This is a genomic window from Kribbella sp. NPDC050281, assembly GCF_040655855.1.
Lineage (GTDB): Bacteria > Actinomycetota > Actinomycetes > Propionibacteriales > Kribbellaceae > Kribbella.
The window spans coordinates 56,612-111,126 of sequence record NZ_JBFAKS010000032.1; the positions used below are offsets into that span (position 1 = coordinate 56,612).

At 68.2% G+C, this 54,515-nt stretch carries 58 protein-coding genes (2 of these 58 running past the window's edge); 36 read left to right on the forward strand and 22 right to left on the reverse strand.

What is annotated here, in order from left to right:
- A protein-coding gene (locus AB0I34_RS29990) for a GH92 family glycosyl hydrolase (RefSeq protein ID WP_360451571.1) crosses the window boundary here: on the reverse strand, window positions 1-1,148 show its 5' end (the start). Its footprint begins 2,812 nt before the window's first position; the window shows 1,148 of its 3,960 coding nt (coding positions 1-1,148); it begins with the start codon at window positions 1,146-1,148; its stop codon lies off the left edge, out of view.
- Window positions 1,149-1,486: 338 nt separating this feature from the next.
- Here AB0I34_RS29990 and AB0I34_RS29995 point away from each other — a divergent pair, with 338 nt between their 5' ends.
- The 7 genes from AB0I34_RS29995 to AB0I34_RS30025 all read left to right on the forward strand — a co-directional run bounded on the left by AB0I34_RS29995 (window position 1,487) and on the right by AB0I34_RS30025 (window position 12,292).
- The gene (locus AB0I34_RS29995) at window positions 1,487-2,128 is read left to right on the forward strand and encodes a hypothetical protein (protein ID WP_360451573.1); all 642 of its coding nucleotides are present in this window, start codon (window positions 1,487-1,489) and stop codon (window positions 2,126-2,128) included.
- The gene (locus AB0I34_RS30000; RefSeq protein WP_360451575.1) at window positions 2,121-3,944 is read left to right on the forward strand and encodes a hypothetical protein; all 1,824 of its coding nucleotides are present in this window, start codon (window positions 2,121-2,123) and stop codon (window positions 3,942-3,944) included. The genes AB0I34_RS29995 and AB0I34_RS30000 overlap by 8 nt, the downstream gene beginning before the upstream one ends.
- Before the next feature lie 23 nt (window positions 3,945-3,967).
- On the forward strand, window positions 3,968-6,637 hold the full coding sequence (locus AB0I34_RS30005) for an ATP-binding protein (RefSeq protein ID WP_360451577.1): 2,670 nt from the start codon (window positions 3,968-3,970) through the stop codon (window positions 6,635-6,637).
- Window positions 6,638-6,641: 4 nt separating this feature from the next.
- Window positions 6,642-8,390 (forward strand): hypothetical protein, encoded by a 1,749-nt coding sequence (locus tag AB0I34_RS30010; RefSeq protein ID WP_360451579.1) that lies wholly within the window; start codon window positions 6,642-6,644, stop codon window positions 8,388-8,390.
- 31 nt (window positions 8,391-8,421) lie between these two features.
- Entirely contained in the window at window positions 8,422-8,730 is a 309-nt protein-coding gene (locus AB0I34_RS30015) for a hypothetical protein (RefSeq protein WP_360451581.1), read from the forward strand.
- Window positions 8,731-9,101: 371 nt separating this feature from the next.
- Complete coding sequence (locus AB0I34_RS30020) at window positions 9,102-10,001, forward strand: NAD-dependent epimerase/dehydratase family protein (RefSeq protein ID WP_360451583.1); 900 nt, start codon at window positions 9,102-9,104, stop codon at window positions 9,999-10,001.
- Between the two features lie 86 nt (window positions 10,002-10,087).
- Window positions 10,088-12,292 (forward strand): glycosyltransferase family 2 protein, encoded by a 2,205-nt coding sequence (locus tag AB0I34_RS30025; protein WP_360451585.1) that lies wholly within the window; start codon window positions 10,088-10,090, stop codon window positions 12,290-12,292.
- On the opposite strand, the gene AB0I34_RS30030 is transcribed toward AB0I34_RS30025, so the two are convergent.
- Window positions 12,201-12,668 carry a GtrA family protein gene (locus AB0I34_RS30030; protein ID WP_360451587.1) on the reverse strand — a complete coding sequence of 156 codons (468 nt, stop codon included), beginning with the start codon at window positions 12,666-12,668 and terminating at the stop codon, window positions 12,201-12,203. The genes AB0I34_RS30025 and AB0I34_RS30030 overlap by 92 nt on opposite strands.
- On the reverse strand, window positions 12,665-13,384 hold the full coding sequence (locus AB0I34_RS30035; protein WP_360451589.1) for a class I SAM-dependent methyltransferase: 720 nt from the start codon (window positions 13,382-13,384) through the stop codon (window positions 12,665-12,667). The genes AB0I34_RS30030 and AB0I34_RS30035 overlap by 4 nt, the downstream gene beginning before the upstream one ends.
- A gap of 164 nt (window positions 13,385-13,548) precedes the next feature.
- Between AB0I34_RS30035 and AB0I34_RS30040 the strand changes: the two genes are divergently transcribed.
- On the forward strand, window positions 13,549-14,706 hold the full coding sequence (locus AB0I34_RS30040; RefSeq protein WP_360451591.1) for an NAD-dependent epimerase/dehydratase family protein: 1,158 nt from the start codon (window positions 13,549-13,551) through the stop codon (window positions 14,704-14,706).
- On the opposite strand, the gene AB0I34_RS30045 is transcribed toward AB0I34_RS30040, so the two are convergent.
- Both AB0I34_RS30045 and AB0I34_RS30050 read right to left on the reverse strand, forming a co-directional pair.
- Window positions 14,703-15,071: a VOC family protein gene (locus AB0I34_RS30045; protein WP_360451593.1), complete on the reverse strand. Its 369-nt coding sequence runs from the start codon at window positions 15,069-15,071 to the stop codon at window positions 14,703-14,705. The genes AB0I34_RS30040 and AB0I34_RS30045 overlap by 4 nt on opposite strands.
- Window positions 15,072-15,081: 10 nt before the next feature.
- Window positions 15,082-15,804 (reverse strand): methyltransferase domain-containing protein, encoded by a 723-nt coding sequence (locus tag AB0I34_RS30050; protein WP_360451595.1) that lies wholly within the window; start codon window positions 15,802-15,804, stop codon window positions 15,082-15,084.
- Between the two features lie 129 nt (window positions 15,805-15,933).
- Here AB0I34_RS30050 and AB0I34_RS30055 point away from each other — a divergent pair, with 129 nt between their 5' ends.
- Entirely contained in the window at window positions 15,934-16,299 is a 366-nt protein-coding gene (locus tag AB0I34_RS30055; protein ID WP_360451597.1) for a VOC family protein, read from the forward strand.
- On the opposite strand, the gene AB0I34_RS30060 is transcribed toward AB0I34_RS30055, so the two are convergent.
- From AB0I34_RS30060 to AB0I34_RS30070, 3 genes are all read right to left on the reverse strand, one after another.
- On the reverse strand, window positions 16,296-17,297 hold the full coding sequence (locus AB0I34_RS30060) for an alanine racemase (RefSeq protein WP_360451599.1): 1,002 nt from the start codon (window positions 17,295-17,297) through the stop codon (window positions 16,296-16,298). The two genes, AB0I34_RS30055 and AB0I34_RS30060, sit on opposite strands and share 4 nt — an antisense overlap.
- A 4-nt stretch (window positions 17,298-17,301) precedes the next feature.
- Complete coding sequence (locus AB0I34_RS30065) at window positions 17,302-18,432, reverse strand: peptidoglycan bridge formation glycyltransferase FemA/FemB family protein (protein WP_360451601.1); 1,131 nt, start codon at window positions 18,430-18,432, stop codon at window positions 17,302-17,304.
- Window positions 18,433-18,494: 62 nt separating this feature from the next.
- Complete coding sequence (locus AB0I34_RS30070; protein ID WP_360451603.1) at window positions 18,495-19,415, reverse strand: SDR family NAD(P)-dependent oxidoreductase; 921 nt, start codon at window positions 19,413-19,415, stop codon at window positions 18,495-18,497.
- Window positions 19,416-19,545: 130 nt separating this feature from the next.
- Here AB0I34_RS30070 and AB0I34_RS30075 point away from each other — a divergent pair, with 130 nt between their 5' ends.
- The 3 genes from AB0I34_RS30075 (at window position 19,546) to AB0I34_RS30085 (ending at window position 22,214) form a co-directional block, all read left to right on the forward strand.
- A complete protein-coding gene (locus tag AB0I34_RS30075) occupies window positions 19,546-20,112 on the forward strand; it encodes a TetR/AcrR family transcriptional regulator (protein ID WP_360451605.1) in 567 nt (188 codons plus the stop codon).
- A 20-nt stretch (window positions 20,113-20,132) separates the two neighbouring features.
- Entirely contained in the window at window positions 20,133-20,846 is a 714-nt protein-coding gene (locus AB0I34_RS30080; RefSeq protein WP_360451607.1) for an SDR family oxidoreductase, read from the forward strand.
- 144 nt (window positions 20,847-20,990) lie between these two features.
- A complete protein-coding gene (locus AB0I34_RS30085; protein ID WP_360451609.1) occupies window positions 20,991-22,214 on the forward strand; it encodes an MFS transporter in 1,224 nt (407 codons plus the stop codon).
- On the opposite strand, the gene AB0I34_RS30090 is transcribed toward AB0I34_RS30085, so the two are convergent.
- Window positions 22,168-22,701: an NUDIX domain-containing protein gene (locus AB0I34_RS30090; RefSeq protein WP_360451611.1), complete on the reverse strand. Its 534-nt coding sequence runs from the start codon at window positions 22,699-22,701 to the stop codon at window positions 22,168-22,170. The genes AB0I34_RS30085 and AB0I34_RS30090 overlap by 47 nt on opposite strands.
- 36 nt (window positions 22,702-22,737) lie before the next feature.
- Between AB0I34_RS30090 and AB0I34_RS30095 the strand changes: the two genes are divergently transcribed.
- Entirely contained in the window at window positions 22,738-23,157 is a 420-nt protein-coding gene (locus AB0I34_RS30095) for a hypothetical protein (protein ID WP_360451613.1), read from the forward strand.
- Here AB0I34_RS30095 and AB0I34_RS30100 read toward each other — a convergent pair whose 3' ends face one another.
- Both AB0I34_RS30100 and AB0I34_RS30105 read right to left on the reverse strand, forming a co-directional pair.
- A complete protein-coding gene (locus tag AB0I34_RS30100; protein ID WP_360451615.1) occupies window positions 23,158-23,961 on the reverse strand; it encodes a deoxyribonuclease IV in 804 nt (267 codons plus the stop codon).
- Between the two features lie 31 nt (window positions 23,962-23,992).
- The gene (locus AB0I34_RS30105) at window positions 23,993-24,493 is read right to left on the reverse strand and encodes an Lrp/AsnC family transcriptional regulator (RefSeq protein ID WP_360451617.1); all 501 of its coding nucleotides are present in this window, start codon (window positions 24,491-24,493) and stop codon (window positions 23,993-23,995) included.
- 94 nt (window positions 24,494-24,587) lie between these two features.
- On the opposite strand from AB0I34_RS30105, the gene AB0I34_RS30110 reads away from it, so the two are divergent.
- The 5 genes from AB0I34_RS30110 (at window position 24,588) to rplI (ending at window position 27,658) form a co-directional block, all read left to right on the forward strand.
- Window positions 24,588-25,715 carry an MFS transporter gene (locus AB0I34_RS30110; RefSeq protein ID WP_360451619.1) on the forward strand — a complete coding sequence of 376 codons (1,128 nt, stop codon included), beginning with the start codon at window positions 24,588-24,590 and terminating at the stop codon, window positions 25,713-25,715.
- A 197-nt stretch (window positions 25,716-25,912) separates the two neighbouring features.
- Window positions 25,913-26,203 (forward strand): 30S ribosomal protein S6, encoded by a 291-nt coding sequence (gene rpsF, locus AB0I34_RS30115; RefSeq protein WP_130386399.1) that lies wholly within the window; start codon window positions 25,913-25,915, stop codon window positions 26,201-26,203.
- A gap of 92 nt (window positions 26,204-26,295) precedes the next feature.
- Window positions 26,296-26,883, forward strand: coding sequence for a single-stranded DNA-binding protein (locus tag AB0I34_RS30120; RefSeq protein WP_360451621.1), 588 nt, complete (start codon window positions 26,296-26,298; stop codon window positions 26,881-26,883).
- 80 nt (window positions 26,884-26,963) lie between these two features.
- Window positions 26,964-27,197: a 30S ribosomal protein S18 gene (gene rpsR / locus AB0I34_RS30125; protein WP_012924539.1), complete on the forward strand. Its 234-nt coding sequence runs from the start codon at window positions 26,964-26,966 to the stop codon at window positions 27,195-27,197.
- Window positions 27,198-27,211: 14 nt separating this feature from the next.
- Entirely contained in the window at window positions 27,212-27,658 is a 447-nt protein-coding gene (gene rplI, locus AB0I34_RS30130) for a 50S ribosomal protein L9 (RefSeq protein ID WP_131511788.1), read from the forward strand.
- A gap of 60 nt (window positions 27,659-27,718) precedes the next feature.
- Here rplI and AB0I34_RS30135 read toward each other — a convergent pair whose 3' ends face one another.
- A complete protein-coding gene (locus AB0I34_RS30135; protein ID WP_360451623.1) occupies window positions 27,719-27,928 on the reverse strand; it encodes a hypothetical protein in 210 nt (69 codons plus the stop codon).
- Between the two features lie 32 nt (window positions 27,929-27,960).
- A complete protein-coding gene (locus AB0I34_RS30140) occupies window positions 27,961-29,382 on the reverse strand; it encodes a hypothetical protein (RefSeq protein ID WP_360451625.1) in 1,422 nt (473 codons plus the stop codon).
- Window positions 29,383-29,631: 249 nt separating this feature from the next.
- Here AB0I34_RS30140 and AB0I34_RS30145 point away from each other — a divergent pair, with 249 nt between their 5' ends.
- From AB0I34_RS30145 to AB0I34_RS30175, 7 genes are read left to right on the forward strand one after another with little or no spacing between them, the layout of a single operon-like run.
- A complete protein-coding gene (locus AB0I34_RS30145) occupies window positions 29,632-30,246 on the forward strand; it encodes a DUF6668 family protein (protein ID WP_360451627.1) in 615 nt (204 codons plus the stop codon).
- 14 nt (window positions 30,247-30,260) lie between these two features.
- Complete coding sequence (locus tag AB0I34_RS30150; protein ID WP_360451629.1) at window positions 30,261-30,539, forward strand: conjugal transfer protein TrbC; 279 nt, start codon at window positions 30,261-30,263, stop codon at window positions 30,537-30,539.
- Window positions 30,540-30,542: 3 nt separating this feature from the next.
- A complete protein-coding gene (locus AB0I34_RS30155; protein WP_360451631.1) occupies window positions 30,543-32,048 on the forward strand; it encodes an SCO6880 family protein in 1,506 nt (501 codons plus the stop codon).
- The gene (locus AB0I34_RS30160; RefSeq protein WP_360451633.1) at window positions 32,045-33,568 is read left to right on the forward strand and encodes an ATP/GTP-binding protein; all 1,524 of its coding nucleotides are present in this window, start codon (window positions 32,045-32,047) and stop codon (window positions 33,566-33,568) included. Before AB0I34_RS30155 ends, AB0I34_RS30160 begins: the two co-directional genes overlap by 4 nt.
- Window positions 33,569-35,365: a TraM recognition domain-containing protein gene (locus AB0I34_RS30165; protein ID WP_360451635.1), complete on the forward strand. Its 1,797-nt coding sequence runs from the start codon at window positions 33,569-33,571 to the stop codon at window positions 35,363-35,365.
- Window positions 35,355-35,729 (forward strand): DUF4913 domain-containing protein, encoded by a 375-nt coding sequence (locus tag AB0I34_RS30170; RefSeq protein ID WP_360451637.1) that lies wholly within the window; start codon window positions 35,355-35,357, stop codon window positions 35,727-35,729. The genes AB0I34_RS30165 and AB0I34_RS30170 overlap by 11 nt, the downstream gene beginning before the upstream one ends.
- A 1-nt stretch (window position 35,730) precedes the next feature.
- Entirely contained in the window at window positions 35,731-36,093 is a 363-nt protein-coding gene (locus tag AB0I34_RS30175) for a YrdB family protein (RefSeq protein ID WP_360451639.1), read from the forward strand.
- Here the strand turns inward: AB0I34_RS30175 and AB0I34_RS30180 are convergent.
- Window positions 36,083-37,423, reverse strand: a complete 1,341-nt coding sequence (locus tag AB0I34_RS30180; RefSeq protein WP_360451641.1) for an MATE family efflux transporter — start codon at window positions 37,421-37,423, stop codon at window positions 36,083-36,085. The two genes, AB0I34_RS30175 and AB0I34_RS30180, sit on opposite strands and share 11 nt — an antisense overlap.
- Window positions 37,424-37,898: 475 nt before the next feature.
- Here AB0I34_RS30180 and dnaB point away from each other — a divergent pair, with 475 nt between their 5' ends.
- Window positions 37,899-39,692, forward strand: a complete 1,794-nt coding sequence (dnaB, locus tag AB0I34_RS30185; protein WP_360451683.1) for a replicative DNA helicase — start codon at window positions 37,899-37,901, stop codon at window positions 39,690-39,692.
- Between the two features lie 323 nt (window positions 39,693-40,015).
- The gene (locus AB0I34_RS30190) at window positions 40,016-40,759 is read left to right on the forward strand and encodes an SDR family NAD(P)-dependent oxidoreductase (protein WP_360451643.1); all 744 of its coding nucleotides are present in this window, start codon (window positions 40,016-40,018) and stop codon (window positions 40,757-40,759) included.
- Window positions 40,760-41,011: 252 nt separating this feature from the next.
- Here the strand turns inward: AB0I34_RS30190 and AB0I34_RS30195 are convergent, their stop codons facing one another.
- Window positions 41,012-41,644 (reverse strand): MerR family transcriptional regulator, encoded by a 633-nt coding sequence (locus AB0I34_RS30195; RefSeq protein ID WP_360451645.1) that lies wholly within the window; start codon window positions 41,642-41,644, stop codon window positions 41,012-41,014.
- Between the two features lie 87 nt (window positions 41,645-41,731).
- Between AB0I34_RS30195 and AB0I34_RS30200 the strand changes: the two genes are divergently transcribed.
- Window positions 41,732-42,238 carry a hypothetical protein gene (locus AB0I34_RS30200; protein ID WP_360451647.1) on the forward strand — a complete coding sequence of 169 codons (507 nt, stop codon included), beginning with the start codon at window positions 41,732-41,734 and terminating at the stop codon, window positions 42,236-42,238.
- On the forward strand, window positions 42,235-42,636 hold the full coding sequence (locus tag AB0I34_RS30205) for a hypothetical protein (protein ID WP_360451649.1): 402 nt from the start codon (window positions 42,235-42,237) through the stop codon (window positions 42,634-42,636). The genes AB0I34_RS30200 and AB0I34_RS30205 overlap by 4 nt, the downstream gene beginning before the upstream one ends.
- A 2-nt stretch (window positions 42,637-42,638) precedes the next feature.
- On the opposite strand, the gene AB0I34_RS30210 is transcribed toward AB0I34_RS30205, so the two are convergent.
- Window positions 42,639-43,649, reverse strand: coding sequence for a helix-turn-helix domain-containing protein (locus AB0I34_RS30210; RefSeq protein WP_360451651.1), 1,011 nt, complete (start codon window positions 43,647-43,649; stop codon window positions 42,639-42,641).
- Between the two features lie 69 nt (window positions 43,650-43,718).
- On the opposite strand from AB0I34_RS30210, the gene clpX reads away from it, so the two are divergent.
- Window positions 43,719-44,939, forward strand: coding sequence for an ATP-dependent Clp protease ATP-binding subunit ClpX (gene clpX / locus AB0I34_RS30215; protein WP_360451653.1), 1,221 nt, complete (start codon window positions 43,719-43,721; stop codon window positions 44,937-44,939).
- Here the strand turns inward: clpX and AB0I34_RS30220 are convergent.
- Window positions 44,887-45,900, reverse strand: coding sequence for a WYL domain-containing protein (locus tag AB0I34_RS30220; protein ID WP_360451655.1), 1,014 nt, complete (start codon window positions 45,898-45,900; stop codon window positions 44,887-44,889). The two genes, clpX and AB0I34_RS30220, sit on opposite strands and share 53 nt — an antisense overlap.
- Window positions 45,901-45,957: 57 nt before the next feature.
- Here AB0I34_RS30220 and AB0I34_RS30225 point away from each other — a divergent pair, with 57 nt between their 5' ends.
- A complete protein-coding gene (locus AB0I34_RS30225; RefSeq protein ID WP_360451657.1) occupies window positions 45,958-47,244 on the forward strand; it encodes an FAD-binding oxidoreductase in 1,287 nt (428 codons plus the stop codon).
- Here the strand turns inward: AB0I34_RS30225 and AB0I34_RS30230 are convergent.
- From AB0I34_RS30230 to ugpC, 3 genes are all read right to left on the reverse strand, one after another.
- A complete protein-coding gene (locus AB0I34_RS30230) occupies window positions 47,232-47,744 on the reverse strand; it encodes a GrpB family protein (protein ID WP_360451659.1) in 513 nt (170 codons plus the stop codon). The two genes, AB0I34_RS30225 and AB0I34_RS30230, sit on opposite strands and share 13 nt — an antisense overlap.
- Window positions 47,741-48,136 (reverse strand): RidA family protein, encoded by a 396-nt coding sequence (locus tag AB0I34_RS30235; protein WP_360451661.1) that lies wholly within the window; start codon window positions 48,134-48,136, stop codon window positions 47,741-47,743. The genes AB0I34_RS30230 and AB0I34_RS30235 overlap by 4 nt, the downstream gene beginning before the upstream one ends.
- A 106-nt stretch (window positions 48,137-48,242) precedes the next feature.
- Window positions 48,243-49,319 (reverse strand): sn-glycerol-3-phosphate ABC transporter ATP-binding protein UgpC, encoded by a 1,077-nt coding sequence (gene ugpC, locus AB0I34_RS30240; RefSeq protein ID WP_360451663.1) that lies wholly within the window; start codon window positions 49,317-49,319, stop codon window positions 48,243-48,245.
- A gap of 192 nt (window positions 49,320-49,511) precedes the next feature.
- Here ugpC and AB0I34_RS30245 point away from each other — a divergent pair, with 192 nt between their 5' ends.
- From AB0I34_RS30245 to AB0I34_RS30255, 3 genes are all read left to right on the forward strand, one after another.
- Window positions 49,512-50,078 (forward strand): transcriptional regulator, encoded by a 567-nt coding sequence (locus AB0I34_RS30245; RefSeq protein WP_238164455.1) that lies wholly within the window; start codon window positions 49,512-49,514, stop codon window positions 50,076-50,078.
- Entirely contained in the window at window positions 50,071-50,904 is an 834-nt protein-coding gene (locus AB0I34_RS30250) for an SRPBCC family protein (protein WP_360451666.1), read from the forward strand. Before AB0I34_RS30245 ends, AB0I34_RS30250 begins: the two co-directional genes overlap by 8 nt.
- A 138-nt stretch (window positions 50,905-51,042) precedes the next feature.
- Window positions 51,043-52,260 (forward strand): MFS transporter, encoded by a 1,218-nt coding sequence (locus AB0I34_RS30255; RefSeq protein ID WP_360451668.1) that lies wholly within the window; start codon window positions 51,043-51,045, stop codon window positions 52,258-52,260.
- A 33-nt stretch (window positions 52,261-52,293) separates the two neighbouring features.
- On the opposite strand, the gene AB0I34_RS30260 is transcribed toward AB0I34_RS30255, so the two are convergent.
- Window positions 52,294-52,665 carry a hypothetical protein gene (locus AB0I34_RS30260; RefSeq protein ID WP_360451670.1) on the reverse strand — a complete coding sequence of 124 codons (372 nt, stop codon included), beginning with the start codon at window positions 52,663-52,665 and terminating at the stop codon, window positions 52,294-52,296.
- A gap of 99 nt (window positions 52,666-52,764) precedes the next feature.
- On the opposite strand from AB0I34_RS30260, the gene AB0I34_RS30265 reads away from it, so the two are divergent.
- Complete coding sequence (locus tag AB0I34_RS30265) at window positions 52,765-53,610, forward strand: aminoglycoside phosphotransferase family protein (protein ID WP_360451672.1); 846 nt, start codon at window positions 52,765-52,767, stop codon at window positions 53,608-53,610.
- Window positions 53,611-53,647: 37 nt separating this feature from the next.
- Window positions 53,648-54,337 carry a dienelactone hydrolase family protein gene (locus tag AB0I34_RS30270; protein WP_360451674.1) on the forward strand — a complete coding sequence of 230 codons (690 nt, stop codon included), beginning with the start codon at window positions 53,648-53,650 and terminating at the stop codon, window positions 54,335-54,337.
- Between the two features lies 1 nt (window position 54,338).
- Here the strand turns inward: AB0I34_RS30270 and AB0I34_RS30275 are convergent, their stop codons facing one another.
- Window positions 54,339-54,515, reverse strand: partial view of an AraC family transcriptional regulator gene (locus AB0I34_RS30275; protein WP_360451676.1) — the end only. Its footprint extends 756 nt past the window's final position; the window shows 177 of its 933 coding nt (coding positions 757-933); its start codon lies beyond the right edge, outside the window; its stop codon occupies window positions 54,339-54,341.

Consider the following 54,515-nt stretch of genomic DNA (forward strand, 5'->3'; position numbering starts at 1 on the left):
TTCTGCGCCGTGGTGTCGGGGTTGATCGCCTGCGCGATTCGCAGGTCGTCGACCCAGCCGCGGAACTCGGCCGGTCCGGACGGCTTGTCGTAGCCGATCAGGATTCGCTGGATCGTCTTGCCCTTGGCCACCGTGCCGAGGTCCGCCTCGACGTTGTTCCACTGGTTCGTGGACAGGCCCTTGGCGTCGCCCTGGCCGCGCGGGCTGAGCTCGAAGCCGTGGTGGTCCTTCGCCTTCAGATCACTCAGGTACGTCCCGTCCGAGAAAGCGAGGTCGATCGCGGCGTACGTGCTCGGGTAGCTGAGGTCGCCCTCGGTGTGCTCGGGGAAGATCTTGTACGACAGCCGGGTGTCCTTGCCGACCTTCAGATCCACGTCGGCGATCTTGTTCCAGGTGAAGCCACGGCCCTCGGCGGTCTGGTGCCCGGCGTACCGGAACGACTTGACGCCGGTGAAGCCGACCCGGGCGCGGGCGTTGTACGCGCTGGTCGGGCCGGAGTCCAGCCGCGACTCGGCCACTGGGCCGGGCGGCGGCAGCGGCGCGCCGTTCGACAGGTACCAGTCGGCCAGCTGGACGATGTCCTCGCCGTGGTTCAGCGTGACGTCCAGCTTGAAGAACTTGTACGCCGTCTCGTTGGTGAAGCTGTACTCCTTGGTCTGGAACCGGGTCTCGAAGCTCTCGCCCGTCCGGGTGTCCAGCGTCGTCCACGTGGTCCCGTCGTTCGAGCCCTGCATGGTCCAGTTCTGCGGGTCGCGACCGTCGGCGTCGTTGGCCGAGGTCAGCGCGTACTTGCGGATCACCACCGGGACCGAAGTCTCGTAGACCAGCCAGCCGGTCGGCTCGAAGACCAGCCACTTGGTGAACTTGTCACCGTCGGCCACGTTGGTGGCGATCTCACCGCCGCCGGTGTTCTCGCCGTTCGCGGTCACCTTGGTGACCTTGTCCATCTCGCTGCCGCCGATCCCGGTCGGCGTCGGCCCGCGGACCCCATCGGTGCGCGGCTGCCCGTCCGCCCCGGTCTCGACCGCGTCGGTATACCCCGGCTGCGGCTGCCCCGGCTCGAACGAGGTGAAGAACGAGGATCCGGTCACTACCGGTTGGTCCTGCGCGGTGTCTGATGCCGACGGAACGGCATGCGCTGACGTCATGGCAGACGACATTGTCACAACTAGCCCGAGAGACGCGACGAGCCCCAGAGGGCGGCGGAGATCCATCTACGCTCCTTGCACGGCCGGACCGGCACGACGAGCCACCCGCCCACCGATCAACGTACGCGGCCCCGATGACAAGGTTGTCAGCCCGCGTTTCGCCGGAATCGTCCCCCGCCCGTCACGCGCGGTCAAGGCTTCGTCGCCGCCGGTTCATATCGGGCGGCAGTAGGAGTTTTCCACAAGTGACAACCCGACCGTGGTGCGACAGGCACGGTCGGTAACTACAGTTGCCTTGCGCAAGCCGCAGAACGCATCGACCGACTGGGGAGGTTGGAGTGGGATCGAAGCCGGCGATGCACGTCCGGAGGCATCACACGCATCTCCTGCTCCCTCAGGCTGCACTCGGGGAACCGCAACGCGTGCTGCTGGACGAGGCCCTGAAGCCGGCCGGTTGGACGTCGGAACCGAGCGACAGTCCGAGCATGTCGCTGCAGTGGCGTCGTGGGCGGGACGGCCTGCGGGTGCAGACGCTCGGGTGGTTCCCGCTGCTGCTCACCGTGGGTCCACTCGGACGTGTGGCCAAAACTCACCGCGACGCGGTCGCTCGGCTCACCGCTGCCGTCACCGCCAATGGCGGGAGGACGTTCACGGATCGGCAGTTGGCCGACTACCTCCCGCAGGCCCAGCTCCGCTGGCAGCGGGCCCTCACAGAGCGTCGGCGGCTGGCTGAAGCAGAGAGGGTGCTCGAGGGGCGCCAATGCCGCCGGTGCGGGGTCTGGTCCGAGCCGTCGTCTACGCATTGCACCGGCTGCCGTCTGCGCTTCACCGATGCCGACGATGCCGACTGGAAGGCCGTGGTGGCTCAGGCATCGACGATCATGGACGCAGCAGAGGCTGTTCTCTCCGACCTCGCCCGCGGCGTACGTCTTGAGCGGATCGCTCACGACGCAACATCTGGCAGCGTGCGTCATGGCTGAACAGTTGCAGGCGACGCGCCAGGGTGAGCAGTGGGGTTGGGAGTACCGCGGTCGTGAGTTGGTCGTCGTCGATCCGCAGGAGCTTCCTGTCCCGGTGATCCCGGCCCCATTGGAGCTGGCCAAGCTGGAAGACAAGCGCGCGGTGGCGCTACGCACGCGGGCTGTCCTCAGCGGGGCAGCCTTCGGCGGCGTGCTGCTCACCGTCGGCGTCGCCTTCGCGACTCGCCCCCTGTTGGCCCTGATTCCGGGAGCGCTGACGCTGGGCCTCGGATGGCTGCGCTGGGTTCGCCCCGAGGTATTGCGACGGGCGACGGCTCGTGAGCATCAACGATGGCTGGCCACGTGTACCGACTCGATGGCCCGCTTCGAAGCGGACGTCCAGGTGTGGCAGGACGATCTGAACGTTCGCGAGCGAAGCAAGGCGGTCCAGAACCTCGCCGTCCGGCCGTGGGTGTCCGTCGGGCCCACGACCAAGGAGCGAGTGGATCTCTATGGAGGGACCGCGGCCGGCTGGCGGTCGGCCTTGCTGGCCATGGGCAGTTCGCTGATGAGCGCGGGTGGCCGCCTGACAGTCCTTGACCTCACTCAGGACTCGGTCGCCGAGCCGCTGCGTCAGATGGCCGAGGCACACGGAGCGCCGATCCGATCGACCGTGGTTCCGGACGAGAAGCGGTCGCTGAACTTGCTCGCCGGGCTGGACGCCGAGGAGATCGGCGTCGTGATCGGCGACGCGCTGCGGGCGGCGGAATCCGAGCAGGTGGAGTCGCGAGGTGTCGACGCGACCCTCGTCCAGCAGGTCGCCGAGTGCCTGACGGAGAAGTCGGTCTCGATGAATCGCCTTCATCTCGCGTTCCAGGTCCTGCTCAGGCAGTTGCCGCCCGACCAGATGGGCGATCTGACCCGGGCCGAGTACACCATGCTGATCGACCTCCTGAGCGAGGCCGCCAGGCGCTCTGCGGAGCCGCGCTTGTTCCGTCTGGCCGCGGGTCTGAAGCGTCTGGCAGGTGTCAGCGGCGATGTGGCGATGGACGGCTGGGACGGTGAGGATATCTCTCTGCGGACCGTGCAGGTGTCGCATCGCGAGTCCGACCTGACTGCCTCGCTGGTCCGGCACCTCATCTTCCAGGTGGCCATGTTCCGGATCCAACGGGGCCAGATGTCCGGCCGCGGCGAGCGGATCGTGGTGATCGCGGGCGCTGATGTCATCTCTCGCCCTGATCTCGAGCGATTCGACAGCATCTGCCGTCGCAACGGCCTACGCCTGGTACTCCTCTTCTCGCACCTGCGTGACAGCGCGGTGGAACTGCTCGGTGGTGGCGACGCCGTGCTCTTCATGCGCCTGGGCAATGCCAAGGAAGCTGAGCAGGCTGCCACCTTCATCGGCCGCCAGCATCGCTTGGTCGCGAGCCAGTTCACTTACTCGCACGGCACGAACACCTCGCAGTCGACGTCGGACAGCACCACTCGAGGCAACAACTCGTCGACGAGTGACTCTGTCGGCGTACAGACCTCCGATAGCCGGCAGGCGACGTTCGGCCTGCTCTTCAGCCGCCGCCACCGGTCCGGCAGCAAGAGCAGCGGCGAGCAGTACTCGTCGAGCACGACCGGCGGATCTTCCTGGTCGGAGTCGACGTCGACATCGGCGTCCACGGGAACGACGGAGAGTACATCGGTCGGCTACCAACGCACGTACGAGTACTCGGTCGAGCCGACGGTTCTCCAGGGACTCTCCCCGACGGCCTTCATCATGGTTGATCCCCGCGACCCGGCGAGCCCGCGCCTTGGCGATTGCGATCCACGGCTGGGCGACCAATGATCCCGCGTTGGCGTCTGACAGAGGTGCCGCTGACCGGAGGCCCGGACGCGGATGCCGCTCAACGACTGACGACTCTCCAACGAGGGCTCCTTCCGGCGCTGACCGTGCGGGCGTCGACAGGACGTCCCTTCAGCTGTTGCTGGACTCGTACGGTCGCCAACGGACCGATCGAGGTACGCCTCGGAATCGAGCCGGCCGAGTCGGGTGCCATCCCATATCCGGTTGGTGCACGCGTCGTTGCTGCGGATTCGGCCGAGTTCCCGCACTGGGTGAACGTCGACGGTGTCCATGACGTGCTCAGCGCGCTTCCCGAGGTCGATGTCGAGCTGACCGGCACACTGGAGGATCTGGTCGAGGCGCTGCCCGCAGAACCGTTCGCCTGGCTCGTCCTCGCATCACCCGTCGATGTTGACGAGCGTGCCGAGCTGCTCGACGATCTGCACCTGCGCATGACGATCGGCCTCGACCGCGAGAAGGTCTCCGCACGGGAAGCGCTCGAGCTCGAGCGCAGCCGGGCCCGGTATCGCGACTTCTCTGCGGCCCCGGGCGGCCTGTGGTCCGTGCAGGTTCTCACCGGCGCAGCAGAGGAGTCCATCGCTCATGTGGTGGCCCGGACCTTGGCCGGCGCGGCCGATCTGCACGCCACGTCGTACACCCTGGCGGCCGGCGCGACACCTTCACGATTCCAGGCGACCGGAGAACTGCTGGCCGCGATCGCGAGGCCGCCGGTGCGTGAGATCGCCGGCGTCCGCGCGATCGAACAGGTGCGCTTCGACCTGACTCCGGAAACGCCACCGGACGGGATCCCGCTCGGGGAGGTCCTCGACGCCGCCGGACGGGTCGCAACAACGATGACCGTCTCGCTCGACACCCTGAACCGGCACGCGCTGGTGACCGGTGCCACCGGTTCGGGCAAGTCGCAAACGATCAGGCACCTCCTGGAAGGTCTGACCAAACGCTCCGTCCCTTGGCTCGTGATCGAGCCGGCCAAGGCCGAGTACGCCGCCATGGCGGGACGACTCGGTCCCGACGCACCGGTCGCAGTCATCCGGCTCGGCGATCCGGACGCCATTCCGCTCAGCCTCAACCCACTCGAGCCCGAGGCCGGCTTCCCGCTGCAGACGCACCTGGATCTGGTCCGCGCGCTGTTCCTCGCCGCCTTCGAGGCCCACGAGCCGTTCCCGCAGGTCCTCAGCCAGGCCTTGACCCGCTCCTACACGTCGCTCGGCTGGGATATCGCCTTGAGCCGGCCGGCCCGCGACGGCCGCACACCGCAGTACCCGACGCTCGCCGATGTGCAATCCGCGGCCCGCAGCGTGATCGACGACATCGGGTACGGCGCTGAGCTGGCCGCCGACGTCCGCGGCTTCGTCGACGTACGTCTGGCCTCTCTGCTGCTCGGGACGCCAGGCCGCTTCCTGGGGGCGGGCCATCCTCTCGACATCGCCGATCTCCTGAGTCGGAACGTCGTTCTCGAACTCGAAGACGTCGGCGACGACCAGGACAAGGCGTTCTGCATGGGCATCGTCCTGATTCGCCTCATCGAGCATCTGCGCGTCCGAAGCGCGAGGGACTCTGTGCCTCCCGGGCTACGCCACATCACCGTCGTCGAGGAAGCCCATCGCTTACTGAAGGCAAGCACCGACGGCACCACCAACCATGCGGTCGAGATGTTCGCCGGCCTCCTCGCCGAAATCCGCGCGTACGGCGAAGGCATCATCGTCGCCGAACAGATCCCCAGCAAAGTCATCCCCGACGTGGTGAAGAACTCGGCCCTCAAGATCCTCCACCGCCTCCCCGCCGCCGACGACCGCGAAACAGTCGGCGCCACCATGAACCTCACCGCCCCCCAATCCCGAGCCGTAGTCTCCCTCCCACCCGGCCAAGCCGCCCTCTTCACCGACGGCATGGATCGCCCGGTCCTCATACGAGTCCCCCACGGCGAACCTCGCGAGCGCCGCCTCCCCTCACCACCAACCGTCACCGCAGCCACCCGCCGCACCAGGGCCTGCGGCGCTAGCTGCCAGGACCGTCCGTGCACGCTACGAGACATCGCGGGCGCCAGCCGGTACCTCGACCGGAACCCCAGGTTCGTTGTCTGGGTCGAGCTCCTGACAGTCGCCCACCTGGCCGGTGTCCCGAAGCCGCTCCCGCCGGCCAACTTGATTCCGCCGGACGTCCCAGCACGGCTGGCGGAATGCGCGATCGCCGAAGCCACAACCAGGGCAGTGAAGGCTCGTGTCACGACATTCGACGGCGCGTTCGAACCGGTCGCGCTCATCGAGCATCTGACCGAGGTAGTCACGGGGGTCGTCACCCGGCACGAGCCCGTGTGCCCTGATCCCGAGACCAAGTGGCAGGCCGGCGCATTCCGCTTCGCAGACGTCGCCGACGCCTTGCGAACGTACGTCGGCCCGGTCGACGTACTCCATCCCTCGACCGAAGAGTGGAGCGCCAGGGGACTGAATCTCGAAGGCTCAACGATCGCCGACCAGGTCGCCGGCTATTTGGCCCTTCGTGCTGCTGCCCCCAGTCCGTCGCTCCTCTTCGGAGAGGGAGGCCTCCTGCGCGCCGCCGCTCAACTGTCGACCGCCGCCGAACCACACACCCAAATCATCGACGCGTCCCGCACTCTGACCGTCCCGGGCAACTGGCACCGTCAGATGTTCCTCTCCGAATCGACGCGAGCGTAACGCGATGGATCACCCTTCCCACCGCGAAGAAGAACCGCTGGAACCGCCCCGCCCCTCCGAGCCGCGCCCAGAAGCTCCCACCCCGGCCGAGTCGCCGACACCGAGGCTCACCAATCTGCCCCCAGACCTCGAAGCCCGCATGCGCCAAGACCCAGTCTTCACCCGCACAGGCTGGGGAACCGAAGACCGGACCCCAACCCCCGCCGACTCGCATCACCAGCGGCCCGCCCCTGACCGCAAGGCGGACGAGCCGCAGGATGCACCGAACGCCAGGCCCGAGCACCTCGAGGAAGCCGGCCCACCCGACCAGAGCCACCGACTCCCGCCAGAACTCGTCGCCCAAATGCTCAAAGACCCCCGCTTCACCCGAGCAGGCTGGGGCTCAGACAACGACGCACCACAACCTCCCGCAGCCCCAGACAACCGCAACGACACGGACCCAGGCGCCTCGACGCCAGACCAGCTGCCTGACAAACCCACTCCAGACCCACCCGTCGACGACACCGAACCCGAAGCTCCCTCGTCCGTTGATCCCGAGGACTCGACGCGCGAAGGCGAGTCAACCGACGAGTCCCCAGCCGAATCGACCCGCCCGGCACCAACCGACAACGCCGAGCCGGACCAACTGACCGACGCTGACTCAAAAGCTCCAGGATCGCAGCCGCACGACGAACGAACAGCAGACAACGCCAACGATCAGTCGCCCCAGCTCGAGTCCGACGAGAAGAGCGTCTCGAAGACCTCGGGCGAAAGCGTCGCCGCGCCAATCGACTCGCCGCAACCCGAGACAATCTCGAACCGCGACGAGGCTCACCCCGACGTCGACTCGGACCCCGAGGCCGAGCCGATCCCTGAGCCCGACAGCGCACGTTCCGCGGAAGACCCGTCTGTCGCCGACTCCAGCTCGACCACCGACCCGTTGGAGGCGGAGAAGCAGACGCCTGGCGAGTTGCTCCGAGACCGCCACGAGCGCTGGGTGCCAGAAGCGACGTACCACCAACGCCCTCCCGCACCCGACAATCCCGATGTGCGAGAGGTAGAGAGGATTGACCCCACGGATCGGGACGCCGCCCGTGAAGAAGACCTGCGCAACGGCGTCGCGTACATCGCCGACACGAAGGAAGCCCACCCCTGGCTGGAGCCAGCTTCACACTGCGACCCTGTGGTCCAGAGCGTCTGGGCGTCCATAGACCTGACCAATGGCCACGGCCACATCCGCCACGGCCCGATGGGCGACGACCAGTTGTACGCAGACAGAGTCGCCCACAACGAAGACCCCGCCCAAACCGACCCCATCAAACGAGCCCAAGGGATCGACGGCCTGTACCCCAACAAGCAGCACCACTGCGCCAGAGAATCAACAAGAATTCACGACGCAACCGCGTTCGCTGCCGCATACCTCGGAGCGCTGGAGCACTCTGCTGTCAAGGCTGCCGTCGATGAGCCGTGGCACGGAAGCCTTCCACCGAAAGCGGTCGACATCCCGATCGCGGAACTCCTCGGTCTCGGCGGGCACAAATTTTGCTCTGGCTTCGCTTTGAAAGGGGATCCGGTCGAGTCGATGGTCCTTCGGAAGCAATGGTTGCAAGCGCGAAACGCCGGAGCCGACCTCGCTGGTATTCCGGAACCCGAAGCGGAGCGGATACCTTCCTTCGAAGGAGGAAAAATCGAGGTCCGCTTCAAAGCGAATTTCGCGGACCAACGGTATGAACTGTCGACGCTCTATCCCAAAGTCCGCGACGATCAGTCTTGAAAGGAGTCACATGCCCAGTGGAATGTATTGGATGAGAGACAAGGAAGCGCCTTTCTCAACCTTCCTGAGCTTCATTCACTCCTACTATCACCCTGAAGCTCGCAATGACAACTTTGATGCGTTGGTACAGGCCGCTCAGGACAGCGAATCTGCCAATACAGATATGCGGGTTTTCAAGCAGGAATTGACCCGTCTACTGGAGGGGGATCGTGAAGGTCTGCCGCAAGGTGCGGTGCACCTTGCTGCTGAGTACGACGATTTTCACAATGACGACGATTTCCTCGTCTGGTTGTGGCAGCAGTTGTATCCAACCGAGCCTGTGCCGGGACACCAGGGCTGACGAAACGGTTGGCAGTAGGTCGGCGTGCGTGCTGAGTGGAACCATCGTGACGACGACAGCCGTTCGCAACGTTCCTCGGCGTCGTGGTTCGTGCGACTGCTTGAGGGGACCGCGTCGGTTGCCTCCGCGTGCGTTGAGCGTGGCAGCGGCGTACGACTGGTACACCGATGACGAGTACTTGGGATGGCTCTGGCGCGACCTGTATCCAAGTGAGCCGCTTCTCTCCTCTTCCCGCGGGACGCGGAGTGAGTGCGGCGCACTGGTGGCTGCGCGATGACGGGCGGATACCCAGCCAGGTCACGCTTCGTATTCCCACGTGCCTATCGGTAGCAGCGACAGCGGGTGTGCTTGGTCGGCGGTAGGTTGAGGGCATGGATGAGCGTGTGCTGGTGACCGGGGCGGCCGGGTTTGTTGGGCGGGCCGTGGTGGCTGCGCTGCGGGGGCGGGGCGTGGCGGTTACCGCTGTGGATCGGGAGCCGCCGGACCCGTCGTGGGACGAGGGCGTGCACGTGGTGACTGGGGATTTGGGGGACCAGGAGACGTGTGTCGCGGCGTTTGAGACCCGGCCGACCGCGGTCGTGCATCTGGCGGCGTTGACGTCCGTGTTGCGGTCGGTGGATGCGCCGATGCAGACGTTCGCTCAGAACGTGACGATTACGCAGGTGCTGCTGGAGCTGTCCCGGGGGAGTGGGGTCGACCGGTTTGTGTTGGCGTCCACCAACGCGGTGGTGGGGGACGTCGGGACGGCGACCATCACGGCGGACCTGCCGTTGAGGCCGCTGACGCCGTACGGGGCTACCAAGGCGGCCTGCGAGATGTTGCTGTCGGCGTACTCGGGGAGTTACGGGATGGCGACCGCGGCACTGCGGTTCACGAATGTCTACGGGCCGGGGATGTCGCACAAGGACAGTTTTGTGCCGCGGATGATGCGGGCTGCCCTGAGCGGGACCGGCGTCCGGGTGTACGGCGACGGTCTGCAGCGGCGGGATCTGGTGTTCATCGATGACGTGGTCAACGGCATCCTGCTGGCGCTGGACAGCAAGTACGACGGGCGCGCGATCATCGGATCGGGTCGTTCGGTGTCGGTGCTCGAGATGATCGAGACGGTGCGGACGGTGACTGGATGTCCGGTGCCGGCTGAGCACATCGAGGCACCGGCGGGTGAGATGCCGGCGGTGGTTGTCGACATCACCAACGACCTCGGCTACGCGCCGACGGTGTCCCTGGAAGACGGGCTCGCCCGCACGTGGCACTACTTCTCGAACCAGTGATCAGTCAACTGCGCCGCCCCCTCGCTTCGCTCGGGGACGGGAGGGTGTTCTCCCACCCCCTCGCTTCGCTCGGGGGTGGGAGAGAGATGTTGAGGAAGCACTGGCTGCTTGTTGTGCTGCTGGTGCTGGGGGCCGCGCTCCGGGTGTTGGCGACGATCGCGTACCAACCGGCAATCTTGTACGTCGACTCAGTGCGCTACCTCGACAACATGCGCGAGCTGAAACCGGATCAGCTCAACCCGATCGGCTACTCGCTCTTCCTCAAGCCGTTGACAGCGCTCGGCAGCGTCACCTTCGTGGTGATCCTGCAGCACGTGATCGGCCTCGCCCTCGGCGTGGCCATCTACGCGCTCGCCCGCCGCCTCGGCGCCTACCGCTGGCTCTCCGCGCTGGCGGCCGCACCCCTGCTCCTGGACGCGTACCAAGTCCAGATCGAGCAGAACATCATGGCCGAGACCCTGTTCGACGTACTGCTCGTCGGTCTGCTGTGGCTTCTGCTCGGATGGGGTGCCCCCGGCTGGAAGCGGGCGGCCGCAGCCGGGCTGATCCTCGGCGCAGCGTTCGTACTGCGCACCATCGGCATCACTCTGCTCGTTGCCGTCGTCATCTACCTCGTCGTGGTCGGCTCCGCCTGGCGGACGAGTTGGCGCAAGGTGCTCGGCCGGAGCGCAGCGGTAACGGCCGTATTCGCGATCGTGCTCGGCGGCTACGCGACGTACTTCCACTCGCAAACCGGCCGGTGGGGGTTTTCCGGTGCCGAGAACCAGGTGCTCTACGGCCGGACCGCGGTTGTCGCCAACTGCGCGAAGCTGCCGCTGAACGACGGCACCCGCCTGTTCTGCCCCAAGGAGCCGCTCGGGCACCGACTGGGGGTCGACGAGTACGCCCACGACCACTATGGCGACCCGAACTGGCCCGGACCGTTGCCAGCCGGTACGACGAAGCGGCAGCTGGCGACCGACTTCAGCATGCTAGTGATCCGGCACCAGCCAGGCGACGTGGCGTGGGCGGCGCTGAATGACTTCTTCAAGGGCTTCGCGCCCACGCGCACCACCTCGCCGGACGACGTGCCGCTGGACCGCTGGCAGTTCCAGCTCACCTACCCGAACCTCAGCGACCCCAACACCGCCAAGGCCGCGGTGAAGTGGGGCGGCACCGAGCCGCACGTCAACACCGGGCCGGCCAAGGTACTGCGCGCCTACCAGCTGCACGGCGGTTACACCCCGGGCCTGCTGCTCGGTATCGCCGGCCTGATCGCGTTCGCTGCGGCGTTCGGGCTCGGCCGGGCAAGGACATCGCGACTCCGGTCGGCCGCACTGCTGCCGGTCGCGGCGGCAGTGATCCTGCTGCTCGGGTCGGCCGCGTTCGAGTTCTCCTGGCGCTACCAGCTGCCCGGACTGGTTCTGTTCCCGTTCGCCGGTGCGCTCGGGCTGACCGCACTGCTCGGCCGGAGCCAGCAGCGCCCGCCGCTCGCGCAGTACCCGGACAAGGTCGACTCGGCCGCGCTGGATGATCTCCGCGAACGGCACGGTGACCCGGCGTTCGCTCCGCTCGTCGTGGTGATTGCCGCGTACAACGAAGCCGGCGGCATCGGTCCAGTGCTGGAGCACATGCCCAAGACCTGCGCCGGCCTCCCGGTCGACGTACTGGTCGTGGTCGACGGCGCCGAGGACAACACCGCCGAGATCGCGGCCGAGCACGGCGCGTACGTCTGCGTCGCGCCGGTCAACCGTGGTCAGGGTGCAGCGCTTCGACTCGGCTACCAGATCGCCGCGCAGGGCGGAGCGCAGTACGTCGCGACCACGGATGGCGACGGACAGTACGACAACAGCGAACTGCCGGTGCTGCTCGCGCCGATCCTGGAGGGCCGGGCCGACTTCGTCACCGGTTCCCGGCGACTCGGTGAGGAGGACGCGGACAGTCGCCTGCGCTGGGTCGGAGTGCGCGTGTTCGCCGTACTGGCGTCGATCCTGACCCGGCGGAAGCTGACCGACACGTCGTTCGGGTTCCGGGCCATGCGGGCGGCGCTTGCGTGCTCGGTGACGCTGAGGGAGCCGCAGTACCAGTCGTCGGAGCTGCTGCTCGGTGTGCTGGCCGGCGGCGCGCGGGTCGTCGAGCTGCCGATGACGATGCGCCGCCGTGGCGACGGGAGCAGCAAGAAGGGTCCGGGCCTGGTGTACGGCGCGAACTACGCCCGGGTCATGACTGGGACGTGGTGGCGGGAGTACGTACTGCGGCGGCTTCCGGCTTGGCGAACACGAACCGGTCGAACAGCACGAACTTCAGGATGAACATCACTCCGTAGGTGCCGAGGAAGGCCGCGCTGACGAGCACGGTCTGCCAGACGTGGGAGTCGATCCGATCCCGCAGCCAATGGTCCGCGGCGCTGGTCGCCAGCGCCGCGGCGAGTGCGGTGACCACCACGATGATTGCGTACGGCAACAGCTCGCGAGTGCGGTCGGCCCGTCCGCTGCGGCCCCACGCCCAGCGCCGGTTCAGCACGTAGTTCGGCAGTGCGCCGGCCAGGAACGCGACCACACTCGCCCACAGCGGGCGGGTCCCGATCCAGTAGCACAAGGCGAACGCCAGCTCGCTGATCACTCCCGCGATCACCGACGACGCGGAGTACTTTGCCCACAGCAACAACCGGAACCGCGGCAGCCTCATCCCGGCACCCGCGCCACGCCGAGCACCGTCTGCCCGAACGGGACCGGGACCACCGACTCCACCGCCCGCGTCACCGGTACGACGAACCGGTCGTAGATCGAGACCAATCGCGGGTTCGGTTTGGTGCTGCCGCCGCGGCGAACGGCTGCCCACCAGGCGATCCCGCCGAGCAGGTTCACCGGCTTGGCCACCTCGACCTGGAGTCCGGCCCGCTCGAACGCGTCGCGCAGCGTGGCCGGCGTGTACCGGCGGAAATGGCCCACCCGGCGGTCGAACTCGCCGTACAACTGCTGGTAGCCGGGCACCCACAGCACGATGGTGCCGCCGGGAATCACCAGTCCGGCCAGTGATTTCAGCGCTGCGGCGTCGTCCTCGATGTGCTCCAGCACGTTGATCGCAACGATCGAGTCGACCGGCTTGCCCAGCGAAAGCTCGCCGCCCAGCGCCAGTTGCCGCGCCTCCACCTCCGGCCGCTCGGCGAACCGCTCCGCCAGCAACTCGACCGCATCCGGATCCGCGTCGGTGAGCACCAACCGGTCCAGACCGGTGAACTGGGCCGCGAACTCACCCAGTCCGGCGCCGACCTCCAGGACGCTGCGTCCGCAGTGCGGCGCGATCAGGTCGTGCTGGTAGCGGCGGTACCGCGGCTGGTCGGCGCCACCCTGCTCGAGGTCGCGTCCGGTCGCGTCGCTGAAGGCTCCGGTATGTTCCCGCATCCTGGCAATTGTGCCCCCTCCCCGCGAGGCCGTGACGGCTGGGACGAATTGCCAGCGAATTCTCAGCCTCCGAAGTGGAACTGATCACGTTAGGTTTGGTTCATGCCGGGATAGGAACAGGTACAACGGCAACTTTTCTCTCAACTGCGAAGGCGGAACCCCTCGTGCGCGTACTGGTCCTCGGTGGTGATGGTTACCTTGGGTGGCCGACCGCGCTCCACCTGTCCGATCGTGGTCATGACATCGCTGTACTCGACAACTTCGCCCGCCGGGGCTACGACACTGAGCTGGGAGTGCAGAGCCTGGTGCCGATCCAGGATCTGGACGCCCGGGTCGCCGCCTGGGAGGAGGTGTCCGGAAAGCGGCTCACGTTGTTCGTCGGGGACCTGCTCGACGCGGACTTCGTCTACCGGGTGCTGAGCGAGTTCGAGCCGGACGCGATCGTCCACTTCGCCGAGCAGCGGGCGGCGCCGTACTCCATGATCGACCGGGCCCACGCGGTCTACACCCAGCACAACAACGTGGTCGGCACGCTGAACCTGATGTACGCCATCGCCGAGACGAACCCGGACATCCACCTGGTCAAGCTCGGCACGATGGGCGAGTACGGTACGCCGAACATCGACATCGAGGAAGGCTGGCTGGAGGTCGAGCACAACGGGCGCAAGGACCGGATGCTGTACCCGAAGAAGCCGGGCTCCTTCTATCACCTGAGCAAGGTGCACGACTCGCACAACCTCGAGTTCGGCTGCCGGATCTGGGGCCTGCGCGTCACCGACCTGAACCAGGGCGTCGTCTACGGGCAGCAGACCGACCAGACCGTGCAGGACGCGCGGCTGGCGACGCGGTTCGACTACGACGCCGTGTTCGGCACCGTGCTCAACCGGTTCGTCATCCAGGCCGTGCTCGGCGAGCCGCTGACCGTCTACGGCACCGGCGGCCAGACCCGTGGCCTGCTGGACATCCGGGACACGGTCGAGTGCATCCGGCTCGCGGTCGAGAACCCCGCGGACGCCGGCGAGTTCCGTGTCTTCAACCAGATGACCGAGAGCTACTCGGTCGCCGAGATCGCGGAGAAGGTCGCGGAGTGCTTCGCCGGCCCCGTCCAGGTCGAGCACCTGGAGAACCCGCGGGTCGAGCTGGCCGAGCACTACTACAACGTCAAGCACACCGGTCTGGTCGACCTCGGCCTGCAGCCGCACCTGCTGTCGGAGACGCTGATCGAGTCGATGTTCGACATCGTCTCCGCCAACAAGGACCGGGTCGACCCCGCCGCACTACTGCCGACCGTCCGCTGGCGCGGACACCTGAAGAACTCCTAGACGAAGAAGCAGAAGATGTGGCCGACCGGGTCGGCGTACACGCGCACGTTGGGCAGCGGCTGGAACTCCATCAGCCGCGCCCCGGCGTCGATCGCGCGCCGGTGCGCCGTCTCCAGGTCGTCCACCTTGAAGTCCAGGTGCAGCTGCATCTGCTGCTGCTCGCGAGAGCTCGGCCAGCTCGGCGGCTGGTACGCCGGTTCGCCCTGGAACGACAACTTCGTCACGCCCTGCGGGCCGATGGCAGTCGCCCAGCCCTCCTCGTCGTCGCCGAGCTCCCACCCGAGCAGCCGGCAGTACCACCGGGCCAGCTCCTGCGCGTCCGGTGCGTCGAGGACCACACCCATCAACGGAATCTTCTCGTTCATTCACCACACCCTAGGCACGCCCACCGACAAGCAGCGTCGGGATCGCGGCGAGGAGTCGGTCGCGCCGGCCGCGGTCGGCCTGCTCGGCCAGCCAACTGTCGGAGTCGTCCTGCGTGATCAGCGCCTCCTTCACCGCCGCGGCCGCCGCCATCTCCAGCTGCGGCGCCATCACTGAGTGATCCGTCACGACCTCGGTCCGTACGACGACCTCGATGTCCTGGAACCCGGCGTCGAGGAGCAGATCGCGGAGGCTGCGGGCTGCCCGCGGGGACACCGAGCGCGACTCGAGGCCCAGTAGAACGACATCGGTGAGGTCCTGGTCGGCGCTGTCGATCAGCAGGAAGCCATAGTCCTGCCCGCCGAGCACGATCCGTCCGCCCGGCCGCACCACCCGTCGCGCCTCCGCCACCGTCGGGGCCGGGTCCTCGAGCAGGTGGAACAGCCTGACCGCGCGATAGCCGTCCACCGACTCGTTCTCCAGCGGCAGGTCATCGGACCGTGCCACGTGAAACATCGCACCGGGCACGCGGGTCCGGGCAGCGTCGATCGCCTCAGGGTCCGCGTCCACGCCCGTCACCTTGAGGCCCTTCTTGGCCAACTCGCCGACCGCATGCCCGGCGCCGCAACCCACATCGACGCAGGTCGCGCCCCGCTTCAGGCCCAGCAGCCGGTACGACTCCGCCCGGAGCTCCGCTGCTCCGGCCCGTTCCTCGATCCGCTCCAGAAAGCTCATGACCTCACGCTGCAACTTCAGGTCCACCTGAAGTCAAGCCGGCCGCAGGTTGTCACACTTCTGGGCGGATCTGCGTCAGGCTGGGTGTCGGGACCGTCCCGTCGATCTCGCAAGACAGGGAGCAGGGTCGTGAAGTTCGCGAAGACCATCGTGTACGTCGAGGACGCCAAGGCGTCGATCGAGTTCTTCGAGCGCGCGTTCGGGCTGAAGGGAACGTACTGGGACCAGGGCGCGGGCGAGGTGGACGCGGGCGACACCAAGATCGTCTTCGCCACCTACGCGGTCGGCCAGAGCCACCTGTCCGCCGTCGGCACCCCCGGCGCGGTCGGCTTCGAACTCGGGCTCACCAGTGAGGACGTCGAGGGCGACTTCCAGCGGGCCGTCGACGCCGGCGCGGAGCCGCTGAAGGCTCCGGAGAAGACGCCGTGGGGGCAGGTCTCGTCGTACCTGCGCTGCCCCGACGGCACCGTCATCGACCTGGCCTCGCCGGCCTAATCCATCGACACCTTGTCGAAGCTCGTGGTGGTGAAGCGGACGTCGACACCGACGGTGTCGCCGACCGCGGGGGGCGCCACCGACGAGGGCAGGAAGAGCATGCTGGCCTGCATGTGCGGCGGCTCCGCGAACCAGCGCTGCTTGCCCTCGATCGTGAACGGCGACAGCGCCATGCCGGCCGCGTCCAGGCTGCCCTTCGCCATCGCGATCGCCCGCTGACGAACGCTGGCCGCCGCGGTGGGAGCCTCCAGGCCGACACCGTGCGCGGTCCCGCCCGACACCACCAGGATGTGGCCGTCACCGCTCACTCGGCGCTGCCGGTAGCCGACCCGCTCGCCCCGGCGGACCGAGTGCACGTCCAGCACGGTCGCCCGCACGGTGAGCGCCTTCCGGTCACCCAGCCAGAGCGCGGTGCCCATCCGCAGCTTGACGTTCTCGCCGATGTCGGCCAGCTTCTGCGCCGGCACGTGCGACACCCACAGCGTGCCGCGCCGGACCGCCTCGGCCGCCTTGCCCAGCTCCTGCGCCTCCCTGAGGTTGGCCGACGTACCGCCGGCTCCCATCGGGAAGTGCAGCGACCAGCCCTCGAACCGGATCCGGTCGAGCGCGTTCAGCAGCATCGTGTGCCGCAGTTCGCGAGCGCCGATGCCGTGCCGGCGCATCGAGGTCTGTACTTCGATCAGCACCCGGCTGCCGGCCGGGATCGAGACGAGGTCGGCCAGCCGGCTGACGGTGTGGATCACGTTCTTGCTCTGCGGCACGTCGAGGAACGGACGCCACGGCGACAGCACGACGATGTCCTCACGCGGGTCCGGCGGCACCTCGAAGTACGTGCCGACCGCGATCGTGCGGGCGCCGAGCGCCCGGGCCTCGGCCATCAGCCGGGGGTTGCCGAACCCGTACCCGTTGCCCTTGGCGACCGGGACGATGTCGGGGTTCCACGTGGAACGCAGGTGTTCGCGCCATCGATCGGAATCGACGTGCAGGACTAGGGGCATGGTGTCAACGCCGTCTCATGTAGAGGTCGAATGCGGTGTAGAGCGCCTTGTTCAACGGCAGATCCCACTCACCGACGTACTCGACGGCCTCGCCGCCGGTGCCGACCTTGAACTGGATCAGCCCGACGTGCGGGTCGTTCGGATCCAAGGTGTCGGTGATGCCCCGTAGGTCGTACACGGACGCGCCCGCGGCGAGTGCGTCCGCCATCATGCGCCACTGGATCGCGTTCGATCCGCGGACGTCGCGTTTGGCGGTCGAGCTGGCTCCGTAGGAGTACCAGGAGTGACCGCCGACCCGGACCCAGATCGTCGAGGCGACCAGGTCGCCCTGATGGTAGGCGTTGTAGATCCGGAAGTCGCAGCAGCCGGCCGGCTGGTTGGCCATCGCGTCCAGCATCTTGACGAAGTACGGCAGCGGCCGCGGGGTGAAGTGATCCCGCTCGGCCGTCTCGACGTACAGCGCGTGGAAGGCCTTCAGGTCCTCAGGCCCACCCTGCGTCACCTCGACGCCGGCCTTCTCCGCCTTCTTGATGTTGCGCCGCCAGAGCTGGTTCATACCCTTCAGCAGGTCTTCCTGGGTGCGACCGGCCAGCGGCACCTGGAACACGTACTGCGGCTGCCCGGCAGCGAACCCCTCACCGGCCTTCGGCGCCTTCCAGCCCAGTGCCCGCAGTTGCGCGGTCACCGCCGCCCCGGACGGCTCGATCACGTCCGCGCGTACGTCGCCGAGCTTCGGCTGCTGTCCGCCGGCGATCGCGTCCTTGATCGTCTTCGCACCCCACCGCCGCGTCGCCACCGGCGGACCCATCCGTACGCCGAACGCCCCATGCTCCTGCAGATGCGCGGCCAGCGGACGCAGGTACCGGCCCAGGTCGACAGCGTCCCAGTCGATCACCGGACCCTCCGGCAGATAGGCCAGGTACCGCTTCACCTTCGGCATCTGCCGGTACAGCACCAGTCCGGCGCCGACCAGCTCCGCCGGATCGGCCGGGTCGTACCAGCCGAGTGACTCCGCCTTCCACTCACTCTTCACCGCCGCCCACCCAGGGGTCTGCAGGAAGCTCGCCGACGGTTGCGCAGCGACGTACGCCGCGTGCTCGTCGGCCGAGATGGTCCGAATGCTCAAGTCACTCACGGTCGGTCAGGTTACCGGCCCGGGGCCTCAGACCGTAGCCGAGCCGGTCACCTGATCAAACCTCAGCTGTTGAGCAGCTCGATCGATATATCCCACAGCCGGGTGGCCGATTCCGGATCGAGCGCGTACGGCGCGACACCCGTGTTCTCGCCCGGCACGTTGGGCAGAGCCTCGTTGTTGTCCTCGAAGTACCGGCCGGTCACGCCCTGCACGAGTGGCGACGCGGCCAGCAGCACCGAGGTCGACGCGCCCTGCTCGACGGTCTTCCAGCGGTACTCCGTCTCCCACTGCGTCAGCAGGTCCTGCGCGATGTGCCGCTGCAGCGCGGTCCGGATCCCGCCCGGCATCAGGGAGTTGGCGACGATGCCGTCACTCGCCCAGCGCTTGGAAGCCTCGACCGCGAACAGCACGTTGGCCGTCTTCGACTGCCCGTACGACGACCACGGCTCGTACGGCCGGTGCTCGAAGTGAAGGTCGTCGAGGTGGACGTCCGAGCGAAGGTGGGCGCTGGAGCTGACCGCGACGATGCGTGCGTCGCCGGCCGCCGCGAGAGCGTCGTGCAGACCGAGGGCGAGGCCGAAGTGACCGAGGTGGTTGGTGGCGAACTGGTGCTCCCAGCCCTCGGGAGTGCGGTTGAGCGGCTCGGCCATCACACCGGCGTTGTTCACCAGGATGTGGAGCGGGCCCTCCCAGTTGGCCGCGAAGGCCTTGACCGACTCGCGGTCGGCGAGCTCGATCGGCGCCACGAAGACATGGTTGTTGCCGGTCGACTCGATGATGCCCGCCGCCGTGCGCTCACCGGCGGCGGTGTTGCGAACGGCGAGAGTGACCTCGGCGCCGGCCGCGGCCAGGGCCCGGGCGGTCTCGACGCCGATACCCGACGCGCCGCCGGTGACGACCGCGCGGCGACCGGTCAGGTCGACGCCGGCGATCACCTCGGCGGCAGTGGAGTCATAGCCGAAGGGGGTGGTGATTCTGCTCATCAGGTCTGTTCCTGTTCTGCGAGCTACGCTGTAACCGGAGGAACCTCCGGTAAATCCAGTTAAGCGGAGGACCCTCCGATTAACAAGTCCGCTAGGTTTTCGCTAGCCGCACGTTTGTGAGGAGGGGGAGATGACGGGCACGAGTGAGCGCCCGCTACGGGCCGACGCGCAGCGCAACCGCGACCAGATCCTGGCCGCCGCGTCGCGCGCGTTCGCGAAGTGCGGGCTGGAGGCGACGCTGGACGGGATCGCGAAGGACGCCGGTGTCGGGATCGGCACGCTGTACCGGCACTTCCCGACCCGCGACGCGCTGATCGAGGCGGCGTACCGCAGCGAGCTCGCGGCTGTCTGCGACGCCGCACCCGAGCTGCTCGAGAAGCTGCCGCCGGCCGAGGCGCTGCGTGCGTGGATGGACCGCTTCATCGACTACATGACCCGCAAGCTCGGCATGGCCGAGGCGCTCCGTGCCGTGATCGCGGCCGGCGCCAACCCGTACGCGCACAGCTTCGAGCTCCTGGTCGGCGCCATCAAACCGCTCCTCGACGCCGGCGCCGCCGGGGGCGAACTCCGTCCCGACGTTCCCGCCGAGGACGTCCTCGTCAGCCTGAGCGGCGTGGCGCTGGCCGCCGGCAGCCGCCGCGATCAGGCCGACCGCCTCCTCGACCTTCTCCTGGACGGCCTCCGCTACCGCCCCTGACCGGCTTCTAGGGTTGCGGGATGCAGAAGGTGGCGTTGGTGACGGGGTCTGCGTCGGGGATCGGGGCGGCGACGGCTCGGCGGTTGGCGGACGACGGGATGGTCGTTGCGGTCCACTCGCGAAGCAGCGTGGAGGCTGGAGTCGCGCTGGCGACGGACTTGGGTGGGTCGTATCACCAGGCCGATCTCTCGTCCGACGCTGAGGCGGCTGGGTTGGTGCCGAGTGTGCTGGCTGAGCACAGGCGGCTCGACGTACTGGTGAACAACGCGGGGATCAGCTGGCCGGTGCCGCACGCGGAGCTCGAGGGGTTGTCCGCGGCTGACTGGCGACGGCTGCTCGACGTCAACCTGATCGCCCCCTGGTTGTTGTGTACGGCGGCTCTCCCGGCGCTGCGCGAATCGGGTGGATGCGTCGTCAACGTGACGAGCCACGCGGGCGTGCGGCCGAAGGGAAGCTCGATCGCGTACGCCGCCAGCAAGGCCGCACTGAATCACGTGACCAAGTTGCTGGCCGCGGCGCTGGGACCTGTGCGCGTCAATGCCGTCGCGCCTGGACTCGTCGACACACCACTCACAGCGTCGTGGACCGAGGCGCAGGAGCTGTGGAAGACCTCGAGTCCGATGCGCCGCGCGGCCCAGCCATCGGACGTCGCGGACCTGATCTCGTCACTTGTCCACAACTCCTACATCACCGGCGAAGTAGTCCTCCTCGACGGCGGCCTCAACCTGCGTTAGGAGTGCAGCCGGCGGGTGGCGGGGTTTGTGATGGCTAGCAGGTTGTTTACGCGTCAGCGGTGAAACAACCCGCCAGTGGGCGGGCGTGCGACGGCGGTCTGAACCTGCGCTGGTTCTGTCGGTCCCGCCTCCTACGATCGCGGGATGTCCTTGGGTCGAGACTTCCGGCGGCTCTGGGCCGCTTTCGCCATCAGTGCGCTCGGCAGTGCGGTAGGAAACGGAGCTCTTCCACTCGTCGCGGTGCTCGCGCTCGACGTCTCGACCTTCCAGGTCTCCCTGCTCGCGGCGTTGTCCACGCTCGCCGGTGCAGCACTCGCGCTGCCGATGGGCGACTTCATCGAGCAACGGCACAAGCGGCCCGTGATGATCGCGTCGGACCTGATCCGGTTCGGGGCGCTGGCGTCGGTGCCGATCGCCGCGGCGTTCGGGGTCATGACGTACACCCAGTTGTGCGTCGTCGGCGTCATCCAGGCCGCGGGCCTGATCGCGTTCACCGCCGCGAGCGGTGCGCACCTGAAGGCGCTGGTGCCGGCGGCCGCGCGGGGCGAGGCGAACAGCAAGTTCGAGCAGACGACGTGGACGACGCTGACCGTCGGTCCGCCGATCGGCGGTGCGCTCGTCAGCCTCGTCGGCGCGACGGCCTCGCTCGGGGTCGACGCGGTCTCGTTCCTGCTGTCGGCGCTGGGCATCCGCCGGATCCAGCAGCCGGAGCCGGAGCCGGTGGCGCGGAACGAGAAGCGCGACATCACCGCCGGCTGGCGCTACATCCTCGGGCACCGCGGGCTGCGCGTCCTGTTCTGGAACTCGCAGCTCTTCGGCGGGCCGGTGATGATGGTGTCGCCGCTGCTCACCGTGCTGATGCTGCGCGACCTGAAGCTGGAGCCCTGGAGCTACGGAGTGGTCCTCGGAGTGTCCTGTCTCGGCGGCATCCTCGGTGCACGAATGGCGCCGCCGCTCACCCGCAGGCTCGGGCTGCACAAGATGCTGTTGCTGTTCGGTGCACTGCGAGCGCTGTGGGTTCTGCCGTTGCCGTTCGCGCCGGCGGGTCTGGCCGGGCTGGTGTGGCTGACTGTGGCCGAGGCCGGGATGCTGCTGATGGCCGGTGCCTTCAACCCGTCGTTCGCGACGTACCGGATGGAGGTCACCGAGGACGCCTACATGGCTCGGGTGCTGACCGCCTGGTCGATCAGCTCTCGCTGCGTCCAGCCCGCGTTCATGGCAATCGGTGGCGCGCTCGCCGCGGTGATGGGGTTGCGTGGGGCAATGGTCGTGGCCGGTGTGTGCTGCCTGTTCAGCGCGGCTGTCCTGCCGTGGCGGTCGGCTACACCAGCTCCATTGCCTGAGCCAGTCCAACGATCGGTCCCATGACGCCGTCCGGTTGCGCGTCGAGGTAGGCGATCGCCTCGTCCGGCGGCAGCACGAGGACCTCCGTGACCTGCTCGCCGTCCTCGGGGTTGGTCGGCTCCTGCTCGATCACGACGTCCGCGACGACGTTGGCCCAGTAGGAGATCGGGTGCGGCAGATGTGGACGGTACGGCGCCGGCCGGCGATGCACCGCCCGATGCGCGCCGAGCCAGGTCATCGGACCGGCCAGCCGGGCGCCGGCCTCCTCCAGCAGTTCACGATGGACGAGCTGCTCGATCGTCTCGCCCGGCTCCCGGGTGCCGCCGGGCAGGAAGCGCCAGCCCAGGTCGTTGCCACAGACAACGATCCCTCCGGCGGTCCGGGCGACCACGTGCACGTTGCTGATCAGCTCGTCCGGCGGCTCCTCGGTGGTGAACCGGACATCGAGATCACCCCAGGTCCAGTAGCCGGGTGCGAAGAGTTCGGGGAACCGCTCGGCCCAGGTCTGCATGGTGGCCATTGTTCCGCCTGCGCTACGGTCCCATTCATGGCGCATCCCGATCCACCGCCTGACGCCCGGCCTGATCCCGAACGGGCCCGGCGGACAACTCAGCGGATGCTGTGGGCCGCCGCCGCGCTCACCGCGGTCGTCGGGGTCTTCCTGCTCGCCGATGTGGTCGGCGAATCAGCGCAGTACGGCGGCCTGGCGTGGACCGGTGTCGCGCTGGCAGCGCTCTCGATCGCAGCCCTCCTCGCCGTTGACGTGGCCTGCGCTGTGGGCCGCCTCGCCCTCAACCAGCCACTGGTCGGCAAGTTCACCGTCTTCCAGGCGACCACAGTCCTGCTGGTGGTCGCCATCGGTGCGGACATCCTCATCCCTGCCCGCGACACCGGCTCACTGGCACTGCTCCTGCCGTGGGGCATCACCTATTGGCTGCACCACCTGATCCCCGCGAAGAAGGAGTAGCTACTTCAGGTGCGCCCGCAGATAGTCGATGTCGGCCTTCTGACCGTGATCCGCGTTCGGCGTCTCGACGACCACCGGCGCGCCCGCTGCCTGCACCACCGCGACGATGTCGGCCGGGTCGATGTGGCCCTCCTCGAAGTTGCTGTGCCGGTCGGCGCCGGAGCCGAACTCGTCCCGTGATCCGTTGGCGTGCACCAGGTCGATCCGACCGGTGATCGCCTTCACCTTCTCGACGATCGTCGGCAACTCCTCGCCGGCCGCGTGGAAGTGGCAGGTGTCGAGGCAGAACCCGACGTTCTCCAGGCGGTCGTTGCCAGACGCCTGGACCGCGTCCCACAGCCGGGCGATCCGGTCCAGCTGGCGGGCCATCGCGTTCTCGCCGCCGGCGGTGTTCTCGATCAGCAGCGGGACAGGCAGCTGGGCGCGCTCGATGCACTTGCGCCAGTTGTCGAAGCCGGCCTCGGGGTCGTCCTCGTCGCCGACGTGGCCGCCGTGCACGATGACCCCTTTGACATCGATCTCGGCGGCCTTGTCGAGCGTCTGCTGCAGCAGCTTGCGGCTCGGGATCCGGATCCGGTTGTTCGTGTTCGCCACGTTCAGCCGGTACGGCGCGTGCACGTACAGGTCGATGCCCGCGGCGGCCGCGCGTTCCTTGAGCGCTTCCTCGCCATCGGCGTACGCGAGCTTGGGCGCCTTGTAGTCCTGCGGGTTGCCGAGGAAGAACTGCACCAGGTCGGCGCCCCGGTCGGCCGCCTCGGCCAGCGGGTCTGCCTGGTCCACGTGCGCACCGAGTTTCACAGTCATGGGACCCACCCTAGAACCGCCGACGGACAGTTCACGAACCCCAGCCCGCCGATCGGGTGACCGGTCGTGACTCCTGCGCCGGAGGCTGCACCGGCCGGCCCTCGAACTCGGTCGACAACACGATGTGCGTGTTCATCTCGCCGTGCTCGCCGAGGCGCTCGAACAGGCCCTCCAGGTGACTCATCGAGGTGACGCGGACCCGGAGCATCGAGCAGGAGTTGCCGCTCAGCTTGTGGATCTCCAGGACCTCTGGGAAGTCCTCCGCCCGCGTGGTCTTCAGCAGGCAGCGCCCGGTCGTGCAGCGCATCTGGACGAACGCCGACAGCGGCTGACCGGCCCGAGCCGGGTCCACCTCGGCCCGGTAGCCGGCGATCACGCCGGACTCCTCCAGCCGCCGTACCCGGTCCGCCACGGCCGGCGGCGACAGGTTGACCCGCTTGCCCAGCTGGTTGAACGACAGCCGCCCGTCGGTCTGCAGTTCGGACAGGATCTGCCAGTCGGTGGAGTCGAGCTCACGCTCCTGAAAGGTCATCTCCCCAGAACACCTTCGACATCGCTGCTCCGCAAGGCCGAACGCCTTTCTTCCTGCCTTCAACCGGCGGACGCGCCTTCCTAGCGTGGATTTCATGCTGATCCCCGTCGTTCTGGCCGCCGCCCTGATGAACGCCGCGATGGTCGCCGCGAGTGCGGTGAGCACCATCCTGATCGCGGACGCGTTGAGCCCCAGCGTGGCCGGTCTGCCTAACGCCGCCGGCGTTCTGGGTACCGCAGCCGGCGCCATGGCCGTCGGCCGCTGGACTGCCCGGCTGGGCCGAGCGCAAGCACTCCGCATGGGGTACGGCGTCGGTGTCGCCGGCGGGGCGCTGACAGTGCTCACTGCGGTCGGTGCCCACTTGGCACTGCTGTTCATCGGGATGTTCCTGCTCGGCGCCGGTAATGCAGCGAGCCTCCTGTCCAGGTACGCCGCTGCCGACGCCGTACCGCCGGCCCGACGCGCGCGGGCCATGAGCACAGTCGTCTGGGCCAGTACTGCGGGTGCGGCCGGGGGACCGTTCTTCATGGCGCCGTCTCAGTCCTTCGCCGCCGATTTCGGCCTGCCGGCAACCGCCGGACCCTTCCTGCTCGCCCTAGCGGCGGTCTTCGCCGCGCTGGTCGCCTCCACCTACATCCGGGTCACTGTCCACGCCACCGACGTACCCGTGTCTCGCGACCACTCCGCGGTCTCTCGTCGTACGCCGGTTGCGCTGGCCGCCTGTGTGATGGTCGTGGGTCACCTGGTCATGGTGGCTCTGATGACTTCCGTTCCTGTGCACGCCCACAACCACGGTGATGGTCTCGGCGTACTGGGATTGATGCTGTCCGCTCACACGCTCGGCATGTTCGCCCTGTCTCCGCTGACCGGGTGGTGCATCGACCGGTTCGGTTCCCGACCGGTGCTGCTTGCCGGCCTTGGCCTGATCCTCGCCTCCGGGGTCCTGATCGTTCAGGCCGGTCCGGTCTTCACGCCGGCCCTGTTCCTGCTCGGCTACGCCTGGAACCTCTGCTACCTCGGTGGCAGTTCGCAGCTCTCCGCGCATCTGGAGAGCAAGGTGGAGTCGTGGATCTGGACCGTGGCCGCGGTCGCCACGGCCGCTTCGACCTGGCTCTTCAGCCTCGGTGGCTTCCGCGTCCTGACCTTGGTCTCGGCGGTTCTCGCCGTACCGTTGCTGGTGCTCGTGGCCCGGCGGCCCGCACCCGAGGTCGTCAGGCGGTAACGGAGAGTCATCGGAACAGGCCTGTGGATATGGTCAAGCGGGCGTCCGGACGCTGGTATTCTCTTGGATGTGGCCCGGTCCATCGACCGGGCTCGTTGCTTGGCGCCGACGGCAAGTGTCGGCGTGAAGCGAATCGCATCGCCCTCCTGCCACGGAGAGACCGTGGCCGCCAAGTCCGAAGGAGGTGGAGTTCGCGCATGCGTCGTTACGAAGTCATGGTGATCCTCGACCCTGAGCTCGATGAGCGCACCGTGGAGCCGTCCATCGACCAGTACCTGAACATCGTCCGCAAGGAAGGTGGCACGGTCGAGAAGCTCGACATCTGGGGTCGCCGCAAGCTTGCCTATGACGTGAAGAAGAAGTCCGAAGGCATCTATGCCGTCGTCGACCTGACCGCCGAGCCGGCGGTGGTGAAGGAGCTCGACCGTCAGCTCACGCTGAACGAGTCGATCCTCCGCACCAAGGTCATCCGGCCGGACCAGCACTGACCCTGGGGTCGTCAGCAGCCATCGGTACTGTCGGCACCAGCCGGTACTGATAGCTGTAGACACAGACACACCCGATAGCAGGAGGAACGGCAATGGCAGGCGAAACCGTCGTCACACTGGTCGGCAACCTTGTCGACGATCCTGAGCTCCGGTTCACCCCGTCCGGTGCCGCCGTCGCGAACTTCCGGATCGCGTCGACGCCGCGGACGTACGACCGGCAGACAGGTGAATGGAAGGACGGCGAGTCGCTGTTCCTGAGTTGTTCCGTCTGGCGCCAGGCCGCGGAGAACGTGGCCGAGTCGCTGCAGCGCGGCATGCGCGTGATCGTGCAGGGCCGGCTGAAGTCGCGTTCGTACGACGACCGTGAGGGCAACAAGCGCACGGTCTTCGAGATCGACGTGGACGAGGTCGGACCGAGCCTGCGCAGCGCTACCGCGAAGGTGACCCGGGCGATGCGCTCCGGTCCCGGCGGAGACGGCGGCGGCTTCGGTGGTGGCGGTGGTGGCAACCAGGGTGGTGGCAACTTCGGTGGCGGCGGCCAAGGTGGCGGCGCCCCGCAGAACGACCCCTGGGCGACCCCGCAGGGTGGCGGCAGCGGTGGTGGCGGCGGTCAGGCTGCCCCGCAGAACGATCCCTGGGCCAGCCAGGGCGGCGGCTCGATGGAGGAGCCTCCGTTCTGATCCGGCGCTCCGGGTCGTAACCATGTAAGACAGACCATTCCGGCACGTGTGCCGGGCTCTGGAAGGAAGAGAGCACCACAATGGCCAAGATCATTCGGAAGCCGAAGAAGAAGGTCTGCGGCTTCTGCAAGGACAAGGCGACGTACGTCGATTACAAGGACACCGCGCTGCTGCGCAAGTTCATCTCGGACCGCGGCAAGATCCGCGCCCGCCGGGTGACCGGGAACTGCGTGCAGCACCAGCGCGATGTGGCCACCGCTATCAAGAACGCTCGTGAGGTGGCGCTGCTGCCGTACACGAGCACGGCTCGCTGAGGGAGGCCCGAACCATGAAGCTCATCCTGGCGCAGGAGGTCGAGGGCCTCGGAGCCCCCGGCGACATCGTCGAGGTGAAGGACGGCTACGGCCGCAACTACCTGGTTCCGCGCGGCCTGGCCATCGGCTGGACCCGCGGCGCCGAGAAGCAGATCCAGTCGATCAAGCGGGCGCGTGACGCCCGGGCGATCCAGGGCAAGGAGCACGCGAGCGAGGTCAAGAACCAGCTCGAGCAGCTCAACGTCACGCTGGACGTCAAGGCCGGCGACACCGGCCGCCTGTTCGGTTCGGTCACCCCGGCCGACATCGCCGGCGCGATCAAGTCCGCCGGCGGCCCGCTCGTCGAGAAGCGCGCGATCGCGATCGCGTCGCCGATCAAGAGCACCGGCAAGCACCAGGTCTCGGTGCAGCTCCACCCCGAGGTGGCCGCCACGGTCCGCCTCGAGGTCGCGGCCGTCTGACCTCAGCAACACCCAAGGCCCGCATCTCCCTCAGGGGATGCGGGCCTTGTCGTGTCCTGCTCAGCCTGGGGTCGGCGTCGGCCAGGGGAGTGGCTTGGGGTCATTGCCCTCGCCGCCGTTCTCCGGCTTGGCGACCTTCGGCCACTTGACCGGTCCCGGATCCGATTGGTTGCCTCCGGCATCAGGTAGAGCGACCCGCGGCCACTGCACCGGACCGGGATCGTCGTCCGCCATCACCTGCCCGGCCGGCACCAGCAACCCTGCTGTCACCAGCACTGCCGCAAGCGCGCGGCCGGACCGATTCACTTCTTGTCCAACGCGTACAACGTCGAGTCGTGCACCACCAGCGCTCGCCCATCCGCAACACCCCATGGCCGCGCGGTATCGGCGGGAAGAGTCTGGCCTTTGCCGCCGGGTGTCGTGGCGACGAGATCACTGCCGACCATCCCGTAGATCGTCGTACCCGTGACCGAAGCCGGCTGGAAGTCGGTGTACCGCGCCGTCGACTTGTTCGCGAAGTCGATCACGCAGTTGCCCCAGGCAGCGACCTTGCCGGTCCGGTCCGGCACCCACTGCCAGCTTTCGACGTCAGCCTCCTTCGCCACTGGGCACGCGGCGAGGACCGCGCCGTTCACCGTCGAGTGCACTACCGGGATCACGATGTCCTTGGTTGCCGACTTCCACAGCACCAGCGCGCGGCCGGGGCTGGCGGCGACCACATGCTCGATGCCCTTCGACCCGGACGGCGCCTTCAGGTTCACGGTCTGCAGACCCTTGTCCAGCTGACTCCAGAACAGCGGACCGGTGTACCGCGCCATCAACGCCTTGTCGCTCTCGGCCAGCAGAACCGTGGACAGGCGCGGCTGGTTCGGCACCGCCTTCAGCTTGCCGCCTGCCACCATGCTCGCACCGGCGTCGCCCTCCACCTTGATCAGCGGCGACGTCCCGAAGAACTGCACCTGCGCCTGGTCGGGCAGCTCCACCGAGGTGGCGCCGGCACCGCCACCGGCCCAGTAGTACAAGGCATCCGGCGCCGCCACCGCGAGCACGGGCTTGGAGTCGATCGTGGTGTAGACCGGGCTCTGCGCGTCCTTCGGCACCTTGTCCTGCCAGAGGACCTTGCCGTTGCCGTCGAACACCGCGACCTTCTCGTCCGGCGTGAGGACGGCGACCTGTTTGCCGTCCGGTGACACCACAGGCGTCGACTTCGCGGCGATGTCGACCGTCCAACTCGCCTTGGTCGACCAGCCCGGTGGCACCGGCCGGGCCGAGAACTGGTCCGGTACGACCTTCGGCTCGGGCAGCGCCGGGACCTTCGGTGCTTCCGACGGTTTGGACACGTCGCTGTCGCCGTCCCGGAACACCGTGAAGTAGAGCGTCGTACCTGCGATCAGTACGACGGCCAGCGCGATGCCGGCGATGACCGGCCAGCCCGGCCTGCGGGCGCCGCCGCTCGTGCTGCTTCGGCTCTCCGAATCCACTGCGTCGACCCGGCCGTCGGGGTGGACGATGAGCGGCCAGGAGGAACCGTCGGACTCCACCGCGGTTGCCCGCACCGGCCGGCCGAGCTGTGCGGCCCGATCGCTCACGACGGCGATCGCGGCCTGCCGTGGATCTCGGTGGTTGCTGACCGGATGGGTCCGCCCGGCGATGGTGACCTCGGCGTTGCGGTCGTCGTGCAACCGGATCGTCACCTTGGGCCAGGACGGGATCTTCTCAGCCACGGCGACCTCTCATTCCCGCCACAGATCTCCCTCGTTCATCCGACTACGCCGCCCCCGTTCTAGCATGTGCAGCGACCACCGCAGGCCGGAAATCCGGGCCCGCGGGACTCTGCGGGCCCGGCCCGGCTCGACTGCTCCGGCCAGGGAGCGACGGGTCGCAAGGCCTGTGGATAACTCACGCAACGTACATCCGGGAATTGAGAGAATACGGTGAGCGACAGCTTGTCACACACCACGAAAGGAGGGGCCATGACGCAGAATCCGTGGGATCGGCAGTCAACGACTTCAGGTCCGCACCAGCCACCGCCGGGTCCCTCGCCGCAGCCCGCGGGCGGGCCGTCCGCACCTCAGCACGGCGTTTCCGCGCCGGCCGAGGACCAGCGGCTGCCCAAGTTCGCGATTCCGGCCGCGGACACCCTCTGGTGGGTCGGTGTGCACGGCGGCGCGGGCGAGACCACGATGTCGCTCCTCCTTCCGGGGAGCCGGGCGGCGAACCATCGCTGGCCGATCCCGCCACCACCGGTGCCGACGCCGGTCGTCCTCGTCGCCCGGACGCATGGTTCCGGTCTGCGGGCCGCCCAGCGGGCCGCGGTCGAGTGGGCGTCCGGTGTGGTCCAGGGCGTCGCCGTGCTGGGCCTGGTGCTGATCGCGGACGCACCCGGGCGACTGCCCCGGGTGCTCGACGACTTCGCCGACATCGTCGGCGGCGGCGTGCCGCGGGTCTGGGACATCCCCTGGATCGAGGAGTGGCGCCGAGGGGAGGCTCCGACGCCGGAGAACACCCCGGACGAGGTCTTCGAAGTCCTCGAATCCATCTACGCACTGCGCGCCGCGAACCCTGCGGACTATCCCGCCCCGTACTGAAAGGTCCCTCCGCGATGATGCTGGCCCATCTGATCTCGGACACGCATGCCCTGATACCGCTCAGCGGTGGCGGCACCCGGCCACCCGGCGGCGAGAAACTCGAGCTGGTGATCGACTGGGTGCGCTGGATCGCCTTCGCCGTCTGCGTTCTCGGCATCCTGATCGCCGGCGCCATGATGGCCGTCGGACAGCGACGCGGTGAAGGTGGCGAGCATGCCGCCCGGCTCGGCTGGGTGCTCACCGCCTGCATCGTGATCGCATCCTCGACACTGCTCGTCGGCGCCCTGCAGTGACCCATGGCCGCTGACACCGTCCGCGGCGTCCCGCGAACGTACGGGAACTGGCGGCAGCCCGCCTCCGCGGGGATCGCCGGACTGGGTTCGCTCGGCACCGCTCTGCTGATGGGCGGGCTGGTCATGACGATCATGGCCACGATGGCCGGCGGTCTGATCGGCGCGATCGTCACGCTGCTGATCATCGGCGTCTGCCTGCTCATGCTGACCACCAAGGACAAGCACGGGCTGTCCGCCCTGCAACGTCTCTCCACCCGGATCGGATGGGAACGAGCGAAGATGGCGAAGCACAACATCTACCGGTCCGGCCCACTCGGCCGCCCCGCGTGGGGCACCTTCCAGCTCCCGGGTCTGGCCGCCGCATCCCAGCTGAGCGAGTTCGAGGACTCGTACGGGCGGCCGTTCGCGCTGCTGTACTACCCGAGCACCCGGCACTTCACCGTCGTCATCAACGCCGAGCCGGACGGTGCCTCGCTGGTGGACCAGGAGCAGGTGGACGTGTGGGTCGCGCACTGGGGTCAGTGGCTCGCCGCGCTGGGCCACGAGCCCGGCATCGTGGCTGCGTCGGTGACGGTGGAGAGCGCGCCCGACACCGGCATCCGGCTCCGTCGCGAGGTCGGCAGCAACATGCTGGACGGTACGCCGGCCATCGCGCGGGCAATGCTGACGGAGGTCGTGCAGACCTACCCGGAGGGCTCAGCGCTGATCTCTGCCCGAGTCGCACTGACGTTCAAGGGCACGGACCGGAGCGGCAAGCGCCGCAAAGAGGAGGATATGGCTCGTGAGCTCGCGTCCCGGCTGCCCGCTCTCACCCAGAGCCTCAACGCCACGGGTGCTGGTGCGGCCCGTCCGGTCACCGCTCAAGAGTTGTGCGAGACCGTGCGCATCGCCTACGACCCGGCGTCCGCCGTACTGATCGATGAGGCGCGTAGCCACGGGGACATGCCGGAGCTGCAGTGGACCGATGTCGGTCCGGCCGGTGCGCAAGGGTTCTGGGAGAAGTACCGGCACGACTCCGCGTGGTCGGTGACATGGCAGATGACGCAGGCGCCGCGTGGTGAGGTGTTCTCCTCGGTGCTGTCCCAGTTGGTCGCGCCGCACGGGGACATCGATCGGAAGCGCGTCACGTTGCTCTACCGTCCGCTGGACGCGGCTACCGCGGCCCGAGTGGTCGAGGCCGACAAGCGCAACGCGTCGTTCCGCGCCACCACGTCGAGCCGTCCGTCGGCCCGGACCATGACCGAGGCCAGGGCAGCGGAGCGGACCGCGCAGGAGGAAGCGCACGGCGCGGGCCTGGTCAACTTCGGCATGGTCGTGACCGGCACCGTGATGACCGCGGAGCAGGTCCCGGACATGATCGCCGCCATCGACAATCTGGGCGCCACCGCCCGCGTCCTGCTGCGGCCGGCGTACGGCTCGCAGGACTCCGCCTTCGTGGCTGGCTTGCCGCTCGGCGTCGTACTGCAGAGCCACCTGTCCGTTCCCGCCGGCATCCGGGAGACATTGTGAAGCCGGCCGACCCGGTCCGCAGCGGCAAGCGGCCGATGCCGCGCGGCTGGCCCGGTGCGGGCCGCGGCTACTCGACGTACCTCCAGGCACCGGCCGAGTGGCGTGGCACCACGGTCCAGGTCTGCGGCCTGTGGCCCTTCGCCGCGGGCACCGGCAGTCCCATGGTCGGCGTACCCATCGGCCGGAACATCCTCTCCGGCGCCACCCTCTGCTGCGATCCGATCAACTGGTTCACCCGGGCCAATCTCATCTCCAACCCCTCGATGTTCGTGCTCGGCAGGCCCGGCCTGGGGAAGTCCACGGTGGTCCGGCGGATGGCGTTGGGGCTGGCGGGGTATGGGGTGCAGCCGCTGGTGCTGGGGGATCTGAAGCCTGACTACCGGGACCTGATCGAGGCGTTGGGTGGGCAGGTCATCAGGCTGGGGCGGGGGCGCGGGCATCTCAATGTGCTGGATCCGGGGGAGTCGCGGACGGCGGCGCAGCGACTGACCGGGAAGGCACGCGAGGCGATTCAGGCGGATGCGCACGGGCGCCGCCACACGATGGTCTCCGCGTTGATCTCGATCATGCGCTCGGCGCCGCCGACGGACCGCGAGGAGACGATCCTCGACGAGGCACTCAAGGTCCTCGACGAGAGATCCATCGGTACGCCGGTACTGCGCGATCTGCTCCAGGTCGTTCAGGACGCGCCGGACCGGGTGCGCAACGTCGCTCTCGATCGCGGCAGCCTGGATCGCTATCGGCAGATCACCGAGGGCCTCGAGGCATCGCTGATCGGTCTGGTCGGCGGTGGCCGGCTGGGCGAGATCTTCTCCGCGCAGACCGACAACCCGATGCGGCTGGATCGGCCGGTCGTGTTCGACGTGTCCTCGATCGACGACTCCGAGACGAACCTGCAGGCCGCCGTACTGCTGGCCTGCTGGTCCTACGGGTTCGGCGCGGTCGCGGTGTCGCAGGCGTTGGCGGACGCCGGTCTGGAGCCGAGGCGGCATTACTTCGTCATCCTCGACGAGCTGTGGCGGGTGCTGCGCGCCGGCCGTGGTCTGGTTGACCGCGTCGACGCGCTGACCCGGCTGAACCGTCAGCGCGGAGTCGGGACTGCGATGATCTCGCACACCATGTCCGACCTGCTCGCGCTCGAGAACGCGGAGGATCGGATGAAGGCCAAGGGGTTCGTCGAGCGGTCCGGCATGGTCGTCTGCGGCGGTCTGCCGCGCGCCGAGATGGAGAACCTGACTGAGGTCGTGCCGATGTCCGAGGAGGAGCAGAACATGCTCATCGGCTGGCAGGACCCACCCGCCTGGGACCCGGCGACCGGTGTGGAGGTCGCGCCGCCCGGCCGCGGCAACTTCCTGGTCAAGGTCGGTGGCCGTCCGGGCATCCCGGTGCACGTCAGCCTCACCTCGGTCGAGCGCGAGATCAACGACACCAACAAGCTCTGGAGGACCGACCCGGTGCTGGAGTTGCCGCCGCCTGACCCGGCCACCCGCGTGGTCGCCCGAGCGGGAGTCGACAAGTAGATGGCCGACGGGAGGCGCAGTACCGGACCGGGCGTGCTGTCCGTCGAGACGATCCTCGTCTTCATCGGCGTCGGCGTCTTCACGATCGGCGTCGTGGGGATCTGGGGAGCGCTCAGGACCGCCGCTGCGATCGACGGAACCCCCGCGGTGCCGGACCCGATGACCGCACTCGTCGATCTGATCGGCGGCCGACTGCGGTGGTCCACCGCGGCAACCGGCGTACTGATCCTCGAGTTCGTCCTGTTGCTGATGATCGCGATCGCCGTGCTCGGCTGGAGACGTCGCAGCGGGGTCGGCCGGGTGGACAGGCAGGCGTACCTGATGGCGAAGCGTTCGGAGATCTCGAAGCTCACCCGCTCGGGTGCGCAGGCAATCGCGGACAGGCTCGGCGCCGGCCACGCCGGTCCCGGTATCCCGATCGGCCGGACTGTTCGAGACGACCTCGAGGTCTTCGGATCCTGGGAGGACCTGCACATCGACATCTGGGGACCACGGACCGGAAAGACGGCATCCCGTGCCGTGCCGGCGATTCTGGATGCGCCGGGCGCCGTGGTTGCCACCTCGAACAAGCGCGACCTCGTCGACACCACCCGCGGTCCGCGGCAGGAGCGGGGACCGGTGTGGGTGTTCGACCCACAGCAGGTCTGCGAGGAGCCGCCTGCCTGGTGGTGGAATCCGCTCACTTACATCACCGACGAGGTGAAGGCGCGCGACCTGGCCGGGCACTTCGTCGCATCGCAGCGCCGGGAGAACGCGCAGACCGACGCATTCTTCGATGCGGCCGGCACCGATCTGCTGGCCGGCCTGCTGCTCGCTGCGGCGGTCGCGAGGCGCCCGATCACGCAGGTCTACAGCTGGCTCGCGGACCAGCGCAACGACGAGCCCGAGCGGATCCTGCGCAGCACTCCCGGCCTCCAGTTGTCCGCCGACGCGCTGGCCGGTGTGATCAGCGCGCCCGACAAGCAGCGCGCCGGTGTCTACGGCACGGCCCAGCAAAGCGCCCAGTTCCTGGTTAACCACAAAGTCACCCGCTGGGTCGTCCCCCAGGGGCAGAACGACCCTCGCCCGCAGTTCGACCCGCACGAGTTCGTCCGCCGGGGCGGCACGCTCTACAGCTTGTCCAAGGAAGGCGCCGGTACGGCGGGACCGCTGGTCACCGCGTTGACGGTGGCCGTCGTGGAGGCGGCCGAGCAGTATGCGAAGAGCTGCCCGATGGGTCGCCTGCCGACGCCACTCGTCGGCGTACTGGACGAGGCAGCGAACGTGTGCCGGTGGAAGAACCTGCCCGATCTCTACAGCCACTTCGGATCCCGCGGCATCGTGCTGATGACGATCCTGCAGTCGTGGGCGCAGGGGACGGAGTGCTGGGGTGAGCGCGGCATGGACAAGCTGTGGTCCGCCGCCAACATCCGCGTGTACGGCGGTGGCGCCTCGGACGCGACGTTCCTCGAGAAGCTCAGCAAACTGATCGGCGACTACGACATCACCACGAGTTCGGTGTCGTACAGCAAGGGCGAGCGTGGCACCAGCCGGCAGATCCAGCGGCACCACATCCTCGAGGTGTCCGACCTCGCCGCGTTGCCGCCCGGGCGGGCGGTGGTGTTCCCGTCCGGGATCCCGGCGACGATGGTGAAGACGGTGCCGTGGTTCGCCCGGCCGGATGCCCACGCGGTGGAGGCCTCGCTGGCGAAGTACGATCCGGGAGCGACCGGCGCCCGTACGCGGGAGGCCCGGTCCGCTGTGCCGGTCGGCGTCCCGGTGTGGGAGCAGAGCGAGGAGCAACGTGGTGGACGGTGAACAGGAACTCTTCTACCCGCACGTCGCGGCGTTCGTCGAGGACCGGCTGATCTACCTCTACACCCGCCGGCTCGGGCAGCAGTTCGTCTGGTGCCCGGAGTGGTTCCGGCACGCCGAGGCGCTCAGCCGGCTGGACTCGCTCTGGCGCGCCTGGGAGCACCTGCGGCTGGATCCGGCGATCGGGATGTCAGCCTGGTGGCGCGACCACGCGGACCCGCAGATGTCGGTCCTTCTCGACCCCGACGGTCCGTTCGCGGCCTGCCGCGGTGCCCATACGGAGTACCCGATCGCGCCGCTGCCGGTCGAGGAGCCGCCCGCCGGACTCTTCTTCGACCAGCGACAACCGAACCTCCGGGGGATCTGACATGTGGAAGTGGACGAACCTGCTGCTCGCGTTCCTCGTGGAGTTGGTTGCCCTAGGCATCTTCGCCTGGTGGGGATCGCAAGCGACCGAGAACACCGCGCTGCGGATCCTGCTCGCCGTCGGACTGCCCGTCGTCGCGGCCGTCATCTGGGGTCTGTACGCCGCTCCCACCGCGAAGCGGGGCACGCCGGTGGTGCGGACGGTGGTGAAGGTCCTGGTGTTCGGCCTCGCCGGAGCCGCACTGTGGAGCCTGGGTCACCCGGTGCTCGGGATTGTCTTCGTGGTGGTAGTCGCGGCGAACCTGCTGATCATCCACGTGCAGAAGCTCAGCCCGGACACGCCGCAGCCCAACGTCAGCGAGTAGCGCCTGTCACCAGCCAGGCGTCGCTGCGTTCGCGCGTCATCAGAGTGAGCAGCCGCAGCAGCATGAACCCGCCGAACGCCCACCACAACGCGACGATGCCGCCGTCCAGCCACAGCACGCTCAACGCGAGCGGCACGTACAGCACGAGCGCGATCACTCCGGCCACCGCCAGGTACGGACCGTCTCCGGCGCCGATCAGTACGCCGTCCAGCACGAACACCACGCCGTTCACGGGTTGCCACAACGCCGCGACGACCAGTACGGCGGCGAGCGTCTGTCGTACCTCGGGATCCGTGGTGAACCACGAGACGTAGATGTCGCGCAGACCCCAGAGCGCGAGCCCGCCGACGAATCCGGAGACCAGGCCCCACCACATCATCCGCCGGGTGATCGCGCGGGTGCCGGCCACATCACCCGCACCGAGCGCCCGCCCGGTCAACGCCTGCGCCGCGATGGCGATGGCGTCGAGTGCGAGCGCGAGGAACGACCAGAGAGTGAACGCGACCTGGTGCGCGGCGACCGACGTCGTACCCAGAGCGGTGGCGACGAAGGTGAGCAGGATGAGTGCCATCCGCAACGTCAGAGTTCGGACGATCAGCGGGATGCCCATTTGTGCGGACGCGAGGATGCCTGGTCTGTCCGGTCGCAACTTGGCGCCGTCACGCCGGGCCCCGCGGACAACCACGACGACCAGCGCCACTCCAGCCGCTGTCTGTGCGAGCGCCGTACCCAGCGCCGAGCCGGCGATGTCGAGGTCGAGGCCGTAGACGAGCAGGACGTTCAGACCGATGTTGACGAGGTTGGCGGAGATGGCGACGACCATCGGCGTCTTGGTGTCCTGCAATCCACGGAGTACGCCGGTGGCCGCCATCAGCAGCAACATGGACGGGATGCCGAAGCACGAGATGCGCAGATAGATCACGGCGTGGTCCGCGACGTCCGGCGATGGGTCGAACGCGGCGATCGCGACGGGCGAGAGCAGCAGCCCGGCGATCGCCAGTACGACGCCCAGCAGCAGCGCCAGCCAGAGTCCGTCGATGCCCTGGGCCAGTGCGCCGCGGTGATCACCCGCGCCGATCCGCCGGGCCACCGCGGACGTCGTGCCATACGCGAGGAACACGCAGATCCCGACGAGCGTCTGCAGGATCGTGCCGGCGATGCCCAGTGCGGCGAGTTGCGGCGTACCGAGGTGGCCGACGATCGCGGAGTCGGCGAGAAGCATCAGCGGCTCAGAGACCAGCGCGAAGAATGCCGGGACGGCGAGCCGCAGGATCTCGCGGTCCTGGGACCCGATCAGTCGTCGCAGTCCTGTCCGGCTCGGCTCAGTCACCGCGCCGCCGTCGCCAGCGCGCGGTATGTCATGAGCATGCGGCCCATTGTGCCTGACCTGCGCTGTGCACAGGCGGCCGGATCCCACAGTCCGGAAGAAGGTCGCTGACTTTTTCTTCTCCACAGTTGTGAATGGGTGAAACCGCAGGTCAGAGGGATGTTTTGGATCTCTTTCCACAGATATCCACAGGGTTGTTCCCAACCTGTGCACACCCGATCACGGAGTTTCCCACAGCTCGTCCACACCCCCTGTGGATGACCGGCTAGCACCCGGTGACCAGACCGGCGTACGGTCGCGTGTCTGGCGCCGTCCGCAAACTGTCGGTGGCTGTGTTTACGGTTCGATCAGGTGTTCGAACTCCGGCCTCCGATGGTCGGGGTGGCGCGTCGGTGGGCGGACGAGGAGGTCGGGCGAAGTGAGCGTGGCGGAGTTCCGCGGGGGGCAGGGCGGCGGCCAGGAAGAGCGCAACCCGGAGATGGGCTTCGACCGTACGCCGCCGCAGGATCTGGCCGCGGAGCAGTGTGTGCTCGGCGCCATGATGCTGAGCAAGGACGCGATCGCCGACGTGATCGAGACCCTGCGCAGCACCGACTTCTACCGGCCGGCGCACGAGATCGTCTTCGACGCGGTCACGGACCTGTATGCCCGCGGTGAGCCGGCCGACGCGATCACGGTCGCCGCCGAGCTGAACCGTCGCGGCGAGATGGCCCGGATCGGCGGCGCGCCGTACGTGCACACGCTGGTCGCCTCCGTCCCGCTCGCCGCGAACGCCGGGTACTACGCGCACATCGTCCGGGAGAAGGCGATCCTGCGTCGCCTGGTCGAGGCCGGTACCAAGATCGTCCAGCTCGGGTACGCCGGTGAGGGTGAGGTCGACGACGTCGTCGACGAGGCCCAGGCGGAGATCTATTCGGTCACCGAGAAGCGGACCGCCGAGGACTACGCGCCGCTGAAGGACATCATGGAGGGCGCCCTCGACGAGATCGAGGCGATCGACTCCCGTGGCGACGCGATGGTCGGCGTACCGACCGGGTTCACCGACCTGGACGAGCTGACCAACGGTCTGCACCCCGGCCAGATGATCATCGTCGCCGCGCGTCCCGCGATGGGGAAGGCGCTCGCGCTCGACACCCCGCTGCCGACGCCGACCGGCTGGACCACGATGGCCGAGATCGCCGTCGGCGACCAGTTGCTCGACGCCGACGGCCGGCCGACCACGGTGGTGGCGGCGACCGAGGTGATGGTCGACCGGCCCTGTTTCCGGCTGTCGTTCTCGGACGGCAGCACGATCGTCGCCGACGCCGAGCACCAGTGGCGGGTCGAGGACGGCGGCCGCCCGGTGGTCTGCACGACCGCCGACCTGTTCACGGCGATGTCAGCGAGTCCCGGACTGACACCGTCGATCACCGGGTCGGCGCCGCGGCAGATCACCGGGCATGGCTTCCCGGCCGCGCTGGCCGGTGAGGGCGAGCGGCGGGTGGAATGGATCCACCAGGTCGACAGTGTGCCGGTGCGCTGCGTCGAGGTGGACAACCCCGATCACTTGTACCTCGCCGGCAAGACGATGATCCCGACCCACAACTCCACGCTGGGGCTCGACCTGGCCCGGTCGGCGTCGATCAAGCACGGCCTGACCTCGTGCATCTTCTCGCTGGAGATGAGCCGCAACGAGATCACCATGCGTCTGCTGTCCGCCGAGGCCAAGGTGCCGCTGCACCACATGCGCAACGGCAAGATGACCGACGAGGACTGGGCTCGGCTGGCCCGCAAGATGGGTGAGGTCTCCGAGGCGCCGCTGTTCATCGACGACTCCCCGAACCTCACCATGATGGAGATCCGCGCCAAGGCCCGCCGCCTCAAGCAGCGCCACGACCTCCGTCTGATCGTGATCGACTACCTCCAGCTGATGACGTCCGGCAAGAAGGTCGAGTCCCGCCAACTCGAAGTCTCCGAGTTCTCCCGCTCGATCAAGCTCCTCGCCAAGGAACTGGAACTCCCCGTAGTAGCCATCTGCCAGCTCAACCGAGGCTCCGAACAACGCTCCGACAAACGCCCCATGGCCTCCGACCTCCGCGAATCCGGGAGTTTGGAGCAGGATGCCGACGTTGTCATCCTCCTCCACCGCGAAGACGCCTACGAACGTGAGTCCACCCGCCCCGGCGAAGCAGACTTCATCGTCGCCAAGCACCGCAACGGCCCCACGGCAGACGTCGTCGTCGCCTTCCAGGGCCACTACTCCCGCTTCGTAGACATGGCCCACGACGGATAGAAGAACCACTCCGGAGCAGGAGCCGACGATGCGGTCCCAGCTCTTGCCTCGTGGCGCCAAGCGCTACCGGTGATCTGTGGAGCAGCTGCCGCGCAACTCAGCGTCTTCCGAAATCGGCCAGGTGTACGAATCCGCACCGACTGAAGCGTCGGATCGCCGGGACTCGCACATCGTGCAGTCGCACACGCTCAGAGGTCGGCGCGAGTCCTGGGCCGCGATTGTCCTCGCCCGGAATCGATGGTCAACGAGATTGGACGACGGCCTGGGGTTGTGAGGTCGTTCACACGGTGTCACAGGGTGGCGGCGTACGGCGTCTCGTGGGCATGACTGGATCTGAACAGACCTCGGTGTTAGTGACCGGAGGGAACAAAGGGCTTGGGCTTGAGGCTGCGCGGCGATTGGGGGAGATGGGGTGGGCCGTCTTCCTCGGGTCGCGGGATGAGGAGCGCGGGCGGGTCGCTGTTGAGACGCTGGCGGACGACGGGGTGAACGTGGTCCTGGTGCCGTTGGACGTGACGTCGGACGAGTCGGTGGCGGACGCCGTACGGCTGGTTCGGAAGCACACTGATCGGCTGGACGTGTTGATCAACAATGCGGGTGCGCCGGGGAAGGCTGTGCCGCCGGCCGATGCGGTGGTGGCGGACGTTCATCCTGTGTTCGACACGAACGTGTACGGGCCGATCCGGGTGACGCAGGCGTTCCTGCCGCTGCTGCAGGCGGCGGAGAATCCGCGCGTGGTGATGGTGTCCAGCGCCGGGGGGTCGTTCGCGGTGGTGACCGATCCGGCGCAGCCGATCTCGAAGATGCACGAGCTCGCCTACAGTTCGTCGAAGGCGGCGCTGAACATGATCACGGTTCGGTACGCGCAGGCGCTTCCGCAGATCAAGTTCAACGTCGCCACTCCTGGAGAGGTCGCGAACCACAAGTTCGCCGCCACCGACATGAACCATCACACCGGCGAGCTGACGGTCACCGAGGGCACCGACGCCATCATCCGGCTCGCGACCCTTGCCGCCGATGGTCCGACTGCCACCTTCGTCGACCGGCTCGGCTCTGTCGCCTGGTGATCGCACGTCAAGGACGTGCGACCTTCGGTCTCGCGTGCGCGGCGAGCCCCAGTCCCGTGCTCGCGAGGCAAGGAGCGGACCGAAGGGGAGCGCGCTTGGCCGGGAGCAGACCAGTGACGGCCACCAGGCGTGGCGTTGGCCGGTCCACAGCAGTACGCGGAGGACGAGCTCGGCCGCGCAGACCACGATGAGCCCGGCCTGCAGCTGAACCGGAGGCTGAGGCTGAGGGGTGAAGCTGAGGGCGATGCGGCGTCAGCGGTTTTTCCAGCGGTGGGCTGAGATGGATTCTTGGGCGAGGAGGCGGAGGGACGAGATGAGGGTTTCGCCGAGGATCGTGCCGATGACGACGGATTCGGCCAGTTGGTCCCGGGTGGGGTTGGTGGTGACGGCGTCGATCTCCAGTTCCGTGAAGCGTTCGACGGCGTCGGCGTAGGCGTCGAGGAAGCCGACCAGGTCGTCCTGGCCGAGGGTGCGCAGCGCTGCGACGGTTTCGATCAGAGTGGCGAGCGCGGGCGCCTCGGGTTCGACGGACCAGCCGCGGCGGGTGATCAGTTCGGTCACCTGAGTGGTGGCGGCCGCGCGGGCCTCTTCTGATGCGGTCTGCTTGCGGGTCGGCGTGAGCGCGCGATGGGCCCGGCCGATCTGTTCATGCAGAGGTACGTCGTCAGCGTCCAGCGACTCGAGGATCTCCTTCACCTGCGCCACCGGGACCTGGGCCAGCTCGACCAGTGCCCGGATCAATCGCAGCCGGCGGACGTGGCGGTCGCCGTACGACGCCTGGTTCGGGCTGCTGAGCTCTCCCTGCGGAAGCAGGCCCTCGCGCAGGTAGTACTTGATCGTCGGCACCGGGACCTCGGTGGCCCGGCTCAGTTCCCCGATGCGCATTCTCGCTTGCCTTCCTCTCGGCTGTGATGGATAGTATCAGTATCCATAAGCGGATACCTTCACTATCCATGTAAGGAGCTGAGGCGGATGATCCCCCTCGTTCTTGTCCTGGCGACGTTCGTCTTCCGGGCGCTCGGCGCGCTCGGGGTGCGGCGGTTCGCGACCTGGCCCGTCAGCGCGGCGCACGCGATGGCAGTCATGCTGCTGCTCACCGCGAGCGCACACTTCGTCCCAGCCGACGTGACGGTGATGCCGAACCACGCGGACATGGTGCGCATGGTCCCGCCGTTCCTGCCATTCGCGGATGCGCTGGTGTATGTCACCGGCGTACTGGAACTGCTCGGTGCGGCCGGTCTCGTGCTCACCGCGACGCGCTGGGCCGCCGGGTACGCCCTGGCCGCGTTGTTCGTGGCGTTGCTCCCGGCGAACATCCACGCGGCGGTGGCCGACGTACCGTTCGCCGGCGGCGAGGCGACCCCGCTGTGGCAGCGGATCCCCGAGCAGATCCTCTACCTCGCGGTCGCGCTCTGGGTCGCCAAGACCACCAAGCCCGCTACCACCGCGGCACAGCGGAAGGAGTTGGTGCACTCATGACCGAAGCGTCGCGGATCATCGCCGGGGCGATCCTGCTCACCATCGTCACGATCCAGTTCGGCGGCTACTTCATGACCAAGATCGTCCGCGGTCAGGTGCCGATGACGGACTTCCAGAAGTCGTTCGCACGAGCCGGCCACGCACACGCCGGCGTCCTCGTGATCCTCAGCCTGGTCGGGCTGCTGTACGTCGATCAGACCAGCCTGTCCGGCGTCATGCTCTGGGTCGCCCGCCTGGCGATCCCGGTCGCGGCGATCCTCATGTCCGGCGGCTTCTTCGCCTCGTCCGCAGGTAAGGACAGGACCCAGCCGAACCAGTTCCTCTGGGTCCTGTGGCTCGGCGCCGCGTCGCTCGCGCTCGGCGTCCTGACCCTCGGCATCGGCCTGATCGTCGCCTGACCTCAGCCGGCTGCGACGGTTCGGGCCGGCTGTACCGAGGCGATCGCCGCGCCCGCCCCGAACCCCTCGGCGCGGGCGACGATCCGGTCGCCGGTGATCGCGACGGCATACTCGAGGTCGTCGCCGATCACCTCGCAGCCGAGGGCGGACGCCAGTACGCCGTCCTCGTCGTGCACCACCTGCACCCGCGGCAGTGGGGCTACTTGCCGTAGGCAACCAAGAAGGCTGTCGGTGGTGTATCGAGCGAGCGGCCCGAGCTCGGACGGATCGCTGGACACCAGGGCGATCGTGACCGCTCCGTCGGTGGACCGTACGACGTCCTCCGCGGCGGCCAGGCGGTTGAGTCCGAGGATGACGACGACGCCGGTGCCGAACTCCGCTGTACGGCGAAGCACCTCGTCGGTCACGGATGGCGGCGACCAGGACTCGTGAGCCGGCCGCACCGGGGGCATGGTTGGTGGACGGGTCCAGGGATCGTCGAGGTCGAGGTCGGCCAACCCGGCACAGGCACGAGCGACCGCGAGCGGCTGGACGAACCCGGGGGCCGAGGCCAACTGGGTCGCACCGGTCAGCAGCGTGAGCGCGAGCCGCGAGACCTGGATCCTCCGGCCGAGTTCGCCGGGGCTCAGCGCGTCGAGGGCGAGGCCGAGGAGGACCGCGTTGAAACCGAGCAACGAGGCGTACGGCGCCCCGAAGTCCGCCAGGTCGGGTTCTGCGCCCGGGTGTTCCCGGTCGAACCACGAAGACGCGAAGGCGGCGAGCCCTTCGGCAGGTGTGCTCACCGCGCGACGTGCACCTCGACCCGTCCGGTTCTGATCGGCAAGCGCCGTCAGGTAGAGCGCGCGCTTGCCGGCGAAGTTGGAGTACACCGCGCCACGGGTGAGGTCGGCGCGGTCGGCGATGCGGTCGATGGTCGCATCCCGGTAGCCGTGCTCGGCGAACTCCGCCCGCGCCGCGGCCAGCACCTTCGCCCGGTTGCGGAGTTGCAGTTCCGCCCTGCTCAAGCGGCTCACGGCCACCACTCTAGCACTCAGATGTTGCTACCATCTGGATGACTACAACATCTGAGAAGGCGGTAGGGGATGGCAGCCGAGGTGCTGAAGTGCACGTTCTGCGGCAAGACCCAGCACCAGGTCGGCAAGCTGATCGCCGGCCCCACCCCGCTGTGCATCTGCGACGGCTGCGTCGAGCTCTGCAACGAGCTGATCGCCGAGGGGGAGCTCAGCGATATCAGCGACGACCTGCCGGCCCGGGTGCCGAAGCCGCGTGAGATCCGCGAGTTCCTCGACGGTTACGTGATCGGTCAGGACGACGCGAAGAAGGCACTGGCCGTTGCCGTCTACAACCACTACAAGCGGCACCGGACCAAGGCCGGCGACGTCGAGCTGGGCAAGTCGAACATCCTGCTCATCGGCCCGACCGGTTCCGGCAAGACCCATCTGGCCCAGACGCTGGCTCGGATGCTCGACGTACCGTTCGCGATCGCCGATGCGACCGCGCTCACCGAGGCCGGGTACGTCGGTGAGGACGTCGAGAACATCCTGCTCAAGCTGATCCAGGCCGCCGACTTCGACGTCCGCAAGGCCGAGACCGGCATCGTCTACATCGACGAGATCGACAAGATCGCGAGGAAGAGCGAGAACCCGTCGATCACCCGCGATGTCTCCGGCGAGGGTGTGCAGCAGGCGCTGCTGAAGATCCTGGAAGGTACGACGGCCTCGGTGCCGCCGCAGGGTGGCCGCAAGCACCCGCAGCAGGAGTTCATCCAGATAGACACGACACGGGTGCTCTTCATCGTCAGTGGCGCCTTCGACGGACTCGATGAGTTGGTCGCCCGGCGTACGCGGCCATCCCGGCTGGGCTTCGGCGCTGCGGCCGAGCAGCCCGAGAGCGGGAAGGTCATGCCGGAGGACCTGGTCACCTTCGGCCTGATCCCGGAGTTCGTCGGCCGGCTCCCGATCGTCACCAGCGTGCCCGCGCTCGACCGCGACGCGCTGGTCCGGATCCTCACCGAGCCGCGCAATGCGCTGATCAAGCAGTACCGCAAGCTGTTCCGGCTCGACGGCGTCGACCTCGAGTTCACCCCGGACGCGGTCGAGGCGATCGCGGATCTCGCCCTGCTCCGCCGGACCGGTGCCCGCGCCCTGCGCGCGATCCTCGAAGAGGTCCTGCTCCCGGTGATGTACGACGTACCCGGGCGCGACGACATCGAGCGGGTGGTCGTGGATCGCGACGCGGTCGAGACCAACGTCAATCCGACGTTGGTGCCACGGACTCCGCCGCGGCGGCGAAGGACCGCGTAAGCCGTTCGCCGACGCCGGCGATCATCGCTGCGACCTCCGGAGTCGCCTCGTCGACGGTGAACTCGGCGCCCAGGGCAACGATCGGGACGACCAAGGAGAGCACCAGCGATGCGGTGTCCGCGCTGAAGCGGACTACGCACGCGTCCGGGCCGGACGGCTCGACCGTGCCGCGAACGACACCCTCGAAGGTGTCGACCACGCGCTCAGCCGGGAGCTGCACGGTCAGCCGAACCGCGTGCCGGTACTGCGCGGCAGCGAACGACTCGACCAGGTAGGTCGCCGAGTCCGGGGCCGGCAGCACCCGCGGCGTGAACCGGTGCAGTACGGGCGTCACCTCGGAGATCCGGTCGACCCGGAAGATCCGCCAGTCGTCGCGTGACAGATCGAACGCGAGCAGGTACCAGCGCCAGGTCAACGTGAGCAGCTGATGCGGCTCGACCCGCCGGCGGGTCGTCGTACCCTGGCGGCTTTGGTAGTCGAAGGCAACGATCTCATGGTTGCGGCAGCAGCCCGCCAGTACGGCGAGCACACCCGCATCCACCTGTGCGACACCTGGCCGGGGGACCGCCTCAGCCGCAGAACCCACCGCGGCCAGCTGCGGTCGCAGTCGCGCCGGCAGCACCTGCTCGAGCTTGGCGAGAGCTCGCATCGAACTCTCCGCGATCCCGCTCACACCACCCGCCGCCGCGCCGACCAGGCCAAGTGCGACCGCCACCGCCTCATCGTCGTCGAGCAGCAGTGGCGGCAGCGTCGTACCGGGACCGAGGCGGTAGCCGCCGGCCGTCCCGGTCGTGCCGGTCACCGGGTAGTCGAGGGACCGCAGCCGGTCGACGTCGCGTCGTACCGTCCGCTCGGTGACGCCGAGGCGTTCGGCCAGTTCGCGGCCGGACCACTCGCGGCGGCTCTGCAGCAGCGACAGCAACCGGAGCATGCGGCCGGGCAGTTCTTTCCGGGTACTCACCCGGAAAGGATGCCTTGCGGACCGGATGTGTCCGCAAGGGCTCCTAGCGTCGGTCCCATGATGTTGACGAAGGAATCGAAGGGATACGACCAGGCTCGGCTCGGGTTCCAGCGGCGCGACCCGCATCGGCCGGACGTGATCTTCCCGGTCACGAGCGTGGCCGAGGTCGAGGAAGCAGTCCGGTACGCGGCCGAGCACGACCTGCGTCTGGCGGTGCAGGCGTCCGGGCATGGGCTCGCGAAGGGTCTCGACGGCGGTGTGTTGATCGCGACCGGAGCCTTCAACGGCGTCCGGGTCGATCCCGCGCGGAAGACGGCGTGGATCGAGGCCGGCGCGACCTGGCAGGACGTGATCGACGCGACCGCGCCGTACGGTCTCGCCCCGCTGTCCGGCAGCTTCCCGGGAGTCGGCGCGATCTCTTACACGCTCGGTGGCGGCCTCGGGCTGATGGCCCGGCGGTATGGGTACGCCGCCGACCACGTCCGCCGGATCGAGATCGTCACCCCGGACGGCGTACGGCGGAATGCCGAGGACGACGCGGAGCTGTTCTGGGCGCTGCGCGGTGGCGGCGGCAACTTCGGCGTGGTGACCCGGATCGAGGTCGACCTGTTCGACGTCGCCACGTTGTACGGCGGCAGCCTGTACTTCGACTTCCTGCAGAACCCGACTGTGCTCGAGGTCTGGGCCGAGTGGACCCGGTCGGTTCCCGACGAGGTGACCTCGGCCATCGCGCTGGTGCCGCTGCCGGACATCCCGCAGGTCCCGGAACCGCTGCGCGGGAGGTACGTCGCCCAGGTGCAGCTCGCGATCCTCGGCGAGGGCGGAGAAGATTTGATCAAACCGCTGCGCGCGATCGGTGAGCCGGTGCTCGACACCGTGGGCGAGCTCCCCTACACCGAGTCGGGCAAGATCTTCGCCGAGCCGGAACGCCCGGACAGCTACCGCTCACGCAACGCCCTGCTCAGTGACCTCGACCCGGATGCGCTCGCGACGTTACCGAAGCTCGCCGGACCGGACGCGTCGGCGATGTGCGTGATCGGCATCCGTCACCTCGGTGGTGCGCTCAGCCGTCAGCCCGACGTACCGAACGCGATCGGCCACCGCACAGCGTCGTACTCGCTGACTGTTCTCTCACCAGGCCAGGACGACGTAACCGCCTTGCACCACAGCATCCTCGAGCCATGGCGCGGCGCCACGGTCGGCCGCCTGCTCAACTTCTCCGCCGGCCCGCTGACCGGTGACGAGATCCGCGCGGCATTCGACCCCGCCGACCACCGCCGGCTCACCGACCTCAGGAACCGGTACGACGCCGACCGCCGGCTCGCACCGAATCACGAGCTCTGAGCAGCGCGCCGGAGGATCTCCTCGACCAGTCCGGCCTTTGCCTCGACGTAGGCCGCGCGGTCGGTGGTGAGGAGATGGGCCAACTCCCGCTTCAGGGCGGCGTACCGCTCCCGATCGGCGGCGTCCGCCCGCAAGTGGTCACGCAACAACACATGGTCCTGATGCGGCTTGTTGCCTTCGACAACGACGTACAGGTGGTGGTAGTGCGCGGCGTCGGGCGGGAGTGCGAACGCCTGACGCCCGGTGATACCAAGGTCGCCCTCATGTTGGTAGCCGGCAGCAACTATCGCCGCGACGGCCGCTGGCACGAGGTCGACAGCCCGGGCCACCACGTCGACGTCGATGATTGGCTTCGCGGCCAGCCCCGGTACGGCGGTGCTGCCAACGTGCTCGACGGTGTGCGGGATGCCCTTCAGGTAAGGCGACAACCCATCCCGGATCTCCGCGAACCAATCCGGCCACCGCGCGTCGTACTCGACCACCGACGCCGGAGGGATCACAGCGCCGCGGTGACGTCGATCTCGACGAGCTGACCCGTGAAGCCGAGCTGTGCGACGCCGAGCAGAGTGCTGGCCGTGCTGAACGCAGGCGCGAGCGGCGACGCGTTGAGCTGGCTCCACACCGCCCCCAGCTCGTCGCGGTCGGAGCTCGCGACATAGATGACGGTTCGTACGACGTCGTCCGGGGTGGCACCCGCGGACTCGAGCGCGATCAGGATGTTGCGGATCACCTGCTCGGTCTGACCTCCGAGTCCGCCCTCGGCGAGCTCGCCTGACGGCTGCAGCGGGCACTGGCCCGCCAGGTAGATCAGGGTGTCCGCCTGGACCTTGGTCACATGGTGATAGCCGGGGGTCGCGTGCAGTCCGTCGGGGTTGGTCCGCTCGATCGTCACTCCCCGAGCAAACGCGACCCACACCACCCGGTCAACGGAATTTACGCGGGGCAGACAAGGAACTGCCGCCGGGCCCTGAAGCAGAGACCCGGCGGCAGCACAGCGATCAGGCGTTCAGCCGCTCCTCGGTGGAGGACGAGAAGAGGTGCAGCTTCTCCGGGTCCGGAGCCAGGTGAATCAGGCTGCCCTTCTCGGCGTTCTGGCGGGTGCTGATCCGGGCGATGATCTGCTGGTTCCCGGTGTGCTCTGCGGTGCCGTACAGGAACGCGTCGGAGCCGAGCTCCTCGACCACCGCGACCGTGACCGGCAGCCCCTCGTCGGCGAAGTGGAGCGCCTCCGGCCGGACGCCGATGGTCAGCGTCTTGTCGTCGCCGGCCTTGGCCAGCAGGGCGCGGTCGATCGGCACCAGGTAGTCACCGATCAGCGCGCCGCCGTCGGCGATCTTGGCCTCGATCAGGTTCATCGCCGGCGATCCCATGAAGCCGGCCACGAACCTGTTCCGCGGCTTGTCGTACAGGTTCAGCGGGGTGTCGACCTGCTGCAGTACGCCGTCCTTCAGTACGGCGACCCGGTCGCCCATGGTCATGGCTTCGACCTGGTCGTGGGTGACGTAGACGGTGGTGACGCCGAGGCGGTGCTGGAGCTCGGCGATCTGCGTGCGGGTCTGGACCCGGAGCTTGGCGTCGAGGTTCGACAGCGGCTCGTCCATCAGGAAGACCTGCGGGTCACGGACGATCGCGCGACCCATCGCCACGCGCTGACGCTGACCGCCGGACAGCGCCTTCGGCTTGCGGTCGAGGTACTCCTCGAGGCCGAGCAGTTTGGCCGCCTCGGCGACGCGCTTGGCCCGCTCGTCCTTGTGCAGGCCCTGCATCTTCAGGGCGAAGCCCATGTTGTCGGCGACCGACATATGTGGGTACAGCGCGTAGTTCTGGAACACCATCGCGATGTCGCGCTCTTTCGGCGGGCTGTTGGTGACGTCGCGATCGCCGATGTAGATGGATCCCTCGTTGACCTCTTCGAGCCCGGCCAGCATCCGCAGTGCCGTCGACTTCCCCGATCCGGATGGTCCGACCAGCACCATGAACTCCCCGTCCTCGATGTCGAGGTCGAGCTTGTCCACGGCAGCGATGTCAGTGCCCGGGTAGACCCGGGTGGCTCCCTTGAACGAGACAGTTGCCATGTCGCGCTTCCTTCCTTCGCCGGCAGGAACGTGCCGGACGATCCGTAGCAAAGGCCCCAGGTCTGGGGTGGCTTCCCTTGGTGACGCATCACCGAGGCACTCACTAGAACGAGCAAGTACTCGTTTACATTCCCGGCCGATGGATCCGCAACAGCATTGACAAGCAAGTTTTTTACGTACAAACTTTTTTGTGTGATCAGAGACGTGATGCACCTGGAGCAGCTCGAACAGGCCGAGGCGCTGTTCAAGCCGCAGCGGATCGAGGTGTTGCGGCGGCTGGCCGAGCCGCACACCTGCGGCGAGGTGGCCGAACAGCTCGGGCAGACTCCGCAGCGCGTCTACTACCACGTCAAGCGCCTCGTCGAGGCGGGGCTGGTGACGCAGGTGGACGAGCGCAAGGTGCGCGGCGTCCACGAGGGCATCTACCAGGCGACCGCGCGTTCGTACTGGCTGTCCCCGCGGCTCGTCGGCCGGATCGGCGGCCTCCGCCGGACCCAGGACGAACTGAGCCTCGGCTACCTGCTGGACCTGATGGAAGAGGTCCAGACCGACATCGCCGCGCTGGACCGGACAGCTCCGGAGCTGCCGTCCATCGGGGTTTCCGGTGAGATCCGGGTCCCACCGGACCAGCGGCGCGAGTTCTTCCAGGACCTGCGCAGCACGCTGCAGGACCTGTTCGAACGCTACGGCGGCTCCGAAGGCGATGCCTTCAAGCTGGCCGTGGCGTGCTACCCCAAGGGAGACCAAGACCATGACTGAACCGCTCATCCTCCAGGTTCGCGCCCGGGCCGGCATCGACGACGTACGGCAGGCGCTGACCGACCCGAAGGCCCTCAACCTCTGGCTCGGCGAACACTCGAACGTCGACCTGCCCGCGACCTTCGAGTTCTGGGGCCGCTACATCCCCGAGGGCGACGCCCCGCACCAGCGTGTGCTGGGGTACGACGGCCAGACGCTGAAGCTGGCGTGGACACTCGACGGTGAGGAGACCACCACCGAGATCGCGCTGACGGCCGAGTCCGACGACGCCACGCTGATCCAACTTACTCAGAGTCACTTCGACTTCGCCGACGCGATCAGCCGGGCGTCGATCCGCGGCGTACTGCAGACCTTCTGGTCCCTCGCGCTGGCCAACCTGGTCGATCACCTGGAAGGGCGCGCGCTCACCACCCGGCCGGACTTCACCTCGGCCGAGTTCACCGGAGAGGCGCTGATCGATGCGCCGGTCGCCCAGGTGTACGAGTCGCTGACAACCTCCGAGAAGGCGTCGGCGTGGTTCGGCTACCCGGTCGGGATCGAGCCGCACGCCGGCGGCCGGTTCGCGATGGGCGGCTTCGACGCGGGACCCGGCGCCACTGTCGTCGGAGTCGTCGACGGCCAGAGCATGTCCGTCGACTGGGGTGACGCCGGCATCAGCACCTGGGAGCTGGCCGAGTCCGACGGCAAGACCCGGCTCACCTTCGTGATGAGCGGGTTCGACGAGGGCAACCCGCCGTACGCTGCCTGGCTCGGCTGGCTCAGCGGGGTCGCCGCGCTGCGCCGCTTCAACGAGCAGAAGGACTGGCAGTCCATCTGGGTCGCCTAGAAGTAGGTCGCCTGGAAGAGTCAGGTGCTACCCGGGCCGGATCGAGCCGGCGATCAGATCGAGCAGGGCGATGACCGCCCTGCTCGATCGTCGTTTGAATCGGTAGACGGCCGGCGTGAGGCTGGGAGCATGTCCACTATGACCAGTTCGGGGGCGTCCAGCGGCGCCCGCGTCCGGTTCGCGTATGCGCCGGGGTTCTGGGTGATCGCCGCGGCGTTCCTCATCACCCTGGCGTTCTCCACCGTGCCCACTCCGCTCTATGCCATCTACCAGCACCGCGACGGGTTCCCGACGTACGTGATCACGGTGATCTTCGCCAGCTACGCGGTCGGGGTGATGGCTGCTCTCTATCTGGCCGGGCATGTCAGCGACTGGATCGGCCGGCGCCGCATCGCGTTGCTCGCAGTACTGGCCGAGGTGGTGTCGGCGGTGATCTTCCTGATCTGGCGGGACGTGCCCGGTCTGCTGATCGCTCGCTTCATCTGCGGGATTGGTATCGGTGTGCTCACCGCGACCGCGACCGCGCACATGTCCGAGCTGCGGCAGATCGCTCGTCCCGGCGAGGACCCGAGCCGGTCGGCGCTCGTCTCGAGCATGGTGAACCTCGGTGGACTCGCGTTCGGTCCGTTGGTGGGTGGCCTGTTGGCGCAGTACGTGGCGTCACCGCTCGAGCGCCCGTACGAGGTGTTCATCCTGCTGTTGCTGCTCAGCGCGGTGGGGATCGCGCTGGTGCCCGAGACCGTCGAGCGGCCGGAGCAGCGGCCGGCTTATCGGCCGCAACGGGTGGCTGTGCCGTCCGACGCGAAGCCTTTGTTCTTCGCGTCGGCGATCGGGGCGTTCGCGGCGTTCGCGATCTTCGGGCTGTTCACCTCACTGGCCCCGACGTTCCTCGGCGGGGTGTTGCACCACCGGGCGCCGTTGCTGGCCGGGGTGGTGACGTTCGTGGTCTTCACCGCCGGCGCGGTCAGCCAGGCCGTATTCGTCCGGTTCGAGCGCGGCAACCAGCTCCGGATCGGTCTCGTCCTCATGTCATTCGGCCTGATCGGCGTCGCGATCGGCGGCCTGATCCCCAGCCTGGCGGTGTTCGTCGCCGGCGGCGTGATCGCCGGTGCCGGCGCCGGCCTCGTCTTCCGCGGCGCCGTAGCCACCGCCGCCTCTCTCGCGGGCCCCACCTCCCGCGGCGAAGTCCTCGCCGCCCTCTTCCTCATCGCGTACGTCGGCCTCGCGATCCCCGTCCTCGCCATCGGCCTGGGCATCGCCCTCCTGCCGGCCCAGGTCGCCCTGCTGGTCTTCTCCGCGATCATCCTGATCCTGGTCAACGCCGCCGTACTCCGAATGCTCGCCGCCACCAGCTAGCTCAGCCGCAGTCCTCTGGTCGAGGGCACGGCGTCACCACAGGTTGTCGAGTTGGGTCAGCTGCCGGCGGAAGCGTTGGGCGTCGCGGTGCGGAAGGTTGTGCTCGACGGTGGTGAGGATCTGCTGGACCTCGATCAGTGAGGGGCAGCATTCCCACACGCCGCAACCCTCGTCGTACCTGTAGTCGTGGATGCGGTGATACGGGGAACGAACGAAGCGCTCCCAGATGCGGAGGGCGTCTGCCGCGGCTCCGGGCCACAGGCGGGTGTGTTCGAGGTACGCGAGGACTGCGCGTCCATGGGGAGACAGGCCCGGGAGGCTCGAGATCCTGATGACATCGCTCGGGTGGGTGCGCAGCCGGAAGTGGACGTCGGCGCGGACCCGTCCTGGTCGCCTACGCGGCATGGACCTTTCGTGTGGTGAGCATGACGTCCATGCTGCCACGGCGTCAGGTGGCGAGAAAGTCGGCTGACAGGTGGGGGTGGGGGCTGCAAGATGTGGGGCATGGTGCGGGTGGTGGATCTGGAGAGGGACTACGGGGTCGTGGTCTCCGGGCTGCGGGCGCACGCGGGTGGGTTCGAGAGTGACTGTTGGGTGGCGGACGACACCTGGTTCGTCAAGATGTGGAAGAAGCCGGGCGTACCGACAGGCTTGAGGATGCTGCATGAGCTGCGGGCGCTCGGGCTTCCGGTGCCGGAGGCGATTCCGGCGGTGTCGGGCGAGCTCTACGCGGTCTGTGCGGGCCGGCCGTACGCCGTCTTTCCCTACGTTCACGGTCGAGTCGGGAGTGTGGACGATTGGCAGACGACCGCGCAGGCGCTGAGGCAGCTCCACGAGCTTGAGGTCCGGGTTGATCTGCCGCCTGCCAGCATGGACGAGCGACACGTCCGGACGCTGACCCAGCGGCTCGATCACCCATGGATCGTGGATCGGCGGGACGAGGTGGATGCGGCGGTACGCCGGCTGGACGCCGCGATCGAGCGGGCGCGTGCCAAGACGGTGCCCGAGATCATCTGCCACCTCGACTTCGGTGTGCACAACCTGATCATGGACGACGACGGTCAGGTCGCGGCCATCCTCGACTGGGAACAGGCCGTCATCGGTCCCCGGGAGCACGACCTGTGGATCGCGGGGGACCTACCGGAGCTTGAATCCTTCCTCGACGAGTACGGTGCGTACGACCTCGACATCGACCACCTCGAGTACGCGCTGCTGGCCCGAGGCCTCCGGGACATGGCCGCCCGGGTACTCAACGACGTCGACCGCCCGGGCGTCGACACCTGGGGGTTCGACCGAATCGCCAGGCTGGACAGCGATCTGAAGCGCTTCCGCCCGTACTGCGCTGTCTGAACAGCGTAGCCGGACCGACGCGCCTTAGGATGCGCGCATGGGTGTGACTGTGACGATCGAGGAGCAGGACGCTTACCTCGCGCGGGTGGGGCGGGCCGGGATGTTGATGCTGCCGATGATCACCGGGATCGGTGAGCAGGTCCGGGCGTGGGCCGACGAGCTCGCGGCGGAGGGCATCACCGCGCTGGCCTGGGATCCGTTCAAGGGACGGAGCACCGACAACGTGACGCGGGAGGAGCTCGGCGGGTTGGCGCGTGAGCTCGACGACGAGGTGGCGCTCGCCGAGCAGGCCGCGCTGGTCGACTACATGTTCGGCGAGCTCGGGTGCAGCAAGGTCGGGGTGATCGGCTACTGCCTGGGCGGGCGGTTCGCCCTCCTGCTGGCGGCGCGCGATCACCGGCTGGCGAACGTCGTCGCCTTCCACCCGACCGTGCCGTCGCAGCGGCCGCCGCATCACACGTACGACGCGATCGCCGAGGCTACTGGGATCGCGGCGCCGGTGCTGGTGAGCTACCCGAGCGCGGACACCGCCGTACCGAATGCCGACTTCGAAGCACTGCAGACTGTCTTGCAGGCGAGGCCGACGGGCGCGACGTTCGCGCAGTACTTCCCCGGTGCGGACCACGGCTTCTCCGACAAGGGGCGTCACGACAAGGAGGTCAACGCCGCCGCCTACCGGCTGGCGTGGCCGCAGGCACTCGCGTTCATGCGAACAACGACCAGCTGACTCAGGCCGCGCGGCGGTGAGCGGTTGGCGTCGTACCGCGAACGCGTTTGAAGGCGACACTCAGAGCGAACGCGTTCGCGTACCCGACCCGTCGCGCGATCGTCTCGACGGTGTCCTTGGTCGCGCGCAGCTGATCGGCCGCCAGCGTGATCCTCCACCCGGTCAGGTAGCTCATCGG

What these genes read in the sequence shown, in the direction of transcription:
- AB0I34_RS30000 (WP_360451575.1), top strand. Translation starts at nt 2,121, where the DNA reads ATGGCTGAACAGTTGCAGGCGACGCGCCAGGGTGAGCAGTGGGGTTGG.
- AB0I34_RS30010 (WP_360451579.1), top strand. Translation starts at nt 6,642, where the DNA reads ATGGATCACCCTTCCCACCGCGAAGAAGAACCGCTGGAACCGCCCCGC.
- AB0I34_RS30015 (WP_360451581.1), top strand. Translation starts at nt 8,422, where the DNA reads ATGAGAGACAAGGAAGCGCCTTTCTCAACCTTCCTGAGCTTCATTCAC.
- AB0I34_RS30020 (WP_360451583.1), top strand. Translation starts at nt 9,102, where the DNA reads ATGGATGAGCGTGTGCTGGTGACCGGGGCGGCCGGGTTTGTTGGGCGG.
- AB0I34_RS30025 (WP_360451585.1), top strand. Translation starts at nt 10,088, where the DNA reads ATGTTGAGGAAGCACTGGCTGCTTGTTGTGCTGCTGGTGCTGGGGGCC.
- AB0I34_RS30030 (WP_360451587.1), bottom strand. Translation starts at nt 12,668, where the DNA reads ATGAGGCTGCCGCGGTTCCGGTTGTTGCTGTGGGCAAAGTACTCCGCG.
- AB0I34_RS30035 (WP_360451589.1), bottom strand. Translation starts at nt 13,384, where the DNA reads ATGCGGGAACATACCGGAGCCTTCAGCGACGCGACCGGACGCGACCTC.
- AB0I34_RS30045 (WP_360451593.1), bottom strand. Translation starts at nt 15,071, where the DNA reads ATGAACGAGAAGATTCCGTTGATGGGTGTGGTCCTCGACGCACCGGAC.
- AB0I34_RS30050 (WP_360451595.1), bottom strand. Translation starts at nt 15,804, where the DNA reads ATGAGCTTTCTGGAGCGGATCGAGGAACGGGCCGGAGCAGCGGAGCTC.
- AB0I34_RS30060 (WP_360451599.1), bottom strand. Translation starts at nt 17,297, where the DNA reads ATGCCCCTAGTCCTGCACGTCGATTCCGATCGATGGCGCGAACACCTG.
- AB0I34_RS30070 (WP_360451603.1), bottom strand. Translation starts at nt 19,415, where the DNA reads ATGAGCAGAATCACCACCCCCTTCGGCTATGACTCCACTGCCGCCGAG.
- AB0I34_RS30075 (WP_360451605.1), top strand. Translation starts at nt 19,546, where the DNA reads ATGACGGGCACGAGTGAGCGCCCGCTACGGGCCGACGCGCAGCGCAAC.
- AB0I34_RS30080 (WP_360451607.1), top strand. Translation starts at nt 20,133, where the DNA reads ATGCAGAAGGTGGCGTTGGTGACGGGGTCTGCGTCGGGGATCGGGGCG.
- AB0I34_RS30085 (WP_360451609.1), top strand. Translation starts at nt 20,991, where the DNA reads ATGTCCTTGGGTCGAGACTTCCGGCGGCTCTGGGCCGCTTTCGCCATC.
- AB0I34_RS30090 (WP_360451611.1), bottom strand. Translation starts at nt 22,701, where the DNA reads ATGCAGACCTGGGCCGAGCGGTTCCCCGAACTCTTCGCACCCGGCTAC.
- AB0I34_RS30095 (WP_360451613.1), top strand. Translation starts at nt 22,738, where the DNA reads ATGGCGCATCCCGATCCACCGCCTGACGCCCGGCCTGATCCCGAACGG.
- AB0I34_RS30100 (WP_360451615.1), bottom strand. Translation starts at nt 23,961, where the DNA reads ATGACTGTGAAACTCGGTGCGCACGTGGACCAGGCAGACCCGCTGGCC.
- AB0I34_RS30105 (WP_360451617.1), bottom strand. Translation starts at nt 24,493, where the DNA reads ATGACCTTTCAGGAGCGTGAGCTCGACTCCACCGACTGGCAGATCCTG.
- AB0I34_RS30110 (WP_360451619.1), top strand. Translation starts at nt 24,588, where the DNA reads ATGCTGATCCCCGTCGTTCTGGCCGCCGCCCTGATGAACGCCGCGATG.
- rpsF (WP_130386399.1), top strand. Translation starts at nt 25,913, where the DNA reads ATGCGTCGTTACGAAGTCATGGTGATCCTCGACCCTGAGCTCGATGAG.
- AB0I34_RS30120 (WP_360451621.1), top strand. Translation starts at nt 26,296, where the DNA reads ATGGCAGGCGAAACCGTCGTCACACTGGTCGGCAACCTTGTCGACGAT.
- rpsR (WP_012924539.1), top strand. Translation starts at nt 26,964, where the DNA reads ATGGCCAAGATCATTCGGAAGCCGAAGAAGAAGGTCTGCGGCTTCTGC.
- rplI (WP_131511788.1), top strand. Translation starts at nt 27,212, where the DNA reads ATGAAGCTCATCCTGGCGCAGGAGGTCGAGGGCCTCGGAGCCCCCGGC.
- AB0I34_RS30145 (WP_360451627.1), top strand. Translation starts at nt 29,632, where the DNA reads ATGACGCAGAATCCGTGGGATCGGCAGTCAACGACTTCAGGTCCGCAC.
- AB0I34_RS30150 (WP_360451629.1), top strand. Translation starts at nt 30,261, where the DNA reads ATGATGCTGGCCCATCTGATCTCGGACACGCATGCCCTGATACCGCTC.
- AB0I34_RS30155 (WP_360451631.1), top strand. Translation starts at nt 30,543, where the DNA reads ATGGCCGCTGACACCGTCCGCGGCGTCCCGCGAACGTACGGGAACTGG.
- AB0I34_RS30165 (WP_360451635.1), top strand. Translation starts at nt 33,569, where the DNA reads ATGGCCGACGGGAGGCGCAGTACCGGACCGGGCGTGCTGTCCGTCGAG.
- AB0I34_RS30175 (WP_360451639.1), top strand. Translation starts at nt 35,731, where the DNA reads ATGTGGAAGTGGACGAACCTGCTGCTCGCGTTCCTCGTGGAGTTGGTT.
- dnaB (WP_360451683.1), top strand. Translation starts at nt 37,899, where the DNA reads ATGGGCTTCGACCGTACGCCGCCGCAGGATCTGGCCGCGGAGCAGTGT.
- AB0I34_RS30190 (WP_360451643.1), top strand. Translation starts at nt 40,016, where the DNA reads ATGACTGGATCTGAACAGACCTCGGTGTTAGTGACCGGAGGGAACAAA.
- AB0I34_RS30195 (WP_360451645.1), bottom strand. Translation starts at nt 41,644, where the DNA reads ATGCGCATCGGGGAACTGAGCCGGGCCACCGAGGTCCCGGTGCCGACG.
- AB0I34_RS30200 (WP_360451647.1), top strand. Translation starts at nt 41,732, where the DNA reads ATGATCCCCCTCGTTCTTGTCCTGGCGACGTTCGTCTTCCGGGCGCTC.
- AB0I34_RS30205 (WP_360451649.1), top strand. Translation starts at nt 42,235, where the DNA reads ATGACCGAAGCGTCGCGGATCATCGCCGGGGCGATCCTGCTCACCATC.
- clpX (WP_360451653.1), top strand. Translation starts at nt 43,719, where the DNA reads ATGGCAGCCGAGGTGCTGAAGTGCACGTTCTGCGGCAAGACCCAGCAC.
- AB0I34_RS30225 (WP_360451657.1), top strand. Translation starts at nt 45,958, where the DNA reads ATGATGTTGACGAAGGAATCGAAGGGATACGACCAGGCTCGGCTCGGG.
- ugpC (WP_360451663.1), bottom strand. Translation starts at nt 49,319, where the DNA reads ATGGCAACTGTCTCGTTCAAGGGAGCCACCCGGGTCTACCCGGGCACT.
- AB0I34_RS30250 (WP_360451666.1), top strand. Translation starts at nt 50,071, where the DNA reads ATGACTGAACCGCTCATCCTCCAGGTTCGCGCCCGGGCCGGCATCGAC.
- AB0I34_RS30255 (WP_360451668.1), top strand. Translation starts at nt 51,043, where the DNA reads ATGACCAGTTCGGGGGCGTCCAGCGGCGCCCGCGTCCGGTTCGCGTAT.
- AB0I34_RS30260 (WP_360451670.1), bottom strand. Translation starts at nt 52,665, where the DNA reads ATGCCGCGTAGGCGACCAGGACGGGTCCGCGCCGACGTCCACTTCCGG.
- AB0I34_RS30265 (WP_360451672.1), top strand. Translation starts at nt 52,765, where the DNA reads ATGGTGCGGGTGGTGGATCTGGAGAGGGACTACGGGGTCGTGGTCTCC.
- AB0I34_RS30270 (WP_360451674.1), top strand. Translation starts at nt 53,648, where the DNA reads ATGGGTGTGACTGTGACGATCGAGGAGCAGGACGCTTACCTCGCGCGG.